The organism is Microbacterium paraoxydans (assembly GCF_900105335.1).
Classification (GTDB): Bacteria; Actinomycetota; Actinomycetes; order Actinomycetales; family Microbacteriaceae; genus Microbacterium; species Microbacterium paraoxydans.
In genome coordinates this window covers 269,878-326,981 of the sequence record NZ_LT629770.1, presented here as the reverse complement: position 1 = coordinate 326,981, position 57,104 = coordinate 269,878, and the positions used below count along the sequence as shown (strand labels likewise).

Here is a 57,104-nt window from a genome sequence, read left to right as displayed (position 1 = left end):
CGCCGGGTTCGCCGCGCTGGAGGACGTGCTCGCCGCCGCGCGGGCGGCCGGACTGCTCGTGATCGCCGATGCCAAGCGCGGGGACATCGGATCGACGATGGCCGATTACGCGCAGGCCTGGCTGCCCGCCGGTGCGCCGCTGGAGGCGGACGCCCTGACGGTGAACCCGTACCTCGGTGTCGGTGCGCTGGAGGGCGCGTTCGCCCTGGCCGAGGAGCACGGCAAGGGGCTCTTCGTCCTCGCGGCGACCAGCAACCCCGAGGCGACCGTGCTGCAGCGCGCGACGACCGCGGACGGCGAGACCGTGTCCGCGGCCGTGGTCGCCGAGGTGTCACGCCGGAACGCCGCCGCGACGCCCGAGGGGGAGTGGGGGAGCTTCGGCTTCGTCATCGGCGCCACCGTGGACGCGGCGGAGGCCGGCCTCGCGCCGTTCGCTCCCGTCGCCCCGATCCTCGCCCCCGGCTTCGGCGCGCAGGGCGCCACTCCCGCGGATCTCGCCCGCCGCTTCGGCCCCCAGGCCGCCTCGGTGATCGCGAGCGAGAGCCGCAGCCTCCTCTCCGCGGGCCCGGCGGCCCTCGCCGAGACGATCGCCGACCGTGCCGCCCAGTATCGAGAGGTCAGCCGTGGCTGAGGAACGCCGCACCGTCCCCGAGGTCGACAGGGCCGCCGCCGCCCGCCGTGCGGTCGAGAGACGGCGCGCCAGGGCCTCGCTCAAGCGGGATCTGACGATGCGCGTCGTCACTCCGCAGGCCGTGCTGCATCGCGCGACCGACGACCCGGACTCGGTCGAGGGCTCCATGCGCATCACCGACTTCCTCCTGGCCCTCCCGGCGATCGGCGCGGGGAAGCGCGACCGCGTGCTGGAGCAGCTCCACATCTCGCCGGTCAAGCGGCTCGGCGGGCTGGGCGCCCGGCAGCGCCGGGTGCTGGAGGAGTGGCTGGACGACCGGTTCCCCGTACCCGCCCCCCGCGGGGCGCGCAGCCGACTGCTCGTCCTCGCCGGCCCCACGGCGGTGGGCAAGGGGACCGTCGCCGCGCACATCCGCGAGAACAACCCCGAAATCCATCTGTCCGTCTCGGCGACCACCCGACCGCCACGCCCGGGCGAGATCGACGGCGTGCACTACTACTTCGTGGACGACGCCGAGTTCGACCGCCTGATCGCCGACGGCGAGCTGCTGGAATACGCGGTCGTGCACAACCGCTCGCGCTACGGCACCCCGCGCGCTCCCATCGACGCCGCCCTGGCCGAGGGGAAGACCGTGCTCCTGGAGATCGACCTGCAGGGCGCGCGCCAGGTGCGCGAGGCCGAGCCCTCGGCGACCCTCATCTTCCTCCTGCCGCCGAGCTGGGACGAGCTGGTGCACCGACTGGTCGGCCGTGGCACCGAGGACGCCGAGGAGCGAGCACGCCGGCTGCGGACCGCGAAGGTCGAGCTGGCGGCGCAGAACGAGTTCGACCACCTCATCGTGAACGAGGACGTCGCCACCGCCGCTCGCGAGGTCGTAGACTTGTCTACAAGCTCTGCGCGCTGACCTGATTCCAGGGTCGAGCACCACGCCGGTCCCTGAGCTCGTCGAAGGGTCGCGCGCCCGCAGCACCGTCTTCGCGGCGAATCCCGTCGCCTGATCAGGAGGTCCACCCATGGCCGGACGCAACAACGGCATCATCGATCCCCCCATCGACAACCTGCTGGAGCGCGTCGACTCCAAGTACGAGCTCGTGATCTACGCGGCCAAGCGCGCCCGTCAGATCAACGACTACTACTCCGACCTGCACGAGGGGAACCTCTTCGACAACGTGGGCCCGCTCGTCGACTCGTCGGTCGAGGACAAGCCGCTCACCATCGCCCTGCACGAGATCAACGAGGACAAGCTCCGCCTGCGTCACGCGGAGTAACTCGACGACCGCGCCGCCGCAACGTCGGTGGCGCGGTCCAGAATGGGTGCCACACCCTCCCACCGTCCGTCCCCGTTCTGGAGCATCGATGAGCGCGCTGCGTCTGTTCACGTCCGAGTCCGTCACCGAAGGGCATCCGGACAAGATCTGCGACCAGATCTCGGACAGCATCCTCGACGGACTGCTCGCCAAGGACCCGGCCTCCCGGGTCGCGGTCGAGACGCTCGTCACGACCGGGCTCGTGCATGTGGCCGGCGAGATCCGCACCGACGCCTACGTCGACATCCCGACGATCGTCCGCCAGGTCGTGAACGGCATCGGCTACACGTCGTCCGACACCGGCTTCGACGGCGACTCGTGCGGCGTCAGCGTCTCGGTGGGGGAGCAGTCCACGGACATCGCCCACGGGGTCGACAACGCCCAGGAGCACCGCGACGGCTCGTCGGTCGATCCGCTCGACGGCCTCGGCGCCGGGGACCAGGGCATCATGTTCGGGTTCGCCACGACCGAGACACCGCAGCTCATGCCGATGGCCGCGTGGACCGCGCACCGCATCGCCGAGAGGCTGACGGAGGTGCGCCGCAGCGGGCTGCTGCCCTTCCTGCGGCCGGACGGGAAGACGCAGGTCACCCTCGGCTACGACCGCTTCACCCCGAAGACCGTCGACGCCGTCGTGCTCTCCACGCAGCACAACCCGGACATCGCCCAGGACGACCTGAAAGCGCAGATCCGCGAGCACGTCATCGATCCGGTCCTCGCCACGACCGGCCTCGACCTCGACGACGTCACCTACTACATCAACCCCGCGGGCCCCTTCGTCACGGGCGGCCCCAAGGGAGACGCCGGGCTCACCGGTCGCAAGATCATCATCGACACCTACGGCGGCGCCGCACGGCACGGCGGTGGTGCCTTCAGCGGCAAGGACCCGTCGAAGGTCGACCGCTCCGGCGCCTACGCGACGCGTTGGGTCGCCAAGAACGCGGTCGCCGCGGGACTCGCCGACCGCCTCGAGGTGCAGGTCGCCTACGCGATCGGCGTCGCCCGACCCGTCGGCCTGTACGTGGAGACCTTCGGCACCGGACGGGTGTCCGACGAGGTCATCACCCGCGCCATCGACGAGGTGTTCGACCTCCGACCGCAGGCCATCATCGAGCAGCTCGACCTGCTGCGGCCGATCTATGCGCAGACGGCCGCGTACGGGCATTTCGGCCGGGAGCTGCCGGACTTCACCTGGGAGCGGACGGACCGGGCCGAGGAGCTGCGGCGCGCTGCCGGGCTCTGACGGGTCCGCGGTGCTGATCTCTCCGGAGAGCAGGCGCATCGCGCGGGTGCTTCTGGAATCGCCGCTGCCGCAGCTCGACCGCCTGTTCGACTACGCCCTTCCGCCCGAACTCGGCGAGGTCGAGCCCGGGGTCCGGGTGCGCGTGCCCCTGCGGACCGCCGGGCGCGTGGTCGACGGGTTCGTGGTGGAGCTGGACGTGGAGGACGACGCCGATCGTCCGCTCTCCGAGGTCGAGAGCATCGTGTCGGCCGTCCCCGTGCTGCCGGATCGTCTGTACCGACTGGCGCGGCGCGTCGCCGATCGCGCGGCAGGGTCGGCATCCGACGTGCTGCGGCTGGTGATCCCGAAGCGGCAGGTGCGGGTCGAGAAGGCCTGGACCGCCGACGCTCCGACGCCGCTCCTCGAACCCGAGGCCCGCGACGCGGCCGCGTCCGTGGTCGGACTGTACGACGGACTGCAGGCGGTGCTCGACGAGAACGGACGCGCGGCCGTCGAGGCCATCCCGCAGCTCAGCGACGACACACCGGGCTGGGCGCGGATGCTCGCTGCCTCCGCCGCGACGACGCTCGCGGCGGGGAAGTCGACCATCCTCGTCGTGCCCGACCACCGTGACCTCGATCGGCTGCTCGCCGCCCTCGACACGTTCGTCCCGGCGGAGGCGATCGCGCGGTACGACTCCCGACAGTCGAACCCGGATCGCTACCGCTCCTTCCTGCGCACGCTCGAGGACGCGCCCTGCATCGTCGTCGGCAACAGGTCCGCCGTGTACGCCCCTGTCGTCGCCAGCCTCGTGGCGCTGTGGGACGACGGCGACAGTCTTCTGGGCGAGCCGCTCGCACCCTACGTCCACGCCCGGGATGCGGCGCTGCTGCGGCAGGAGGCGGAGGGCTCGGCCCTGCTCTTCGCCGGTCACACGCGGACGACCGAGATCGAGCGGCTCGTCGTGCACGGCTGGCTGCGGGATGTCCGCGCGACCCGTCGCGTGCTCCCGCGTGTGGTGCTGAGCACACCGCAGGAGATGGAGCAGCCGACGCCCCAGCGCATGCCGTCGTCGGCCTTCCTCGCCGCCCGGAGTGCGGCCGCGGAAGGGCCGGTGCTCATCCAGGTCTCGCGGCCCGGCTTCGCGCCGTCCCTCGTCTGCGCCGACTGCCGGGCTCCCGCCCGATGCCCTCATTGCGGCGGTCCTCTCGGCGCCCGCCATCGTGGCGCGGTCCCGGTGTGCGGGTGGTGCGGGCGTGGTGCCAGGGCGTGGACCTGCCCGGCGTGCTCCTCGACCCGTCTCCGGCTCGCCTCATCCGGCAGCGAGCGGACCGCCGACGAGCTCGGACGAGCCTTCCCCGGCGTCCGCGTCATCGTCGCCGACGGCAGCCATCCGGTGGAGCGCGTCGACGCGCGCCCGGCCCTCGTGGTCGCGACGCGCGGCGCCGAGCCCCTCGCGGAGGGCGGCTACCGGGCCGTCGTCCTACTGGACGGCCCGCGGATGCTGCAGGCGCCGGATCTGCGCATCGGCGAAGCGTGTCTGCGGTGGTGGTCGAACGCCGCCGCCCTCGCCGCGCCGGGCGCCCCCGTCCACCTCGTCGGGGTCGACGGCGCCGTCGCCAGAGCCCTCGCCACGTGGAACCACCCCGCCTACGCGCGCACCGAGCTGGAGCAGCGCGCGCCGCTGCACATGCCGCCGACCGCCCGCGTCGCGCTCGTGGAAGGCTCGTCCGCCGCCGTGGCGCGCGCTCTGGAAGCCCTGTCCGAACTCTCCCTGCCCTCCGACGCGGTGCTCGGTCCCGTCCCCGTCGAATCGGATGACGTCCCGCCCCGGGTCCGGGCGCTCGTGCGCTTCGACTACGGCGCGGGGAGCCGCGTCGCGACCACCCTCCGTGCTGCCGTCGTGGCGGAGGCGGTGAGCGGACGCCGAGGCCGGACCAAGGCCGCCCGCAGCACGCTCGCGGTCCGCCTCGATATCCTCGATCCAGAACTCTGACCCTTCCGGAGAACCTTCATGCGCCTCGTCTTCGCCGGCACTCCCGCCGCCGCGGTCCCCACTCTGCGACGCCTCGCCGCCGAGCACGACATCGTCGCCGTGGTGACGCGCCCCGACGCCCCCCTCGGGCGCAAGCGTGTGCTGACCCCGTCGCCGGTCGCTCAGGCTGCGGTTGAACTCGGCCTGCCGGTCATCCACGCTGCCCGGTTGGACGAGGCGGTGACCACCGAGATCTCGGCCCTCCGCCCGGAGCTCGGCGTGATCGTCGCGTACGGCGGACTCGTGCGCGAGCCGCTCCTGTCGGCGCCGGATGCCGGGTGGATCAACCTGCACTTCTCGCTCCTGCCGGCCTGGCGCGGCGCCGCGCCGGTGCAGCGGGCTCTGATCGCGGGAGATGCCGTCCTCGGCGCGAGCGTCTTCCAGCTCGTCGCCGAGCTCGACGCCGGCGACGTGTTCGCGATGCGCGCCGTCGAGCTCCCGGCGACCGCCACGGCGGGGGAGGCGCTGGAAGCTCTGGCTCTCGACGGTGCCGCTCTCACCGCCGATGTGGTCGCCGCGATCGCGGACGGCAGTGCCCGCGCCGTCCCGCAGGAGGGCGAGCCGACGTTCGCCGGCAAGCTGACGCTCGAGGACGGTCTCCTCGACTTCCGCGAGCCGTTCGACGCCGTGTACGCCCGGTTCCGCGGAGTCACGCCGGAGCCGGGAGCGCACACGACGATCGACGGTCAGCGGCTGAAGATCCTCGAGGCGCGACCCGCCGGTGCCGAGGCGGAGGACCTGCGACCGGGTGCCATGGCGGGCACGCGAGCAGAGGTCCTGATCGGGACGGCCACCTTGCCGCTGGCCGTCACCCGGCTGCAGCCCGCGGGCAAGGGCCCCATGAACGCCGCCGACTGGTGGCGGGGACTGCAGGGCACGACCCCGGTGGCCGGCTCGTGAACGCGAACGACGGACGGCGCCCCGGCTCGGGTCGGCAGCACGCAGGCCGGGAGCGGAACGGCCGCGGCCCGAACCGGTCGGTCCAGCCGGCGCGCCGCGTGGCCTACGACGTGATCCGGGCGGTGTCGGATTCCGATGCCTACGCCAACCTGCTCCTCCCGACGGCGATCGCCGAGGCAGGGCTGGACCCGCAGGACGCGGCTCTCGCAACTGAGCTGACCTATGGCACGCTCCGTCGCCGGGGCACCTACGACGCGATCATCGCCGCCGCCGCCGACCGCCCCGCCGACGCGATCGACCCCGCGGTGCTCGACGCCCTCCGGCTCGCGGTGCACCAGCTTGTCGCGACGCGGGTGGCCTCGCACGCGGCCGTGAACGAGTCCGTGAACCTCGTGGCCCTCACAGCGGGGCGTGGCGCATCGAGCTTCGCCAACGCGGTGCTCCGGGGGATCGCCCGTGAGTCGCCGGGCGAGTGGCTGGTGCGAATCGAGGCGGCGGCGCGATCGGACGACGAACGCCTGGCCCTCCGAGCCGCGCATCCCGTGTGGATCATCCGGGCGCTGCGGCGCGCCCTCGCCGCCGAGGGGCGCGTCGAGGAGCTGGAGGCCCTGCTGGAGGCCGACAACGTCTCGCCCGAGGTCACCCTGGTCGCCCTCCCCGGGCTCGCGGAGCCGCAGGAGCCCCGCCGGCCCTACGCCGCCACGGCGTTCGCGTCTCCGGGAGGCGATCCGCGTCTCGCGCTGGCCGCCTCCGACGGTGCGGTCCGGGTGCAGGACGAGGGATCTCAGCTCGTCGCGCTCGCACTGACCGCGGCGACGCCGTTGCGCACGGGGGAGCGGTGGCTCGACCTGTGCGCGGGTCCCGGCGGGAAGACGGCCCTGCTCGCTGCCGTCGCTCGGCAGAACGACGCGGTCCTGGAAGCCAACGAGGTGGTGCCGACCCGCGCCCGGCTCGTGCGCAACGCCCTGCGTGCCGTCCCGGGCGAGGTCACCGTGCACGAGCGCGACGGCCGGGAGCTGGCGGCTGAGCGGCCCGAGGCGTTCGACCGGATCCTCGTGGACGCGCCCTGCACCGGCCTCGGCGCCCTCCGGCGGCGTCCGGAGGCCCGATGGCGGAAGTCCCCGGCGGACGTCGCCGAGCTCGTGCCGCTGCAGGTGGGCCTGCTCACGGCGGCTGTGGACGCTCTCGCACCCGGAGGCGTCGTCGCATACGTCACCTGTTCGCCCCATCTCGCGGAGACCACGGCTGTGGTCGAGGAGGTGCGGCGCCTCCGGCCGGAGCTCGTCGAGCTCGATGCCCGCGCGGTGCTGCACGGCGTGGCGCAGTCGCCGATCGATCTCGCCGATGACGGGCGGGCGCAGACGGGCAGCGCTCAGCTCTGGCCGCATCGGCACGGCACCGACGCGATGTTCCTCGCACTCCTGCAGCGCCCGCTGGAGGCGACAGACGCCCCGAAGGAAGGTTGAGACCATGGATCTGCCCCGCGCCCCGCGCATCAACCCCAGCATCCTCGCCGCCGACTTCGTCAACATGCAGGCGGAGCTCGCCCGCATCGCGACGGCCGACTTCGCGCACGTCGACGTCATGGACAACCACTTCGTCCCGAACCTCACGTTCGGCCCGCAGATGGTCCAGCGCATCCAGGAGACGAGCCCGGTCCCGCTGGATGTGCACCTCATGATCACGGATCCGGATCGCTGGGCCCCGGGCTACGCCGAGCTCGGCGCCGCGAGCGTGACCTTCCACCTGGAGGCGGCGGGGGAGCCGGTGGCCCTCGCGCGTCGCCTGCGCGACATCGGCGCCCGTGCGGGGGTCGCGGTCAAGCCGGCGACGCCCGTCGAGGGACTCTTCGAGCTCCTGGACGAGTTCGATCAGATCCTCGTGATGACCGTGGAGCCCGGGTTCGGGGGGCAGGGCTTCCTGCCCGAGACCATGCCGAAGCTGCAGGCGCTGTCCGCCGAGGCGCGGCGCCGCGGCTCGTCCGTCTGGCTCCAGGTCGACGGCGGCATCTCCGACGCGACGATCACCCAGGCGGCCGAAGCGGGAGCCGACACCTTCGTCGCCGGATCCGCGGTCTACGGTGCGGACGACGTGGAGGCGGCCGTCACCCGGCTCAGGGACCTCGCGCGAGCCGGTAGCCTGGAGGGGTGAAGACTTTCGACGAGCTGTTCGCCGAGCTCAGCGTCAAGGCCGAGACCCGACCCGAGGGATCGGGCACCGTGGCGGAGCTCGACGGCGGTGTGCATGCGATCGGCAAGAAGATCGTCGAAGAGGCCGCCGAGGTCTGGATGGCGGCGGAGTACGAGTCGGATGCCGCTGCCGCCGAGGAGATCTCCCAGCTCCTCTACCACCTGCAGGTGATGATGCTCGCGAAGGGCCTCACCCTGCAGGACGTCTACCGACATCTGTGATGCGCTCCGGTCCCACTCCTTCGAACTGAAAGCCGTTCATGCTGCGCATCGCCGTTCCCAACAAGGGCTCGCTGTCCGACACCGCCGCCGAGATGCTCGCGGAGGCGGGCTACGCCGGCCGCCGCGACCCCAAGACCCTCCATGTCATCGACGCCGAGAACGACGTCGAGTTCTTCTTCCTCCGCCCGCGCGACATCGCCACCTACGTGGCCTCCGGCGCCCTCGACGTCGGGATCACCGGTCGTGATCTCCTCCTCGACGTGCAGCAGCCGGCGCGCGAGATCGAGCAGCTCGGCTTCGGGGCGTCCACGTTCCGCTTCGCCGGTCCTCCGGGACGCTTCACCTCCGTCCAGGATCTCGACGGCGTCCGCGTGGCCTCGGCCTACCCTGGTCTGGTCGGCTCCTTCCTCCGCGACCAGGGTGTGAACGCGGAGCTCGTGCAGCTCGACGGGGCCGTCGAGTCCGCGGTGCGCCTCGGTGTCGCCGACGCGGTCGCCGATGTCGTGTCCACCGGGACCACCCTCCGGCAGGCCGGGCTGGAGATCTTCGGCCCCGTGATCCTGGAGTCCGAGGCGGTGCTGATCAGCCGTCCCGGCGAGGCCGACGGCGTGGACACGCTGCTGCGCCGGCTCCGCGGAGTGATGGTGGCGCGTCGCTACGTGCTCCTCGACTACGACCTCCCCACCGAGCTCGTCGATCAGGCGGTGGCCATCGCCCCGGGTCGCGAGTCCGCGACGATCTCGCCGCTCCGCGACCCGGCCTGGGTGGCCGTGCGCGTCATGATCCCGCGTCGCCGGGTCAACCAGGTGATGGACGACCTGTACGCCCTCGGCGCCCGGGCCATCCTCGTCACGGCGATCCACGCGGCGAGGCTCTGATGACCCTCGCGAGTCGCGTCATCCCGTGCCTGGACGTCGCGGACGGCCGCGTCGTCAAGGGCGTCAACTTCGAGAACCTCCGGGACATGGGCGATCCGGTCGAGCTCGCCCGCCACTACGCCGCCCAGGGCGCCGACGAGATCACGTTCCTGGACGTCACCGCGACGGTGGATGCGCGGGCCACGACCTACGACGTCGTGCAGCGCACCGCGGAGCAGGTCTTCGTGCCACTGACGGTGGGCGGCGGGGTGCGCAGCGTCGACGACGTCGCGCGGCTCCTCGCGGTCGGTGCGGACAAGGTCGGCGTGAACTCGGCGGCGATCGCCCGTCCCGAGCTCATCGGCGAGATCGCGGATCGCTTCGGTGCCCAGGTGCTCGTGCTCTCGCTCGACGTCAAGCGCGCCGACACCACGCGATCCGGCTTCGTCGTCACCACGCACGGCGGCCGCACGCAGACCACGCTGGATGCGCTCGACTGGGCGCGCGAGGCCTCCGAGCGCGGCGCGGGGGAGCTGCTCGTGAACTCGATCGACGCCGACGGCACCCGCGACGGCTTCGATCTCGAGCTCGTCCGCCTCATGCGCGAGGTGGCGCCGATCCCCGTGATCGCCTCCGGCGGTGCCGGACGCGCGACGGACTTCGCTCCGGCCATCAAGGCGGGGGCCGACGCCGTGCTCGCGGCGAGCGTGTTCCACACCGGGGCCCTGACCGTCGGCGATGTGAAGGAAGCGCTGCGCGCGGAAGGAGTGCTCGTCCGATGACCGACACGCCGAAGCAGGACCAGGTCTCCATCGACGACCGCATCGCGCAGGTCGCCTTCAACGACGATGGGCTCGCCCCGATCATCGTGCAGCAGTGGGATTCGCGTGAGGTGCTCATGCTCGCGTGGGTGGACGCCGAGGCGCTGCGCCGCACGCTCACCTCGGGACGCGCGACGTACTGGTCCCGCTCCCGCCAGGAGTACTGGCGCAAGGGAGACACGTCCGGGCACATCCAGGTCGTGCGGGAGGCCCGCCTCGACTGCGACGGGGATGCGCTCCTGCTCCTCGTCGACCAGACCGGACCCGCGTGCCACACCGGGACGCGGACGTGCTTCGATACCACCGACCTGGATGCCGTCGACGGGGTGAGCGCCTCGTGAGCATCGCGCAGCGCGGACGCTCCCTCTCCGTGACGGGGTTCCTGCTGGCCGGCGCCATCGGGATCATCTCCTCCACGCAGACCTGGTTCACGGTGCAGCGGGCGGACGCGGGGGAGGACATCCTCGTCCCCGGTGCCTCCGCCCTCGTGCTCCTCGCCCCGCTGAGCCTCGCGGTCCTGGCGCTCGGTGCCGCCCTCGCGATCGCCGGCCGGGTCGTGCGCGTCGTCTTCGGGGTCCTGGCAGCCGCGGCAGCGCTGTTCCTGGGCTGGTCCACGCTGCAGCTCCTCCTCGGCGACGCTTACGGCGCTGTCGCTGCGACGGTCACCGACACGACGGGACTCGCCGGAAGCGGAGCAGTCCACGAGGTCGCGGCGAGCATCGTGCCGTCGGCCTGGCCGTTCCTCTCCCTCATCGGCTGGGTGATCCTGCTCGCCGCCGCCGTCCTCGTGCTGACCACCTGGCGGCGCTGGAAGGTCGGCGGCCGCCGCTACCGTACCGACGCGCCGACCGGTGCGCCGCACGACGGCCCCGTCGACGCGGTCGATTCCTGGGACGAGCTGTCCCGCGGGTCCGACCCGACACGCTGACCCCGATAGACTGAATCCAGATCCCACGTCGTCCCCCGGAGGAGAACATGACCAACCCGATCGCTGACCCCGGCCACGGACACTCGCCTGCGGCCTGGACCGCCGTCGTGATCATGCTCGTCGGCTTCGCCGCCGCGACCGTCGCGTTCTGCTTCGAGCAGCCGACCCTGGTGTGGATCGCCGCCGCACTGATCCCGATCGGGGCGATCGTCGGCTGGGTGCTCGCGAAGGCGGGCTACGGCGTGAAGGGTCCCAAGTACGCTCCGAAGGCGCACTAGTGGTCCTCGCCGACCTGACGGCCGGCGCTGTCGCAGACGCCGAGCGTCGCTCCCAGTCCCGTCCGCTCGTGGTCGTCGAGCGTGACGCCCTCGCGCGCCCCGCGGCGAAGGACGCGCTGTCCTTTCTCGCTCCCGCCGACCGGGTGAAGATCATCGCCGAGGTGAAGCGGGCGAGTCCGTCCCGCGGTGCCCTCGCGGAGATCCCGGATCCCGCGCACCAGGCCGCGCTCTACGAGACCGGCGGCGCCTCCGCGATCAGCGTCCTCACCGAGGAGCGCCGCTTCGGCGGCAGTCTCGCCGATCTGGAGGCGGTCACCGCCCGGGTCTCGCTGCCCGTGCTGCGCAAGGACTTCATCGCCACCCGGTACCAGGTGCTGGAGGCGCGTGCCGCCGGTGCCGATCTCGTCCTCCTGATCGTGGCGGGCCTGGAGCCGGACGTCCTGCGTGACCTCTACGGGTTCATCCTCGAGCTCGGCATGACGCCGCTCGTGGAGACCCACTCGGCGGAGGAGCTGGAGGCCGCGATCGACCTCGGCGCCGCCCTGATCGGCGTGAACGCCCGCAACCTCAAGACCCTCGAGCTCGACCGCGATCTGTTCGGCCGGCTCGTGGACCGCATCCCCGACTCGGCGATCAAGATCGCGGAGTCCGCGGTGCTCACCCCCGCCGATGTCGCGCACTACCGTTCGGCCGGTGCCGACGTCGTGCTGATCGGCGAGGCCCTGGTGACCGGAGACCCGGTCGCCACTCTCGAGAGCTTCCTGGAGGCGAAGTGAGTCTGCGCGACCAGCACGGTCCGTTCTTCGGCGACTTCGGCGGACGGTACATGCCGGAGTCTCTCGTGGCCGCGATCGACGAGCTGACGGTCGCCTACGAGGAGGCCATCGCCGACCCGGAGTTCCGAGCCGAGCTGGCCCATCTGCTGTCCTCCTACGCCGGGCGCCCCTCCGCGCTCACCGAGGTGCCCCGGTTCGCCGAGCACGCAGGGGGCGCGCGGGTCTTCCTCAAGCGCGAGGACCTCAACCACACTGGTTCGCACAAGATCAACAACGTGCTGGGCCAGGCGCTGCTCACCAAGCGCCTCGGCAAGACCCGGGTCATCGCCGAGACCGGAGCGGGTCAGCACGGCGTCGCCACGGCGACCGCCGCCGCGCTGTTCGGCCTGGACTGCACCATCTACATGGGCGAGGTCGACACCGAGCGGCAGGCGCTGAACGTCGCCCGCATGCGTCTGCTGGGCGCCGAGGTCGTCGCGGTCACCTCGGGCTCGCGCACGTTGAAGGACGCGATCAACGACGCCTACCGCGACTGGGTGGCCTCGGTCGAGACCACCAACTACATCTTCGGCACCGCCGCGGGCCCGCACCCGTTCCCGGCGATGGTCCGCGACTTCCAGAAGATCATCGGGGAGGAGGCGCGCGCCCAGATCCTGGACGAGGTCGGCCGGCTCCCGGACGCGGTCGTCGCCTGTGTCGGCGGCGGGTCCAACGCGATCGGCATGTTCGACGCGTTCCTGGACGACGAGGGCGTGCGTCTGTACGGCGTGGAGGCGGCGGGCGACGGCGTCGACACCGACAAGCACGCTGCGTCCATCGAACGCGGCCGCCCCGGCGTGCTGCACGGCGCGAAGACGTACGTGCTGCAGGACGAAGACGGCCAGACCGTCGAATCGCACTCGATCTCCGCGGGTCTCGACTACCCGGGCGTGGGCCCCGAGCACTCCTGGCTGGCCGACATCGGTCGCGCCGAGTACATCCCGGCCACCGACGACGAGGCGATGCAGGCCCTGCGGCTGCTCAGCCGGACCGAGGGGATCATCCCCGCCATCGAGTCTGCCCATGCCCTCGCCGGCGCGCTGCGGATCGGCCGCGAGCTCGGCCCGGACGGCCTGATCGCCATCTGCCTCTCCGGCCGCGGGGACAAGGACATGGACACTGCCGCGCGGTACTTCGAGCTCTACGACGAGGACGCCCTCGCGCACGATGTGTCCGACGAGAGCGCCGCCGAGGACGCGGCCTCGAAGGGAGAGCCGCAGCTGTGAGCCGCGTCGAACAGGCCATCCAGCGCGCACACGACGCCGGCCGCAGCGCCTTCGTCGGCTACCTGCCCGTCGGCTTCCCCGACCTGGAGACCAGCATCCAGGCGGCGATCGCCCTCGCCGAGAACGGCGTGGACATCATCGAGCTCGGCCCGCCCTACAGCGATCCCGTCATGGACGGCGCCATCATCCAGGAGGCGACGACCAAGGCCCTCGCTGCAGGCTTCCGGATGAAGGACCTCTTCACGGCGATCCGTGCGATCACCGCTGCCACCGACGTCCCCGTCCTCGTGATGACCTACTGGAACCCGGTGCTGCAGTACGGGGTGGACCGCTATGCCGAGGACCTGCTCGCCGCGGGCGGCGCGGGTCTGATCACCCCGGACATCACGCCGGAGGCCGCCGGCGAGTGGATCGCGGCCAGCGAGCGGCTCGGTCTCGATCGGGTCTTCCTCGCGGCTCCGACCTCGTCCGACGAGCGCCTCGACCTCGTCGTGCGGTCCTCGACGGGCTTCGTCTACACCGTCTCGACCATGGGGATCACGGGGGAGCGGGCCGAGCTCGACCGCGCGGCGCGCACCCTCGTGTCGCGGCTCCGCGACCACGGCGCCCGCCGCGCCTGCGTGGGCATCGGCATCTCGACGCCGGAGCAGATCGCGGGCGTGTCCGAGTACGCCGACGGCGCCATCGTGGGCACCGCTCTCGTCCGCGCCCTCCGCGACGGCGGCGTGCCGGCCCTCGCCGAAGTCACCCGAACCCTGGCCGCCGGCACCGCGTCGGCGCGCTTCGTCTCAGAGAAGTAGGATCGCACTCATGTCCTCCGCGCTCCACAGCACCGCCGCCGGCGTGCTCGCCAGCATCCCGAGTCCGTCCGTGTCGTACATCGATCTCGGCCCGCTCCGGATCCACTTCTACGCGTTGTGCATCATCGCCGGCATCATCGTCGCCGTGCTGATGACGAACCACCGTCTCACCAAGCGCGGCGCAGAGCCGTGGGTGGTCATCGACATCTCCATCCTCGCGGTGCCGCTCGCGATCATCGGCGCGCGTATCTTCCACGTGCTCACCCACCCGAACTTCTACTTCGGCGAGGGCAAGAACACCTGGAACCCCTTCGAGCCCGGCTCCGTCTGGGCGATCTGGGAGGGTGGCATCGCCATCTTCGGGGCGCTCATCGGCGGTGCCGTCGGCGCCTACCTGGGCTGCCGGTGGACGGGTATCCGCTTCTGGACGTTCGCGGACGCGCTGGCTCCCGGCCTGCTCCTCGCGCAGGCGATGGGCCGGTTCGGCAACTGGTTCAACAAGGAGCTCTACGGCCTGCCGACCGACCTGCCGTGGGGACTGGAGATCCCGTCCGACAACTCGGCCTTCCCTCCCGGTCTCCCCGAGGGCACCCTGTTCCACCCCACCTTCCTGTATGAGGTCATCTGGAACGGCCTCGGCGTCCTCGTGCTGCTGTGGCTCGGACGCAAGCTGTTCTTCCAGTGGGGTCGCCTCTTCGCGATCTACCTCATCTGGTACAGCGCCGGACGCATCCTGTGGGAGTCGATCCGCATCGACCCGAGCGAGATCATCCTCGGTCTGCGCAGCAACGTCTGGGCCGCGATCATCGGCGTGGTGGTGGGACTGGTCATCCTCGTGGTGCAGACCCGTCGTCACCCCGGCCTCGAGCCGTCGCCGTACCGGCCGGGCCGCGGACGGAAGGACCTGGACGCTGATGTACAATCGCAGGACAATCCCTCTGATTTCGTGGACGTGAGCGAGCCTCCGGCCGAAGAAGTCGCCGCCGGAGCCACTGCCACAAGCGCTGCTCCCTCGAGCGGGGACGGCTCCCGATAACGCCGACTCGCGGCGGGAGAACCATTGCACTGAACGAGCGGGCCGACGACGTCCCCGGGTTTCACTGAAGATCTGAGGACGGTAACTGGTGTACTTCCAGCCCCCTTACGGCGCCTCCGGCGCATACCCCCCGAAGCAGGGCATGTACAACCCGGCGTTCGAGAAGGACGCCTGCGGCCTGGCCATGGTCGCAACGCTGCGCGGCGAAGCCGGGCACGACATCATCGCGCTGGCCCTCGAGGCCCTGCGCAACCTGGAGCACCGCGGGGCCATCGGGTCCGACGCGGGCACCGGGGACGGAGCCGGCATCCTCACCCAGATGCCGGACGCCTTCCTCCGCGCGGTCACCGGCTTCGAACTGCCGCCCGTGGGGGAGTACGCGGCCGGGCTGGCCTTCCTGCCTCGCGATTCGAGCGAGCGCCGCCAGCAGAAGGCCGGGATCGAGAAGATCGCCCGCGCGGAGGGGCTCCGCGTCCTCGGCTGGCGCGAGGTCCCCACAGCCAACGAGAACCTCGGCAAGCTCGCCGACGAGGCCCGTCCCGCCTTCGAGCAGCTCTTCGTGAGCGCAGGCGGCGCCACCCTCGCCGATGCGCCGCTGACCGGCATCGCGCTCGACCGCGTCGCCTACCGTCTGCGCAAGCGCGCGGGCCACGAGCTCGGCGCCTACTTCGTCTCCCTGTCCAGCCGCACGCTCGGCTACAAGGGCATGGTCACCACGCTCCAGCTCGAGCCGTTCTACCCGGATCTGCAGGACGAGCGCTTCGCCTCCGAGCTCGCCGTCGTGCATTCGCGGTACTCGACGAACACGTTCCCGTCGTGGCCGCTCGCGCAGCCGCTGCGGATGCTGGCCCACAACGGCGAGATCAACACCGTCGGCGGCAACCGTAACTGGATGCGCGCCCGCCAGTCGCAGCTCGAGTCCGAGCTCCTCGGCGACATCTCGCCCCTGCTGCCCATCTGCACGGACGGCGCCAGCGACTCCGCCTCATTCGACGAGGTGCTGGAGCTGCTCACCCTCACCGGCCGCAGCCTGCCGCACGCGATCATGATGATGGTGCCGGAGGCGTACGAGAAGCAGGCCGACATCTCGCCGGAGCTGCGCGCGTTCTACGAGTACCACTCCAACCAGATGGAGCCGTGGGACGGCCCGGCCGCCCTCATCTTCACCGACGGCACGCTCGTCGGTGCGACCCTGGACCGCAACGGCCTGCGCCCCGGACGCTGGACGGAGACCACCGACGGGCTCGTCGTCATCGGCTCCGAGACCGGTGTCCTGCACTTCGAGCCGGAGCGCATCAAGCGCCGCGGCCGGCTGCAGCCCGGCAAGATGTTCCTCGTCGACACGGCTCAGCGCCGGATCGTCGAGGATGAGGAGATCAAGCACGATCTCGCGACGATGCACCCGTGGCAGGAGTGGCTCGACGCCGGTTCCGTCCGCCTGGCCGACCTCCCCGAGCGGGAGCACATCGTGCACCCGCCGGCCTCCATCACCCGGCGACAGCGCACCTTCGGCTACACCGAGGAGGAGGTCCGCATCCTCCTCACCCCGATGGGCCAGACGGGCGTGGAGCCTCTGGGCGCCATGGGATCGGACACCCCGATCGCCGTGCTCAGCAAGCGCCCGCGGCTGCTCTTCGACTACTTCACGCAGCAGTTCGCGCAGGTGACCAACCCGCCGCTCGACTCGATCCGCGAAGAGGTCGTCACGAGCCTCAAGCTCGGTCTGGGCCCTGAGGTCAACCTCCTCACCTGGGGTCCGGAGCACACGCGCACGGTGTCGCTCGACTTCCCGGTCATCGACAACGACGAGCTGGCGAAGATCCGGCACATCGACAAGGCCCTGCCCGGGCGTTCGAGCGCCACGATCCGCGGCCTCTACCACTTCGACGCAGGACCCCACACCCTCGCCGAGCGCCTCACCGAGATGTGCGCCGAGGTCGATCAGGCCATCGAGGACGGTGCGGAGTTCATCATCCTGTCCGACCGCGACTCGAACAAGGACCTCGTCCCGATCCCGTCGCTGCTCATGGTGTCTGCCATCCACCACCACCTCATCCGGCGCGAGAACCGGATGAAGGTCGGTCTGATCGTCGAGGCCGGCGACGTGCGCGAGGTGCACCATGTCGCGACGCTCATCGGCTACGGTGCCTCCGCGATCAACCCCTACCTGGCCATGGAGACGGTCGAGCACCTCGTGCGCACCGGCTACATCACGGGCATCTCCCCGGAGAAGGCCGTGAAGAACCTCATCTACGCGCTCGGCAAGGGCGTGCTGAAGATCATGTCGAAGATGGGCATCTCCACGGTGTCGTCCTATGCGGGCGCGCAGGTGTTCGAGGCGGTCGGCCTGAGCCAGGAGTTCATCGACGCCTATTTCACGCGTACCGAGTCGAAGCTGGGCGGCATCGGGATCGAGGAGATCTTCGCCGAGAACCAGGCCCGCCACGACTACGCGTACCCGGAGGACGCCGCAGCCCGTGCTCATGAGCGCCTGTGGACCGGAGGCGAGTACCAGTGGCGTCGCGACGGCTCTCCGCACCTCTTCAACCCGGAGACGGTGTTCAAGCTCCAGCACTCCACGCGGACCCGCCGCTACGACATCTTCCGCGAGTACACGAAGCTCGTCGACGACCAGGCGGCGGAGCTGAAGACGCTGCGCGGCCTGTTCTCGCTGCGGACCGGCACGCGCAAGCCCGTGCCGCTGGACGAGGTCGAGCCCGTCTCGGCGATCGTCAAGCGCTTCTCCACGGGGGCGATGAGCTACGGCTCCATCTCCAAGGAGGCGCACGAGACGCTCGCGATCGCGATGAACCGGATCGGCGGCAAGTCGAACACGGGGGAGGGCGGGGAAGACCCCGACCGTCTCGTCGACCCCGAGCGGCGCAGCGCGATCAAGCAGGTCGCCTCCGGCCGGTTCGGCGTCACGAGCCTCTACCTCACCGAGGCCGACGACATCCAGATCAAGCTCGCCCAGGGCGCCAAGCCCGGTGAGGGCGGCCAGCTCCCGCCGACCAAGGTGTACCCGTGGGTCGCGCGCACCCGCCACGCCACCGCGGGGGTCGGCCTCATCTCGCCGCCGCCGCATCACGACATCTACTCGATCGAAGACCTCAAGCAGCTCATTTTCGACCTGAAGCGGGCCAACCCCGAGGCCCGTATCCACACGAAGCTCGTCAGCCAGTCCGGCATCGGCGCGGTCTCGGCCGGTGTCGCCAAGGCGCTCAGCGACGTCATCCTCGTGTCCGGTCACGACGGCGGTACGGGCGCGAGCCCGCTGAACTCGCTGAAGCACGCGGGAACGCCGTGGGAGCTCGGGCTCGCCGAGACGCAGCAGACGCTCATGCTCAACGGCATGCGCGACCGCGTCGTCGTGCAGGTCGATGGTCAGCTCAAGACCGGGCGCGACGTCATCATCGGCGCCCTGCTCGGTGCCGAGGAGTTCGGCTTCGCCACCGCACCCCTCGTGGTCAGCGGCTGCATCATGATGCGCGTCTGCCACCTCGACACCTGCCCGGTGGGCGTCGCCACCCAGAACCCCGTCCTTCGCGACCGCTTCACCGGCAAGCCCGAGTTCGTGGTGAACTTCATGGAGTTCATCGCGGAGGAGGTGCGCGAGCTGCTCGCCGAGCTCGGTTACCGCTCGATCGACGAGATCGTCGGCCGCACCGAGCTGCTGGAGACCAACGCGGCGATCGCGCACTGGAAGGCCGAGGGGCTCGACCTCAGCCCGGTGCTGGAGGGACCGGCGTTCCCGGCTGGCGAGCCGCGTCGCAGCGGCCGCGCCCAGGACCACGAGCTCGACAAGCACTTCGACGTGCAGCTCATCGACATCGCGAAGGCGGCGCTGCTGAACGGAGAGCCCGTCATGGCGGAGCTCCCGATCGCCAACACCGAGCGCGCGGTCGGTACGATGCTCGGCCATCAGGTGACCTCGCGCCACGGCGCCACCGGACTGCCGAAGGAGACGATCGACGTCACCCTCACCGGCACAGCGGGCCAATCGCTCGGCGCGTTCCTGCCGCCGGGCATCATCCTCCGGCTGGAGGGCGACGCGAACGACTACGTCGGCAAGGGCCTCTCCGGCGGCGACATCACGATCCGGCCGCCGCGCGGCTCCGCGATCGCTCCGCACGAGAACGTCATCGCGGGCAACGTGATCGGATACGGCGCCACATCCGGCACCATGTTCGTCTCCGGCGTGGTGGGCGAGCGCTTCCTCGTCCGCAACTCCGGTGCGACCGCGGTGGTCGAGGGCGTGGGCGACCACGCGCTCGAGTACATGACCGGCGGCCTCGCGGTGATCCTGGGTTCGACCGGGCGCAACTTCGGTGCCGGAATGTCCGGGGGAGTGGCGTACGTGCACGCCCTGGACACCGGCAAGGTGAACGCGCAGTCGCTCGGCAGCGGCGAGCTCCGGCTGGAGCCGCTGGACCGCGCCGATCTCGAAGTGCTGCGCGGGCTGCTCGTGGAGCACGTGGAGCGCACGGCATCGCCGCGCGCCGCCGCCCTGCTGGAGGACTTCGACGCCAGCGCGGCGGAGTTCGTGAAGGTGCTCCCGCGTGACTTCGCCGCCGTGCGCAGCATGCGCGAGGAGGCACTGGCCGAGGGGATCGACCCCGACGGCGACATCGTCTGGAACCGCATCCTGGAGGTGACCGGTGGCTGACCCCAAAGGCTTTCTGAAGGTGACCGAGCGGGAACTTCCCGCTCGCCGTCCGGTGCCCGTGCGCATCATGGACTGGAAAGAGGTGTACGAGCCCGGCGACAAGGCCGTGCTCCGCCGCCAGGCCGGCCGGTGCATGGACTGCGGCGTGCCCTTCTGCCACTCCGGGTGCCCGCTGGGCAACCTCATCCCCGAGTGGAACGATCTCACCTGGCGCGGCGAGGGGCGCGCGGCGATCGAGCGTCTGCACGCGACCAACAACTTCCCGGAGTTCACGGGTCGCCTCTGCCCGGCGCCGTGCGAGAGCTCGTGCGTCCTCGGCATCAACCAGCCGGCCGTGACGATCAAGCAGATCGAGGTCTCGATCATCGACGAGGCCTTCGCCAAGGGCTGGGTCGAGCCGGAGCCGCCGGAGCGCCTCACGGGCAAGACCGTGGCCGTCGTGGGCTCGGGCCCCGCCGGTCTCGCGGCCGCCCAGCAGCTCACCCGCGCGGGGCACACCGTCGCCGTCTTCGAGCGCGACGACCGCATCGGCGGCCTGCTGCGGTACGGCATCCCGGACTTCAAGATGGAGAAAAGCCAGCTCGAAGCCCGCCTGCGCCAGATGCAGGAGGAGGGCACGCGGTTCCGCGCCGGCGTCGAGATCGGCAAGGACATCTCCTGGGCCGACCTGCGCGCCCGGTACGACGCGGTCGTGATCGCCACTGGCGCTACGGTCCCGCGCGACCTGCCGATCCCTGGTCGCGACCTCGACGGCGTGCACTTCGCGATGGAGTACCTCGTCGAGTCGAACCACGCGGTCGCCGGCGACACCGTCCCGGACCAGATCACCGCCGAGGGCAAGCACGTCATCGTCATCGGCGGCGGCGACACGGGCGCCGACTGCATCGGCACCGCGCACCGCCAGGGCGCGCTCAGCGTCACCAACCTCGCCATCGGCAAGCAGCCGAGCGAAACGCGCCCGGATCACCAGCCGTGGCCGATGATGCCGACGATCTTCGAGGTGGCCTCGGCGCACGAGGAGGGCGGGGAGCGGGTCTTCCTCGCCTCGACCGTGGAGTTCCTGTCGAACGAGGTCGGCGAGGTCCGCGCACTGCGCGTGGCCGAGACAGAGTACATCGACGGTCGCCGCGTGCCCAAGAGCGGCACGGAGCGAGAGATCCCGGCCGACCTGGTGCTCATCGCGATGGGCTTCACCGGACCGGAGCAGGACGGCTACACCGAGGACACCCGTCCGGAGGTGACCGAGCGCGGCGCCTTCCGTCGTGCCGCGAGCTACGAGTCGTCGATCCCCGGCGTGTTCGTGGCCGGCGACGCGGGACGCGGGCAGTCGCTCATCGTCTGGGCGATCGCGGAGGGCCGGGCGGCGGCGGCGAACGTCGACCGCTTCCTCATGGGCACCACCGTGCTGCCGGAGCCCGTGCGCCCGAGCGATGTCGCGATCGGCCTCCAGCCCGCGTAGGCTGAGGCCGGCAGTGTCGCCTGTTTGTAATCCCCCACTTCTACCCTGGAGACATGTTGAGACGCGCGAAAATCGTCGCCACCCTGGGCCCCGCCACTTCCACGTATGAGACGGTGCGCGCACTGATCGATGCGGGTGTGGACGTCGCCCGACTGAACCTCAGCCACGGTGATTACTCCGTGCACGAGAACAACTACGCGAACGTGCGCCGCGCGGCGGAGGACTCCGGTCGTGCCGTCGCCATCCTCGTCGACCTCCAGGGGCCGAAGATCCGCCTCGGCCGGTTCGAGGACGGACCGTACGAGCTCGCCAAGGGCGACATCTTCAAGATCACCACCGAGGACATCATCGGCAACAAGGAGATCTGCGGCACCACGTTCAAGGGCCTTCCCCAGGACGTCAAGCCTGGGGACTTCCTGCTGATCGACGACGGCAAGGTGCGCGTCGAGGTCGTCGAGACCGACGGCGTGACCGTCACCACGCGTGTCGTCGTCGCCGGCGCCGTCTCGAACAACAAGGGCATCAACCTGCCCGGCGTCGCCGTCAACGTCCCCGCGCTCAGCGAGAAGGACGAGGAGGACCTCCGCTGGGGCCTCCGGACCGGTGCCGACCTCATCGCGCTGTCGTTCGTGCGCAACGCCTCGGACGTGACCCGCGTGCACGAGATCATGGCGGAGGAGGGCGTCCGCGTCCCGGTGATCGCCAAGATCGAGAAGCCGCAGGCCGTCGACGCCCTCGAAGAGATCGTCGACGCGTTCGACGGCATCATGGTCGCCCGCGGCGACCTCGGCGTGGAGCTGCCCCTCGAGGCCGTCCCGATCGTGCAGAAGCGCGCGGTCGAGCTGGCCCGTCGCAACGCGAAGCCTGTCATCGTGGCGACGCAGATGCTCGAGTCGATGATCAACAGCCCGGTGCCGACCCGCGCCGAGACCTCCGATGTCGCCAACGCCGTCCTCGACGGCGCCGACGCGGTCATGCTCTCCGGCGAGACCAGCGTGGGCGACTACCCGGTCGTCGTCGTCGAGACGATGGCCCGCATCATCGAGTCGACGGAGGAGCACGGCCTGGAGCGCATCCTGCCGCTCACGACGAAGCCCCGCACGCAGGGTGGTGCCATCACGCTCGCGGCCCTCGAGGTCGCGGAGTTCGTGGACGCCAAGTTCCTGTGCGTGTTCACGCAGTCGGGCGACTCGGCGCGCCGCCTGTCCCGTCTGCGCTCCCGCATCCCGATGCTGGCCTTCACGCCGGAGCCCGGCATCCGTCGTCGTATGGCGCTGACCTGGGGTCTCCGCTCCACCCTCGTCGACATGGTGCAGCACACCGACCTCATGTACCACCAGGTCGACGAGTACCTCCTCGGGAACGGCCTCGCCGTCGAGGGGGACAAGGTCGTCGTCATCTCCGGGTCCCCTCCCGGGATCATCGGTTCCACGAACGACCTGCGCGTGCACAAGGTCGGCGATGCGCTCCGCGGCGCCGCGCCGATCTACAAGGCCGGCGTCTGACGCAGGGCGTTCCGGGAGGGGCGGGGCTTCGGCCTCGCCCCTCCCTGTCATCTCCGGGCCGGTGCGTCAAGCCTCTCGGCCGTGACGGCGGCCTCGGTTAGCGTGCTGCCATGGTCCTCCGTCGTCTCCTCGTCACCTCCGGGCTGACGTTCCGCATCCTGGAGAGTCCCCGGCCCGCCGGCAGCACCGCCCCGACCGTGGTCCTCGTGCACGGGATCGGGATGTCGCATCGGTATCTGTCGCGGCTGCACGCCGTGCTCGCGGACACGACCAGAGTGGTCTCCGTCGACCTCCCGGGCTTCGGCGGCCTGCCCAAGCCCCGGTTCGACGTCTCGATCCCGCAAATGGCGGCGGGCCTGGCCCAGGTGGTGGCGAGCCTCGACGACGACCGGGTCGTGCTCGTCGGACATTCGATGGGCGTGCAGTGGGCCGTGGAGACGGCGCTGCGGCATCCCGAGTACGTCCGGACCGTCGTGACGATCGGTCCCGTCACCGACGACGCCCACCGGACTCTCGGCGCGCAGGCCCGGGCCCTGGCCGTCGACACCGTCGGCGAGACCCCCGCGATCAACACGGTCGTCTTCACCGACTACCTGCGCTGCGGCGTGCGGTGGTATCTCCGCCAGGTCCGGCACATGCTCGCGTATCCCCTGGAGGAGAGGGTCGCGGCTCTCACCATGCCGGTGCTCGTCGTCCGGGGGAGTGACGATCCGATCGCAGGACGCGCGTGGTGCCGGCGCCTGCGCGACGCGGCGGCCGTCTCGCGATTGGTGGAGATCCCCGGTCACCATCATGTCGCGCAGCAGTCCGCGCCCCGGGCGGTGGCTTCCGCGATCCTGGCCCACACGACGGGAGCATGGCCGACGGCGGTGCCGGCCGCACCCATCCGGCGGGGGAGGGCACGATCAGCGTCCTGAGGATTCTGGGCTGGTGGGCCGCGGACTACGCCTACGCGGGTTTCTGGCAGGTCCGATCGTTCTTCGGCCGTGACCAGGCGGATGACTTCACCACCGGAGACCGCGCCCCGATCGTGGTGCTCGCCGGCGTCTACGAGACCTGGCGCTTCCTGGAGCCGCTCATCGTCGCGCTGCACGAGCGGGGGCACCCGGTCCATGTCGTGGATGCGCTGCGCCGCAACCAGTTCCCCGTGCAGGATGAGGCCGATCAGGTGGCCGACTACCTGCGCGCGCACGACCTCTCGGGCGTGTTCCTCGTCGCCCACAGCAAAGGCGGCCTCGCCGGGAAGCTGGTGATGACCGGCCCGGAGGGAGCCCGGATCCGCGGCATGCTCGCCATCGCGACGCCGTTCGGGGGCTCCCGATATGCGCGGCTGCTGCCCGGTCGGGTGCTGCGGGCGTTCTCACCCGACGACCCCTCGATCGTCGCGCTGGGGCGGGAGCTCGATGTGAACGCGCGCATCGTCTCGATCTACGCCGCGTTCGATCCGCACATCCCCGAGGGGAGTGAGCTCGCCGGGGCCAAGAACGTCGTCCTGGAGACGGGCGGGCACTTCCGCATCCTCGCCCACCCCCGTGTGATGGCCGAACTCGCCGCCCTCGCCGAGTGACGGGGTGAGCGGTCCGCGATGCTGGTGCCGGCGGTGGGACTCGAACCCACACGCCCTTTCGGACAAAGCATTTTGAGTGCTCCGCGTCTGCCATTCCGCCACGCCGGCCCGTGTCTCGCGACTTCGACTGTAGCGCAGACGACGGACGGTTCCCCGCGCGTCCTCTGTCTTCAGCCGGTGGTGGGGACCTCTCCGTTAGGATGGAGGGGTGACCGAGCAAGAACAGGCTGAGCAGCCCACGGCATCCGCACCCCGACGCGTCGTCGTCGCCGAAGACGAGTCGCTGATCCGTCTCGACATCGTCGAGATCCTCCGCGACAACGGCTTCGATGTCGTCGGCGAGGCCGGCGACGGCGAGACGGCGGTGGCCCTCGCCACCGAGCTGCGTCCCGACCTCGTCATCATGGACGTGAAGATGCCCCAGCTCGACGGCATCAGCGCCGCCGAGAAGCTCCACAAGGGCAACATCGCCCCGGTCGTGCTGCTGACCGCGTTCAGTCAGAAGGAGCTCGTGGAGCGCGCGAGCGAGGCCGGAGCCCTGGCCTACGTCGTGAAGCCCTTCACCCCGAACGATCTCCTCCCCGCGATCGAGATCGCCCTGGCCCGCCACGAGCAGATCATCACCCTCGAGGCCGAGGTCGCCGACATGGTCGAGCGCTTCGAGACCCGCAAGCTCGTCGACCGCGCGAAGGGCCTCCTCAACGAGAAGATGGGCCTGAGCGAGCCCGAGGCGTTCCGCTGGATCCAGAAGGCGTCGATGGATCGCCGCCTGACGATGCAGGACGTCGCCAAGGCGATCATCGAGCAGCTCGCTCCCAAGAAGTAAGGCACTCCGGTGCTCCGGCTGGACGCAGAGCACGTTCTGCGGCCGGTCCGCGCCGGCGACGGTGCGGCGCTCGCGCGCGCGTATCTCGCGAACAGAGAGCACCTCGCCCCGTGGGAGCCGGCGCGTTCCGAGGCGTTCTTCACCGAGGAATGGCAGGAGCAGAACGCGCAGCAGTGCGTCGCCGAGGCCGCCCTCGGCCGGAGTTCCCGGTTCGTTATCCTCTCGGACGACGGCGAGATCCGCGGCCGGGTCAACCTGAACACCATCGTGCGCGGTGCGTTCTGGAGCGCCGATCTCGGGTACTGGATCGATTCCACCCGACTGCGCCGAGGGCTCGCGGGGCGCGCGGTCGCCCTCGTGGCGGAGCACGCGCGGGACGAGCTGCGGCTGCACCGTCTCCAGGCATCGACGCTGCTGCACAACGTCGCCTCGCAGCGGGTCCTCGCCGCTACCGGCTTCGAGCGCATCGGCATCGCCCCGAAGTACCTGCGGATCGCGGGGGAGTGGCAGGACCATATCCTGTTCCAGCTGCTGCTGGAGGAACCGCTCAGCGCCCGGCGGGAGCGTCCTTGATCATGTTGGTGATGCGGATCGTCGAGCAGCGCCGACCCTGATCGTCGGTGACGACGATCTCGTGCACCGTGATGCTGCGCCCCAGGTGCACGGGCGTGCAGACCCCGGTGACGACACCCGAGGTGGCCGACCGGGTGTGCGTGGCGTTGATGTCGACGCCGACGGCGAGGCGGCCCGCTCCTGCGTGCAGATTGGCCGCCATCGAGCCGAGCGATTCGCCGAGGACCACGTAGGCGCCGCCGTGCATGAGACCGACGGGCTGGGTGTTGCCCTCCACCGGCATCGTCGCCACGCACCGGTCGACGCCGAACTCGACGAACTCCATGCCCATCTTCTCGGCCAGCGCCCCCATGCCGCGGGCGGCCGCCCACTCGAGTCCTTCGCTGGTGGCGACCTCGCTCATGCATCCTCCTCTGCGGGTGTCCGTGCTCCTCGTTAGGCTGACAGGGTGACGGACTCCGCAAAGCCTACCCTCATGGTCGTCGACGGCCACTCGCTCGCCTACCGGGCCTTCTTCGCCCTCCCGGTCGACAACTTCACCACCAAGGACAACCAGCACACGAACGCCATCTACGGCTTCCTGTCCATGCTGGTCAACCTCATCAAGGCCGAGCAGCCCACGCATCTCGCGATCGCGTTCGACACCTCCCGCCACTCGTTCCGCACCGATGAGTACCCGGAGTACAAGGCCACCCGGTCCGAGACGCCGCAGGAGTTCAAGGGCCAGATCCCGCTGCTGCAGGACTGCCTCGCGGCGATGTCGATCCCGGTGCTGACGCAGGAGGGCATCGAGGCCGACGACATCCTGGCCACCCTCTCCACGCAGGGGGCGGCCCAGGGCTACGACGTGCTCGTGGTCTCGGGAGACCGCGACACCATCCAGCTCGTCACCGACGACGTCACGCTGCTGTACCCGTCCGTCCAGGGTGTCTCGCAGCTCAAGCGCTACGACCCGGCGACCGTGCAGGAGCGCTACGGCGTCCGTCCCGAGCAGTACCCCGACATCGCCGCCCTTGTGGGTGAGACCAGCGACAACCTCCCCGGCGTGCCGAAGGTGGGGGAGAAGACGGCCGTCAAGTGGCTCACGCAGTTCGGCTCCCTCGACGAGCTGCTCGAGCGTGCCGGTGAGATCAAGGGCGTGGTCGGCGGCAACCTCCGCGACCACATCGAGGACGTCCGACGCAACCGCAAGCTCAACCGCCTGCTGACCGACGTGGAGCTGCCGGTCGCACCGGCCGACCTCGCCGTCGCCCCGATCGATGCCGAGGCCGTCCGCGACATCTTCGCCAGGCTGGAGTTCCGCACGCTGCTGCCGCGGGTCTTCGAGGCCGTCGGTGCGGGCGAGGTCGCCGACGATCCGGCCTCCGTCGTCGAGATGCCCACGCCGGCACAGGTGTCCGCCGCTGATCTGGCCACGTGGGCCGCGGCTCAGGAAGGGGACATCGCTCTCCGGGTCGTGGTGCAGTCGGGCGCACCGGTGCGCGTCGGTGTCGCCACCGGGAGCGAGCTGCGCGAGCTCGACTGGTCGGAGGAGGGGGCCCAGGCGCTGCGTGCGTGGCTGGAGTCCGACGCGCCCAAGGTGCTGCACGACGCCAAGCCGCAGGTGAAGGCGCTGCTCCGTCATGGCATCCGTCTGGGCGGGCTCGCGTACGACACGAGCCTCGCGGGCTGGCTGCTGCGCCCCAGCTTCCCGGACAAGACGCTGTCCGACCTCGTCCAGCGCTACCTGGGGGAGAAGCTCCCCGAGGCCGATCCGTCGCAGCTCGTGCCGGAGACCGAGGGAGCTACGCCGTCGCAGGAGGCGTGGTTCATCCTCCGCGTGGCCGAGGCGCTGCGGAATGATCTGCCGGAGCCGGTGGACGCGGTGCTCCGCGACATCGAGCTGCCGACGCTCCGCACGCTCGCCGACATGGAGCTCGCGGGCGTCGCCGTGTCGCACGAGGTGCTGTCGACGTTCTCGGCGGAGCTCGCGACGCGGGCGGACGCCCTGGCCCAGGAGGCGTTCTCGGTCGTCGGTCGCGAGTTCAACCTCGGGTCGCCGAAGCAGCTGCAGGAGGTGCTGTTCGAAGACCTGCAGCTTCCGAAGACGCGCAAGACGAAGACCGGGTACTCGACCGATGCCGCGGTGCTCGCCGACCTGCAGGAATCCCACCCGCACCCGTTCCTGAGCCTGCTGCTGCAGCACCGCGAGGCGACGAAGCTGCGGCAGATCATCGAGTCCCTCGACACCGCGATCCGGGAGGACCACCGGGTCCACACGACGTACGTGCAGACCGGCAGCCAGACCGGACGCCTGTCCAGCACCGATCCGAACCTGCAGAACATCCCGGTCCGCACCGAGGAGTCGCGGCGCATCCGCAGCGCCTTCGAGGTCGGCGAGGGGTACGAGACCCTGCTCACCGCCGATTACTCGCAGATCGAGATGCGGATCATGGCGCACCTCTCGGGCGACGAGGGGCTGATCGAGGCGTTCAACAGCGGTGAAGACCTGCACCGCTTCGTCGGCGCCCGCGTGTTCGGCGTCGATCCGTCCGAGGTCACCCCGGCGATGCGCACCAAGGTCAAGGCGATGTCGTACGGCCTCGTCTACGGCCTCTCCGCGTTCGGGCTGTCCAAGCAGCTGCGCATCGAGCAGTCCGAGGCCAAGCAGCTCATGGTCGAGTACTTCGCACGGTTCGGCGCGGTCCGCGACTACCTGCGGGCCTCGGTGATGAAGGCCAAGGAGGTCGGCTACACCGAGACGATCTTCGGGCGTCGGCGGCCGTTCCCCGATCTCGCGAGCCCCAACCGTGTGCTGCGCGAGAACGCCGAGCGGGCGGCGCTGAACGCCCCGATCCAGGGGAGCGCGGCCGACATCATGAAGATCGCGCTGTTCCACATCCACGACGACCTCCACACCGCGAAGTTGGAGTCGCGCGTGCTGCTGCAGATCCACGACGAACTCGTCGTCGAGGTCGCGGCCGGGGAGTGGGATGCGGTGGAGCAGATCGTCCGCACGCGGATGGGTGACGCCGCGCAGCTCTCCGTGCCGCTCGACGTGCAGGTGGGCCGCGGTCGGGACTGGAACGAAGCCGCGCATTGACCCCGGTGGCCGGAGGGGGCGGGGATTAGGCTGGAAGGTATGACTTCAGCACCCCGCACCCCCTCCGCCATCGACAGGGTCGCCGATGAATGGGTCGACACGATCGCCGTCCTGGCGCCGACTCTCGGCACCTACATCGGCCGCTCCGAGGTCAACGACCGGTTCGGCGATCTGAGCCCGGAAGGTCATGAGGAGATCGCCGCGGCGACGCGGGCCACGCTCGACAAGCTCTCGGCGCTGGAGCCCGTCGACGCGATCGACGAGGTCACCAAGACCGACCTCAGCGCCGAGCTGCGCCTCGACCTCGAGCTGCACGACGCGAAGTGGCACCTGCGCGATCTGAACGTCATCGCGTCCGCCGCGCAGGACGTCCGCTCCGCCTTCGACCTGATGCCCACCGCGACGGTCGAGGACTGGGAGGTCGTCTCCACCCGGCTCTCCGCCGTGCCCGCGGCGCTGCGCGGGTACATCGAGACGCTCCGTCTGGGCATCGCCGAGGGGGTCACTCCCGCCCGCCGCCAGGTCGCGGAGGTCGCGACCCAGATCGACCGCTACATCGCCGACGACGGGTTCTTCGCTGCCTTCGTCGCGCACGCCGACCCGCAGGAGGGCCAGCTTCCCGCCTCGCTCGCCCGCACGCTGGCGGACAACTCCGCGGCTGCCCGGGTCGCCTACGGCGAGCTGCGGCGTTTCCTGGCCGAGGAGCTCGCGCCCGAGGCCGGTGAGACGGACGCCGCGGGGCGCGAACTGTACGCCCTCAACTCCCGCCGATTCCTCGGCGCCACCATCGACCTCGACGAGACCTACGAGTGGGGTCGCGAAGAACTCGCCCGCATGGTGGCCGAGCAGACGGCGATCGCGAACGAGATCCTCCCCGGCGCCTCCGTGGAGGAGGCCGTCGCGCATCTGGAATCCGACCCCGCTCGCAAGCTCGTCGGCACCGAGGCGCTCCAGCGGTGGATGCAGGAGGCCAGCGATCGCGCGGTCGCCGAGCTCGGCGCCTCGCACTTCGACATCCCGGAGGCCATCCGCACCCTGGAGTGCATGATCGCGCCCACGCAGGAGGGCGGGATCTACTACACCGGTCCCACCGACGACTTCTCCCGTCCCGGTCGCATGTGGTGGTCGGTCCCCGAGGGTGTCACCGAGTTCGACACGTGGCGGGAGCTCACCACGGTCTATCACGAGGGTGTCCCGGGGCATCACCTGCAGATCGCGCAGGCCGTCTACAACCGCGCCGAGCTCAACTCCTGGCGGCGACTGCTCGCCGGCACCTCCGGTCACGCGGAGGGCTGGGCGCTGTATGCCGAGCGACTGATGGAGCAGCTCGGCTACCTGGACGACCCGGCGGATCGCCTCGGGATGCTGGACGGGCAGCGGATGCGGGCGGCGCGTGTGGTCCTCGACATCGGCGTGCACCTCGGCAAGCCGCGCCTCGAGGGCGAGGGCATCTGGGATGCCGAGTACGCGCTCGACTTCCTCCGCCGCAACGTCAACATGTCGGACCAGTTCGTGCAGTTCGAGGTCAACCGGTACCTCGGCTGGCCGGGTCAGGCGCCGTCGTACAAGGTCGGTCAGCGCATCTGGGAGCAGGTCCGCGACGCCGTCCAGCAGGCGGAGGGCGACGCGTTCAGCTTCAAGGGCTTCCACAAGCGCGCCCTCGATCTGGGCGGGGTCGGGCTGGACACGCTGCGGAGCGCGCTGCTGCCTCGGTGACGGGAATGCCCGCCTCCTGCCGCGTGTTCCATTCACCTGAATAGGAAGGTGTGACATGGACATCGAATTCGGGCTGGACACGTTCGGCGACATCACCCGGGACCAGGACGGCGAGCTGCTCAGCGGCGCGCAGACCATCCGGAACGTCGTCGCCCAGGCGGAGCTGGCCGATACGGTCGGCGTGGACTTCTTCGGCGTGGGGGAGCACCATCGGCGCGAGTTCGCGGTCTCGTCTCCGGAGATGGTGCTCGCGGCGATCGCCGCCCGGACCGAGCGGATCCGGCTGGGCACCGCCGTGACCGTGCTGTCCTCGGACGACCCGGTGCGCGTGTTCGAGCGCTTCTCGACCCTTGACGCCCTGTCCGGAGGGCGGGCGGAGGTCGTCCTCGGGCGCGGTTCATTCATCGAGTCCTTCCCGCTGTTCGGCTACGACCTGCGCGATTACGACCGGCTCTTCGAGGAGAAGCTCGAGCTGTTCGTCGAGCTCCTCAAGGAAGAGCCGGTGACCTGGTCCGGCACGCTGCGGCCGTCGCTCGACAACGCGGACGTGTTCCCGAAGACCGAGAAGGGACTGCGCACGTGGGTCGGCGTGGGCGGCAGCCCCGAGTCCGTCGTGCGTGTCGCGCGTCACGGCCTCGGCCTCATGCTGGCCATCATCGGCGGGCCGGCCGGGCGATTCAAGCCGTTCGTCGACCTGTACCACCGCTCGGTCGCCTCCTTCGGCACCACCGCGCACCCGGTGGCCGTGCACTCGCCGGGACACATCGCGCCCACCGACGCGGAGGCATGGGACGAGGCCTACCCGGGCTTCGAGGCGATGAACAACACCATCGGTCGGGAGCGCGGCTGGCCGCCGTACAGCCGGGCGCGGTTCCAGAACGACATCGGACCGGAGGGCTCCCTCTACGCCGGCTCGCCCGAGCGTGTAGCGGCGAAGATCGCCGACACGATCACGACCCTCGGGCTCGGCCGCTTCGACCTGAAGTATGCGACAGGCACCCTGTCGCACGAGTCGATGATGCGGAGCATCGAGCTGTACGGCACCGAGGTGATCCCTCGGGTGCGGAAGCTCCTCGCCGACCGCGACTGAGCGGGCGTCATCTCGCGGCTTGGTGGGACGGGCGGCCCTACGATGAGAATCATGGCCGATACCGCCCTGCCGAGCCGCACCTCGCTCGCCGAGCGCCTCGACGTCCTCCCGTTCACCCGCCGACACCTGCGCCTGCTCACCGGGTCCGGCGTGGGCTGGGCCCTGGACGCGATGGACGTGGGGCTCATCTCCTTCATCATCGCGGCGCTCACACAGCAGTGGGGCATCTCCAAGGGGGAGGCCGGCTGGATCGCCTCGCTCGGCTTCGTCGGCATGGCGGTCGGCGCGACCCTCGGCGGACTTCTCGCCGACCGCTTCGGCCGCCGGCAGGTGTTCGCCCTCACCTTGCTCATCTACGGCGTGGCCACCGGAGCGAGTGCGCTGGTCGGATCAGTGGCGGCCCTGCTCGTGCTGCGGTTCTTCGTCGGCCTCGGGCTCGGCGCGGAGCTTCCGGTCGCCTCGACCTACGTGAGCGAATTCGCTCCCGCGCGCATCCGCGGACGGCTGATCGTCATCCTCGAAGCATTCTGGGCGGTCGGTTGGACGGCCTCCGCGCTCATCGGGTTCTTCGTCATTCCCGCGTCCGAGGCAGGCTGGCGATGGGCCTTCGCGCTCGGCGCGATCCCCGCGGTCTACGCCCTCGTCGTGCGGTGGGGGCTGCCCGAATCGCCGCGCTGGCTGGCGTCGCGCGGACGCATCGCGGAAGCGGATCGCATCGTGGCGGCCTTCGAGGCTGACGCAGGAGTCGCATACACCCCGCCCCTCCGGAAGGAACCGGCGTCGCGGGCGATCGCGAAGACGGCACGGACCCGGCTCGCGACCCTCTGGAACGCGGAGTTCCGCGTGCGGACGGCGTGCCTCTGGCTCGTGTGGCTCGGCGTCAACTTCGCCTACTACGGGGCCTTCATCTGGATGCCCAGCATCCTCGTCGACGCCGGATTCGACCTCGTCCGCTCGTTCGGGTTCACCCTCATCATCACGCTCGCGCAGCTCCCTGGCTACGCCGTGGCGGCCTGGCTCATCGAGGTGTGGGGACGCCGCATCACGCTGTCGGTCTTCCTTCTCGGGGCGACCGCGTCGGCCGTCGTCTTCGGCACCGCCACGACCGTGCCGATGATCATCGGCGCCGGAATGGCCCTGTCGTTCTTCACTCTCGGCGCGTGGGGTGCGCTGTACGCGGTGACGCCCGAGATCTATCCGACCTCGCTGCGCGGCACCGGGGCGGGCTGGGCCGCCGGGGTCGGACGCATCGCCTCCATCGTGGCGCCCCTCGCCGTTCCCGTCCTCCTCGTCGCCGGCGGCGCTCCTCTGCTGTTCGTGGTGTTCGCGGCCTGCTTCCTCGTGGCTGCGGGGGCGGCCTGGGGACTCGTCGACCGGAGCGGAGCGGCGCTGGACGAGCGGTGACATCCGGAACCGGGAATAGGCTGGGCGCGTGGCTGATGTACGTTTCGTCGCGATAGGCGACTCCTTCACCGAAGGCGTGGGCGATGTGCTCCCCGATGGGCGTGAGCGCGGCTGGGCCGACATCGCCGCGCAGGGATGGGCGGATGCCGCGGGGCACCCCATCCAGTACGCGAACCTGGCGATCCGAGGGAAGCTGGCCTGGCCGATCGTCGAGGAGCAGCTCGAACCCGCCCTGGCCCTGCGTCCCACGCACCTGTCGTTCAACGGCGGCGGCAACGACATGCTGCGGCCGCGGACTGACGTGGAGCACATCGCCGATGCGTTCAGCCGGGTGCTGCGACGGTGCGACGAGGAGGGCGTGACGATGATCCTGCTCTCCGGTGCCAACCCCAGCGGGCAGCTTCCGATGGGCTCCCTCGTGCAGCGCCGGGGCGACCTGCTCTCCGAGGCGGTCCTGCGGCGGATCGAGGACCGCCCCGACGTGATCCGCGCCCTGAACTGGCCGGACACGGAGCTCTCGAAGCCCGCGTACTGGTCGGAGGACCGGCTTCATATGAACGCGGCCGGACACCATCGTGTCGCGGCCCGCGTGCTGCATGGACTCGGCTTCGAGCCGCCGGCAGCCTGGTGGGCACCGCTCGATCGCTGGACCGCCGGCCCCGCGGGTCTGGCCTACTACCGGCAGTTCGTCGGGCCCTGGGTGCGTCGACGCGTGACGCGGACCTCGTCCGGAGACGGCCGCGCAGCGAAGTACCCCACCTGGGTCGAGCGGACTCCGGCGTGAGCGTCGTCGTGCCCCGCGCATGAGTGATTTCGAACTCGTCCGTCTTCCCGCCGGCACGGTGACGCTGCACGACGCCCGGCGCCGCACGCGTCGCACCGTGGAACTCGAGCCCTTCGCCCTCGGTGTCTTCCCGGTGACCGAAGAACAGGTCACCGAGGTCCTGGGCACCCCAGCACGGCATCCGCGTCGTCCGGTCGCCGACGTGAGCTGGCTGCGGGCCGTCCACTTCTGCAACGCCGCGTCGGAGTGGGAGGGGCTCGATCCCGTCTACCACTTCGAGGGTGAGGATGTGGCCTGGGACACCACGGCGGACGGCTACCGCCTGCCGACCGAGGCCGAGTGGGAGTACGCCTGCCGCGCCGGTTCCTCCGGGCCGCACTACGCCCCGCTGACCGAGGCCGCGTGGACTGCTGCCGACGGAGTCGGTACGCCGCAGGACGTGGGTGGGAAGCTCCCGAACCTGCACGGGCTGTTCGACACGCTCGGGAACGTGTGGGAATGGTGTTGGGACCTCCTCGACCCCGCGCGGTACGACGACTACCGGGTCTTCCGTGGCGGCGGGTTCGCCGACGACGCCTGGAGCGTGCGCGCCTCGGTCCGCCGTGGGGGAGCGCCGCGCATGCACCACGAGGACGTCGGCTTCCGCGTGGCCCGGGGCGCCTTCGACACCGAGGAAGAGGCGCAGGGCTGGTCGGCGGCGGCGGACCGGGACCGCGCCTTCGTCGACGGAGGGCTGCCGTCGGGATGGACTCCGCGCCGGCGTTAGTGCAGGCCGCGTCCGGCGGTTTGGCCGCGGTCTGCGCCGGGTGGGAGACTGAGCGGATGACCAGGCCCTTCGCGCTCATCCTCAACCAGGGTCGCGTCGCCGACCGCACGGACGGAGCCCTCGTCGGGGCGCGACGCGTCGCCGACGCCCTGTCCTCGCTTCTCCGGCAGGAGCCCGTCGTGGTCGGCACTCCGGAGCCCGCTCGGCTCGATGATTGGTCGGTCGCGCTGCCCGAGGCGGCAGATACGCTCGCGGGCCTCCGGGCCGCGGTGCAGGAGGCGATCGCGGGGCAGGCGACGCCGCTCCTCGTGACGAACACGTGTGCGGCGAGCCTCGGAACGCTGCCGAGCGCTGCCGAGCACCACCCCGACGCGGTGGTGCTGTGGATCGATGCGCACGGGGACTTCAACACGCCGGACACCACCGACTCCGGCTACCTCGGCGGCATGGTCCTCGCCGCCGCCTGCGGCCTGTGGGACAGCGGCCACGGGGCGGGCATCGACCCGCGGCAGGTCATCGTCGTCGGCGGCCGCGACATCGACCCCGCCGAGGGGGAGCTCCTCGCCGACGCGGGAGTGACCGTCCTCAGCCCCGCGGAGAGCACGCCCGAACGGCTGAGCGCCCTCATCGCCGGGCGGCCGGTGTGGATCCATGTCGACTGGGACGTCCTGGAGCCCGGCTACATCCCCGCGGCCTATCGGGTCGGCGACGGTCTGCTGCCGCACCAGGTGGCCGCGCTGTTCGCCGCTATCCCGGCCGCCGACGTCCGCGGCGTGGAGCTCGCGGAATTCGAGGCGGGCGACGCGGAGGTGCCGGAGCGCGTCAGCGTCGAGTTGATCGTGGAGACGTTCCAGCACCTGCTGCGCTGACGACGCTGCGTACCCTCACGGCGCGGCCGGTGCGGCGCCGAGGTGCCAGGCGGTGATCTCGACCTCGGAGCCCGAGACGATGTCGAGCTCGACCGGCCACGAGCCGCGGTCGAGTCCGGGGAGCACGGCGGCACGCAGGGCGCGGGCGACGAGAGCGCCGTCCGTGGCATTTGCATCCCAGCCGATCACCGCGGTCGCCTCGCCGCCGGGCGGTACCGTGACGGGCGCGATACCGGGGTCGGTCGCGAGGAATGAGGAACCGGGGCGCACCTCGACGTCGAGCGCATGGCCGTTCTGGTCCGCGAACGCGATGTCGGGATACCCCTCGACCACGCAGGGCTCCTCACCGACGTTCATCAGCCGGATGCTCTGGGCGCGGTGCCCCGTGGCCCCGTCGGCGGTTCCGAGCAGCAGTGTGGCTCGGTCGAGGGTGCAGGCGCCCGCGGGAAGCTGGGGTGTCGAGGCCCCCGGGGCGCGCTCCGGCACAGGGTCGCCCACTGCCGCCGGATCGACGAAGGCTCCCGTCTCGTCGGTGGCGCCCTGCAGCGCGGCGTTCTCCTCGACGATCTGGCGCTGCCACGCGGCATCGGCCAGGCTCCCGACCACGACGAGAGCGACCACGCTCGCGAGGGTGACACCGAGAAGGCCCGGGGACCACCGCCGCGCAGATTCCTCACCGGCTCTGCGCGAGAACGCCCAGGCGGGGATCCAGCCCCAGGCGAGTCCCCAGTAGGCGGTGTCCGGCGCGGACTCGACGACCGCCGCGGTGACACCGTGCAGGCCCGAGAGAGGGAGGAAGGACAGCACCCGGGTGACGTCGTCGCACAGCCCGACGGTCGTTCCGGCGAGGACGGCACCGAACCAGAGCACGAGGAACGCGGGAGCCCGGCCGACACCCTGCGCACCGCGTCCCACGACCCAGACGACGCTGCACAGCACGGCGGCCGTCACCGTCAGCACCAGGACGCCCCACGCACCGGGGAGCAGCCAGGCATGACTCTGAAGCGGTCCGATACCGGCGAAGCTCAGCAACCGCGTCAGAACGATGTCGGAACCGGTCAGTCGTGCGATGGCGCCGGAGACGATCCAGAGTGCGCCGAGGAGCAGGCCGGCGAGCAGCCCCGCCGTCACCGGTGGCCTCGTGCGGCCGTCTCGGGCGCTCGAGACGGGGGCGGTCGACGGGGGAGCGGAGGCCATGCCTCATCCTATGGGTGCTCAGCGACGCCGCTCGGGATCCAGCCCCATGCGGATGCGCGTCCGTTTGCGTTCGATGAGGATGAAGACGACCCCGAGGATCCAGAGGGGGATCGGGGTGAGGAACGCGACACGGAAGGCGTCGAGCGTGTAGGTGTCCGGGGTGCCGGCGCCCTGGGCGTCGAGGAGGAGGCCGATCACGAAGACCGCGATCAGGGCTGCGATGAAGCCCCCCGCGTTCGTGACTCCGGTCGCCGTGCTGAGGCGGTGCGCGGGGTTGTGCGTGCGGGCGTGGTCGAAGGCGATCATCGACGCGGGCCCCCCGGTCGCGAGAGCGATCGCCAGGACCCAGAGGAGCCAGTCCGGGGCGGGGCCGGGGAGGGCGATGACCGCGATCCACGCGGCCATCTGCACGCCGACGGCGGGGAGGACGAGGGCGAGCGAGCGGTGATTCGGGAGGCGGCGGGAGAGATCGCCGATGATCGGCCCGAGGATCATGCCCGCGACCACGTAGATCGAGATGATCCCCGCTGCGTGGGCGGTGGTCAGGCCCTCGCCTGCCGTGAGGAACGGCATGCCCCACAGCAGCACGAACACCGTGCCGGCGAACGGGGTGGTGAAGTGCGACCAGAACGCGAGCCGCGTCCCGGGATGCGCCCAGGCCGCCCGGATGCCGACGCCCGTGTCGATCGCCGACGTCACGACACGCACGACTCCGGTGTCCGTGTTCACCGACACGTCGGGGCCGCTCTCCGCGGGGTTGTTGCGCACGATGAGCCACACGAGGATCGTGAAGAGCAGGCCGAGACCGGCGATGCTGCCGAACGTGATCGACCAGGTGGTGGCGTGCAGCAGGGCGGCGACCGGCACCAGCGCGATCAGCTGCCCGGCCTGCCCGATGATCCCGGTGAACTGAACCATGACGGGCCCGCGCTGCGCGGGGAACCACGTGGCCACCAGTCGCAGCACGGCAGGGAAGACGGCGGCGTCGCCGGCTCCGAGGAGGACACGCGCGACGATCGCGATGCCGATGCTGGGGGAGAGTGCCATGGTGAGCTGTCCGGCCGCCATGAGCAGCATCCCCGCCGTGATGATCGGACGGGATCCGTAGCGGTCGAGGAGGACGCCCACCGGGATCTGCATCCCGCCGTAGACGGCGAGCTGCACGACCGCGAACAGCGCGAGCGTCGAGGCGTCCGCCTGGAAGCGGTCGGCGGCCTCGACACCGACGGCGCCGAGAGAGGTGCGGTTGGTGATGGCGAGCACGTAGGCCGCGACGCCGACGGACCAGATCGCCCAGGCTCGCCACCCCGGTGTGGAGACGGGGGAGTGGGAGACCTGAGGCACCCTTCCACGCTACTCCTGACCGACGATGTCCGACGCCGTGTCTAGAGTGCCCGCATGACAGCCTCCTCGCAGCACCACGCCCTCGACTATGTCGAGCTCGTCGTCACGGATCTCGACGTGGCGAAACGCTTCTTCACCACCGCCTTCGGGTGGCGCTTTCAGGACTACGGCCCTGGCTATGCAGGTATCCTCTCGCCCCGCGGAGACGGGAGCGAGGTCGGCGGGCTCCTGCTCGCGGACGCACCGCGACCCGTCGGCGGTCCGCTCGTGCTGCTCTACTCCGATGACCTCGATGCGACGAAGGCGGCGATCCAGGACGCAGGCGGCCGGATCCTGCAGGAGCCGTATGCGTTACCCGGTGGCCGGCGCCTTCACTTCGCCGACCCGAGCGGCAACGAGCTCGGCGTCTGGTCCTCCCATTAGGCGCTGCAGATCACAGCGCGGGGCGGATGAGTGCCAGACTGCGAGGATGAGTCACCTGCCCCGAATCCCGGAGATGGAGACGTCGCGCCTCCGCCTGCGCAGGCAGGCGATCGAGGACGCGACCGTGTTCCGGCACCTGTGGAGCGAACATGACGACCGAGTGCCCGCTCACCGTCGGCTCGACGCGGCCGGCCGCCCCGACACGGACGACATCCGAGCGCATATCCAGGGCGCTGAGGCCTCGTCGCTTCTCACCGTGGAACGGATCGACACCGGGGAACCGATCGGGTACTGCGGTCTCGTCTACGGCGGCGAGGGGGTGGGCGAGGAACCGGAGCTCGCGTTCGAGCTGCTCCGTGCCGAGCACAACCGGGGATACGCCACCGAAGCTGCCCAGAGCGTCCTGGCATGGGCAGCCGGGGTGGGAATCGACCGCGTCTGGGCCGGCGTCTGGGAGTGGAACCTCCCGTCCCGGCGGGTGCTCGAGAAGCTCGGTTTCGTCGAATCCGGACGGGAACGCCCGTCCTCCGTCCACGGTCGAAACATCCTGACCGTCAGGTCTCTCTTCGAGAAGTGAGAGCGGGCTCCGAGCCGGCGCTCTGGATCACGTGACTGAGGACCCCACCGGCAGCGGCTCGCCGTCACCCGGGGGCTCCTGCACGAGGTGAAGGGCATCCGATTTCGTCAGATGGTTGGGGTACAGCATCCGTGAGAACCTTCCGCGCGGATCGTCTTTGTCGCGGGGGAGATCGATGTGGGCTCGCTCGATCGCCGCGACGAGGAGTTCCGTCTGTTCATCGGTCAACACGAGGAGCCCTCGTTCTCGCAAGCCCACCACTGCTCGCGAGCGATCCGATGCCGTGAGGACGACCGCGATACTCCGGGCTGTGGCGTCCGGCTCCCAGGGGTGCGCGATGACCATGGCCGTCGTGAGGGTCGCGGTCGGGATCTCCTTCGTGCCGACGAGCAGACGGGTTGCGTCGCGTGAGATACGCGGCGGTCGCGAACGTCGCCGCACGACGGCGCTGATGGTGATCGCCACGGCCGCCAGCAGCGCAGCCGCGAGCGGCCACGTCCATGCGCCGAGCGGTCCCGCAGCCACCGGGATGAGGAACGCCCCGATCATCATCGCAAGGAGAAGCGGCTGTCCGGAGAAGACGTGAAGAGCCCACCAGGGGAAGAGAGTCCGCGAACGAGAGGGTCCCAAAGGCATCCACTCCTGCACGTCGACGTTCGGCTCGCTCTCCGGGCGATCGGACGCGTGCACCGGTTGAGGCTGCCGCCGCACTCCTTTGATGATCGACGTCAGGCCCACCACACCGAGCACGGCGGACAGCACCCATCCGCGCAGCGGGTCGTCGGCCTCGTTCTGATCGATCCCCGCCAGTGTGACCACCCCACTCACGGAGATGAGGAGAAGGAAGACCCCGTAGAGCAAGAAGACCCGACGGGTGCGGCGGGCCGTCCAGGGCTTCGGCTCCGTGCCTGGAGGCCACGAGGGGTCGCCCCAGGTCCTTCGCCTCGTGAGTAGGAGGCCTGCCGCCACTCCGACGCATCCGAAAGACAGCGTCACTGCCGCCAGAACGCCGATTCGAGGATCGGCGATCAGGAATGTCGAGGCCACCGCCACCGCTGCGCTGAACATCGCCAGCGCCACGCCCACCACGATGAGCGTCAGCAGCCCTTCGCCCTTCTCATCGCTAGCGCCCATCCGCTCGCCCCACCTCTCCCCAGACTGCAGGCGGAGGATCAGGCCCCATCGATCGAGCCGCGGCCCAAATGTGCCTGTCCCTGAGGATGAGAGTAGCGCGAGTGCGCTCCCAGCGAAGGCGTGCACCTCGTAGGATCACGATATGACCTCGCCTCGCCGTATCCCAGCAGACCTGCGGAAACGCGGGGGCTTTCGAGGAGCGGATGAATCGACCGCCTCGCTCATCCTCGGCCAGTTCTTCGTCGGCGGCTTTTTCCTGTTCATCGTGGCTTTCTTCCTCGCGCTCGGAGTTGCGGACGAGTACGACGGGGTGACGTCCTTCATCGGGGCGAGCATCATCGCCGTCGTCCTGTCCGTCGTGTCGATGATCACCGCCCTGGTGATCGGCCTGCCCCTTCGCCTCGTCTCGGCGCTGCGCGCGCGGTGGCTCGCGCACGGCGAGGTCACCGTCCTCGGGGTCGTCGTCGGACTCGGCGCCTGCATCGTGTCGGTCATGCTGGCGGGCGGAAGCGGGGGAGCGGTGCTCCCGTGGTGGGCGTTCTTTGTCTCGTGGACCGTCCTCGCCTTCTCGGTCGCGCATTTCGTCTGGCCAGGGCGACGCCGGCCGCGAGAGTCCCGAGCACCTCGAGACGACGACCAGGCCGCGTGAGCACACGCGGGGAGGGTCAGCATCCGGAGGACCCGGGAGCATGGGACGCCGATGAGCACGTCCCGACGCACACGCGGCGGGGATTCCTCATCGCTGCCGGAACCGGCGTCGTGGTGACCGGCATCGGCATCTGGCTCTCCACGAGCTCCGGGGGAGAGGCAGACGACACCGGACGCCGCCCGGACAACCCCCGCGGGCTGCCAGAGTACGAGCCGGTCTACGACCGCGCGGTCACGGGCCTCGAGGTACCGCTCGGTTTCGAGGACTGCGCCCACCCGACGGTACGCGCTGACCGGAGCATCGCGGGGAGCGAACGTCGAACCGTGAGCCCGGTCATCGACCGCTTCGTCATCCACCACACCGGCACGACATCGGACCAGTTGGACTTCTTCTCCCGCTGCAACAGGAGATCATCGGCTCCCACCTTCTATCTTCGGCACGACGGCTCGGTCATCGAGACCATCCGCCCGGGAGCGAAGCCGTCGTCCACCGGCGCGGACTGGAACTGGCGCTCCGTGGCGGTGGAGACGCTGGATTTCACCGGAGCGCCGGAGTACACGGTGACCACCGCGCAGTTCGAGGAGATCGCGCAGATGATCGCGTGGCTCGCAGGCTTCGACGGCCGGACCCTGGACGGCGTTCCGGTGCGCTTCCGGATCGACCGAGAGCACGTCATCACCCACCAGGAGACGTGGTCGGGAACGGAGTGTCCCGGCCCGTTCCTCCAATCGCGAGTGGATGACATCGTGGCGCGAGCACAGGTTATCTTCACGACGTCATGAGGCTGGAGCCGTCCGCGACAATAGGGGAGTGCGCCACCTTCTCTCATTGACCGAACTCACCGGGGACGATCTGAGGGAGATCTTCGCGCGCGCCGCGCGGATCGAAGCGGGAACCCTAGCGAGGAGGGACGGCGCGGCCGCGCTGTTCTTCCCTTCCTCGAGCCTGCGGACGCGTGTCTCGTTCGAACGCGGCGCTGCGGAGATGGGTTTGCAGCCGATCGTCTTCCCTCCGGAGGCGCTCGACACCGTCGAGGACGCGGTCGACATCGTCGGATACCTGTCGGCGTGGGTCGAACTCCTCGTCGTCCGGCATGCCGATCTCCACGTGCTTCGTGAGCTCGCTGCCCCTGGGATTCTCCCGGTGGTCAACGCGATGACCAACGCGAACCACCCGTGCGAGGTGCTATCCGATCTCTTCGCGCTCTCGCGCGAGACGGATGTCCGCTCACTCCGAGTCCTCGTGGTGGGACCAGACGGCAACATCGCTCGAGCCTGGGAGGAAGCCCATCGGGCTTTCGGAATCGATGTCGTGCAGGCCTGCCCGGAGGAGGTCCGCACACCCGCGCTGCCGTGGAAGGAGGATCTCAGCCATGCCGTGCAGGAGGCCGACGTGATCATCACGGATGGGCCGGGGGAGCACACCGCGGCCATGGCGCCCTATCGGATCACTGCGGATCTCCTCGACAGCGCCCCTGACGGTGTCCGTTTCGCGCCGTGTCCGCCGTTCGTCCGCGGGCGTGAGGTTTCGGTCGCTGCCGCCAACCATCCCGCGTTCGTGGGCTACGAGTTCAAACGTCACCTGAAGAGCGTGCAGCAGGCGATCATGGGATGGGCGATCGAGGGATGACGGGGAGATGGTCGGGGTGGCGTTCTTTCTTCAACCTGACATAATGTGCATTATCGGATAATCCGTATGCGGGATCTGGCGGGACGAGAAAAGGTGGGAAAGCCGTCACCGCGGCCCTGTATCAAGCGTTGACGTACGCCGCGAGATGCTCACCCGTCAACGTCGAGCCGTCTGCGACGAGCTCGGCAGGCGTTCCCTCGAACACGATGCGACCACCGTCATGGCCGGCTCCCGGTCCGACGTCGATGATCCAGTCGGCGTGTGCCATGACGGCCTGATGATGCTCGATCACGACCACCGTCTTGCCGGCGTCGACAAGTCGATCCAACAGGCCGAGGATCGTGTCGACGTCAGCGAGATGCAGACCCGTCGTCGGCTCGTCCAGCACGTACACGTCGCCTTTCTCGCCCATCTGGATCGCGAGCTTGATGCGCTGTCGTTCACCGCCCGACAGAGTCGACAACGGCTGGCCGAGCGACAGGTAGCCGAGCCCCACGTCTTCCAGGCGTCCGAGGATGGCGGCCGCAGCCGGGAGCTTCGCCTCACCCTCACTGAAGAACACACGGGCTTCAGACACCGGAAGGTCGAGCACCTCGGTGATGTCCTTCCCGCCGAGCTTGTACTCCAGTACCGCCGCCTGGAAGCGCTTACCGCCGCAGTCCTCACAGGGGGTCTCGATGGTGTCCATGAACCCGAGCTCGGTGATGATGACACCGGCGCCCTTGCACGTAGGACATGCGCCCTCGGAGTTCGCGCTGAACAGCGCGGGCTTCACGCCGTTCGCCTTCGCGAAGGCTTTGCGGATGGGTTCGAGCAGCCCCGTGTACGTCGCTGGGTTGCTGCGACGCGAGCCCTTGATGGCGGACTGGTCGATCGCCACCACGCCCTCGCGTCCGGTCACCGAACCGTGGATGAGCGAGCTCTTACCGGAGCCGGCGACGCCGGTGACGACGGTCAGGACGCCGGTCGGGATGTCGACGTCCACGTTCTGGAGGTTGTTGGTGGATGCGCCGCGCACCTCGATCGCGCCGGTGCGGTCACGCACGGCGTCCTTGAGCTGTGCACGGTCGTCGAGGTGCTGCCCCGTCAGTGTTCCACTGGCTGTGAGGCCCTCGACGCTCCCCTGATAGCAGATCTCTCCCCCGGCGCTTCCCGCACCCGGCCCCAGGTCCACGACGTGATCGCCGATCGCGATGGTCTCCGGCTTGTGCTCGACGACGAGCACCGTGTTCCCCTTGTCGCGAAGGCGGAGCAGCAGGCCGTTCATCCGCTGGATGTCGTGCGGGTGCAGCCCGATCGTCGGCTCGTCGAAGACATACGTGACGTCGGTCAGCGAGGACCCCAGGTGCCGCAGCATCTTGATCCGCTGCGCCTCTCCCCCGGACAGCGTGCCCGAGGGCCGGTCCAGGCTCAGGTACCCCAGGCCGAGGGTCACGAAGGCGTCGAGGTTGGCACTCAGCGCCTGGAGCAGCGGCCCGGCTCCGGGGAGATCCAGGCCGCGGACCCACGTGGCGAGATCCGTGACCTGCATGCGGCAGGCGTCGGCGATGCTCACGCCGTCGATCTTCGAGGATCGCGCGCCCTCGGTGAGACGCGTACCGTCGCACTCCGGGCATACCGCGAAGGTGGCCACGCGCTCGACGAAGGCACGGATGTGCGGCTGGAGCGCTTCGAGGTCCTTCGAGAGCATGGACTTCGTGATCTTCGGGATCAGGCCCTCGTAGGTCATGTTGATGCCGGAGATCTTGACCTTCGTGACCTCTCCGTAGAGGAAGAGGTGACGCTGCTTGTCGGTGAACGACGAGATGGGCTTGTCCCCCGGATAGAACCCGGACTGCGAGAAGCCCTTCACCATCCAGCCGTCGGCGGTGTACCCGGGCACCATGATCGCGCCCTCGTCGAGGGACTTCGACTCATCGACGATCTGGGACAGGTCGAGGTCCGACACCACTCCCCTGCCCTCACATCGCGGGCACATGCCGCCGAGGTAGATCGCGTCCTTCACGATCTTCTTCTCGCCACCCGGCCCGGTCATGACACCGCTGGCCTTCTGCGTCGGGATGTTGAACGAGAACGCCGTCGGGCCGCCGATGTAGGGCTGGCCCAGCTTGCTGAACAGGATGCGGAGCATGGCATTGGCATCCGTCACGGTGCCGACGGTCGACCGCGGGTTCGCGCCGAGACGCTCCTGGTCCACGATGATCGCCGTGGTGAGCCCTTCCAGCACGTCGACGTCGGGACGCGGCACCGACGGCATGAAGCCCTGCACGAACGCGCTGTACGTCTCGTCGATCATCCGGCGCGATTCGGCAGCGATCGTGTCGAAGACGAGGGAGCTCTTCCCCGACCCCGAGACACCGGTGAACACCGTGAGGCGTCGCTTCGGGATGTCGACGCTCACGTCCTTGAGGTTGTTCTCGCGCGCGCCCTGCACACGGATGAGGTCGTGGGTGTCCGCGGGGTGCTCAGCAGCGGTCATGCGGCGTCCTTCGTGGTGGTGGGGCCGTCAAGCGGCCTGGTTGATACGGAGCAGGTTGCCGGCGGGATCGCGGAAGGCGCAGTCGCGGACGCCGTAGGGCTGGTCCATCGGCTCCTGGACGACATCGGCGCCGACGGCGACCAGCCGCTCGAACAGGGCGTCCAGGTCGTCGCTCGCGAGGGTGAGAGCGCCGTAGCTGCCCTTCGCGATGAGCTCCAGGATGGTCTGCCGCTCCGCGTCGGTGATGCCGGGATCGGTGGCCGGCGGGTGGAGGACGATCGAGGTCTCGGGCTGGCCGACCGGGCCGACCGTGAGCCAGCGCAGGCCGTCGTATCCGACATCGTTGCGCACCTCGAAGCCGAGGGCGTCGCGATAGAAGCCGAGGGCTGCGTCGGCGTCGGTGTGCGGGAGGAAGGCGTAGTGGATGCTGATCTTCATGATGCTCACGTTAGGTGCGCCTCGGGGCGCGGCGCTTCTCGATTCCTGATCGGTCGGGTGACCTGCTTGGCGTGGAACGACGGGATGCCCTCGACGTTCGCGGCGCGTTCACGGTACACGCTGGGTGGGACACCGACCAGCTCCGAGAACCGGGTGCTGAACGTTCCCAGCGAGGAGCAGCCCACCGCGAAGCACACCTCGGTGACGCTGAGGTCGCCGCGACGCAGCAGCGCCATGGCACGCTCGATGCGGCGGGTCATCAGATAGGAGTACGGGGATTCGCCGTACGTCTCGCGAAACCGCCGGCTGAGATGGCCGGCCGACAGGTGCACGCCCCGCGCCAGAGCCTCGACGTCCAAGGGCTTCGCGTACTCGCGATCGATCCGGTCGCGGACCTTCCGCATCACGACCAGCTCCCGCAGGCGAACCTCATCCACCGGTGTCACGTCATGATCCTGCCATGACGCCGGAAGACGGGGAATGACCATCCGCGACGCGCGGAGGCCCTCCTCCCCCACTGTCGGAGATCCGGCGCTACCCTGGGGGCATCCTCACAGGATTCTCTCAGAAGGGGTTCCCCGCCATGTCTGAAGCACTCGCTGAAACGAAGTCGTTCTTCAAATCCATCCGGGTCGCTCTCGCGGTCTCCGGCGTTCTCGCGCTGCTCGCGGGCATCGCACTGCTGGTCTGGCCGGTGAAGTCGGCCGTCATCGTGACGGCGATCTTCGCGTCCTACCTGATCGTCGCGGGAGTCGTGTACATCGGCCTCGGGATCTTCTCCCGCGCCAAGGGCGGCTGGTCCCGCGTCGGGCACATCGTCCTCGGCCTGCTTTACATCGTCGCGGGCGTCATCGCGTTCTTCAACCTGAACGTCGCCGCCGCCACCCTCGCCCTGGTCGTCGTGATCTTCATCGGCGTGAGCTGGATCGTCGACGGCGTCGTCGCGCTCTCGTTGCTCGGCAGCGACGGCTCGCGGGTGTGGACGGTGATCTACGCGATCCTCAGCATCATCGCCGGAATCATCGTGCTCTTCTCGCCGGCCATCGCCGGATTCGCGCTGTGGCTGCTCCTGGGCATCGCGCTCGTCGTGCTCGGCATCGTGCAGATCATCCGCGCGATCACCCTCGGCAAGGACGAGAAGGCGTTCACCTCGGGCGCTGCCGGCATCTGACCACGGACGCGTGACGCCCCGGACCTGCAGCAGCGGGTCCGGGGCGTCTCGCGTCTGACGACTATTCCGCGGCGAAGGCGCTCACGTCGCCGACGAGGCGGGTGTTGTCCGCGGGGACGGGGTCGATCACGGCCTTGGCGACCTCGGCGGCGAACTCGGACACGTTGTAGAGGCGGCCGGCAGACTCGCGGCGCTCGGCGATGGCACCCGGGTTCGCGCGCTCGAGCAGCGTCGCCGTGATCGTCCCCTCGATCATGTCGCCGGAGACGACCGTGAAGCCGATCCCCTTCTCCGCGAGACCGGGGATGAGCTCGCGCAGCGCGTCCTCACCGGCCCGCTTCGACAGCGCGACGGGCTCATATTCCGGCATCGTCGGCGTCGTGCGGATGAAGTGCGCCTGGTGGCTGGTGACGAACACGACGCGTGCGCCGTCGGACAGCAGCGGCGTCGCGGCGTTGAGGACGTTGAGCTGCGCGTCGCGATTTAGCTTCAGGGCGTAGTCCTCGGCCATCCCCGACTCCATGCCGCCCGAGGCGTTCAGGACGAGGACGTCGAGGCGTCCGTACTCGGCGCGGACGGCGTCGAACATCTCGGCTACGGACGCAGGGTCGGTGAGGTCCGCGCCGACGACGAGCGCCCGGCGACCGAACTCCCGCAGCTGCGCCGCGAGCTTCTCCGCGCGCGGGGCCTTGTTCCGGTAGTTGATGACGACGTCGGCGCCGGCCTCGGCGAGGTATCGCACGGTGTCGGCGCCGATCCCCCGCGATGAGCCGGTGACGAGGGCCACCTTGCCGTCGAGGGATCCTGCGGGAAGAACGTCGGTCACGGGTGACTCCTCATGGTGCGTGGAACGCCGTGGGCGCACGGCTCTCACAGATTACCAAGGGGCGCGGTGGCGGCCCGTCGAGCGTCCTCGCGCGTGGTACGTTGACGGCAAAGGAGGCCGCATGGACAACTTCTCGACGTTCGTCACGTTCATCGACCACTGGGCATGGATCGGATGGCTGGTCCTCATCGCCGTCTTCCTCGTCATCGAGATGCTCTCCCTCGACTTCACCTTCCTCATGCTGAGCTTCGGGAGCGTGATCGGTCTCGTCACCGACTTCGTCGGCCTCCCGGTCTGGATCCAGATCCTCATCGCCGCCTTGGCATCCGCCCTCTTCATCCTCTTCCTGCGGCCGCCGCTCCTGCGGCGCCTGCACCGCGGTGCCGACCCCACGCGCTCGAACGTGGAGGCGCTCGTCGACCTCCGGGGCATCGCGCTCAGCGAGATCACGCAGATCTCCGGTCAGGCGAAGCTCGCGAACGGCGATACCTGGACCGCCAGGACGACCACCCCGATGGCCATCCCCGCGGGGGCGCCTGTCGCCGTCAGTGCGATCAACGGCGCGACCGCCATCGTCCGACCCCTCAACGACTAGGAGTACGCGTGGACGACGCATCGATCATCCCGACCGTGATCATCTGGATCCTGGTGATCGCGGTCATCATCTTCGTGATCGTCACGATCGCGCGGGCGATCCGCATCATCCCGCAGGCGACCGCCGGCGTGGTGGAAAGGCTCGGCCGCTATCACAAGACCCTCTCTCCCGGCCTCAACATCCTCGTGCCGTTCATCGACCGCCTGCGGCCGCTGATCGACATGCGCGAGCAGGTGGTGTCGTTCCCGCCGCAGCCCGTGATCACCGAGGACAACCTCGTCGTCTCCATCGACACGGTCGTCTACTTCCAGGTCACCGATGCGCGCGCGGCCACCTACGAGATCGCGAACTACCTCGGCGCCGTGGAACAGCTCACCACCACGACTCTCCGAAACGTCGTCGGTGGTCTGAACCTCGAAGAGGCACTGACGAGCCGCGACAACATCAACGGGCAGCTCCGCGTGGTCCTCGACGAGGCGACCGGCAAGTGGGGCATCCGCGTGGGCCGCGTCGAGCTCAAGGCGATCGACCCGCCCGTCTCCATCCAGGACTCGATGGAGAAGCAGATGCGCGCCGAGCGGGATCGCCGTGCCGCGATCCTGACCGCCGAGGGCACGAAGCAGTCTGCGATCCTCGAGGCGGAAGGCCTCCGTCAGGCGGAGATCCTCCGCGCCGAGGGCGACAAGCAGGCCGCCGTCCTCCGCGCCCAGGGCGAGGCGGAGGCGATCCAGAGCGTGTTCTCCGCGATCCACCAGGGAGCGCCGGACGACAAGCTCCTCGCGTACCAGTACCTGCAGATGCTCCCGAAGATCAGTGAGAGCCCGTCCAGCAAGCTCTGGATCATCCCGAGCGAGCTGACCGAGGCACTCAAGGGCATCGGCACCGCCTTCACCCCGAAGGTCGGACCCGGGTCGACCACTCCCCCTTCCGGCGCGTGACGCACCCGTACTTCGTCAAGGCCGAGCAGCCCCGCATCCTGGCCCATCGGGGTCTGGTGACCGCCGAGGGGCGGGAATCCGGCGTCTGGGAGAACACCGCGGCCGCCTTCGCCGCGGCGCATGCCGCTGGGGCGGAGTACATCGAGACGGACTGCCAGGTCACCGCTGACGGTGACGTCGTGCTCTTCCACGATCACGACCTGCGCCGTCTCGTGGACGATCCGCGCGCCGTGCACGAGGTCAGGACGCGGGAGCTGGGCGCGCTGTTCGCTGACCACGGCGGTCTGCTCACGGTGGCCGAGGCGCTCTCCGCATTCCCGGAGACCCGGTTCAACATCGATGTGAAGACACCGGCCGCCGCAGCGCCGCTGGGCCCCATCCTCGCCGCGCACACGCATCGTGTCCTCGTCACCAGCTTCTCGGATGCCAACCGGCGGGCGACGCTGGAGGCCGTACGGCAGACCGGCACCGCGCTCCGGCCCGCCACCTCCGGCGGGAGTCGGACGATCGCGGCCCTGCGTTCGCTCTCCGCCGTGCGTCTCTCCCCCGGCAGAGTGCTCCGGGAGATCGACGCCCTGCAGATCCCCGAGCGCCACGGGGCGATCCGAGTGCTGACGCCTGCGCTCCTCCGCGCCGCCCACCGGGCCGGCACCGAGGTCCATGTCTGGACCGTGAACGACGCGGACGACATGCGGCGCCTCATCGACGCGGGCGTGGACGGCGTCGTGACCGACCGTGCCGACCTCGCCGTCGCCACGTTCCGGAAGCCCTGAGCGCCCAATATCCTCCGGCGCTGGGATTCCCCTGTGAATACCGCGCAGAACGTCCCGACGTGGATGAAGCGCACAGGCTCGAACGTTATACCTGACAGCGACGAGAGGACCACACAATGGCAGATCGCAGCCTGCGCGGCATCCGACTCGGCGCCCAGAGCCTACAGAGCGAAGAGGGCGTCGTTTTCATGGAGCGCCGTGAGACCACCTATACCTGTGACACCTGCGGACACGACACCACGCTCATGTTCGCTGCCGATGCCGAACCGCCTCAGACCTGGGAGTGCCGTTCCTGCGGCGCGGAAGCCCGCCTGAAGGTCGACGGCGAGGCCGTCACCCTCGAGGCCACCGACGAGAAGGCCGCCCGCACCCACTGGGACATGCTCATGGAGCGCCGCACCCGTGCGGAGCTGGAGGAGCTTCTCGAGGAGCGTCTCGCCTACATCCGAGCCCGGCGCGGTGCCGGTGAGGACCCCACCCGCGAGAAGATCGGCGCCTAACGCCGACGGGCGCGCCACCACCCGAGACCGAGCGCGCCCAGACCGCCCCAGAGCAGCACCTGCTGCAACCAGGGGCCCAGGACGATTCCCGCCGTGAGGCCGGAGCGGAGTTCGACATCCTCGAGCATCGCTCCGGCCTCATCCGCGTCCAGGCTCGTGACCGTCCGCCCATTCGGGAGGATGACCTGGCTCGTGCCGACCGTGGAGATGTTCACGACGCTGCGGCCCGTCTCGATCGCGCGCATCCGTGCGAACGCCAGTTGCTGGAGGTTCTCATCCGTGCCGCGGAAGTCGGCGTTGTTCGTCTGGAAGACCAGCACCTCGGCGCCGCCGTAGAGGCCCTCGGTGATGACGTCGTCGTAGATGACGTCGAAGCAGATGGCCAGGCCGACACGGACATCATCCACCTCGACGATCGGCGGGTTCGTCCCCGGGGTGTACTCGCGCTGGATCAGTCCGATGAGATCCGGCGCGAGAGCGTTGAAGAACGCGCGATCCGGCACGTACTCGCCGAAGGGCACGGGATGACGCTTGTCGTGCTTCTGCGGCGCTGTGCCGTCCGGCAGCCAGAGCATCGAGGTGTTGTAGTAGAGGTTCCCGCGGCCGGTGGCGGCGTTGGCGAGCAGTGGCGCATCGATGCGGTTCGACACCAGGGTCATCCGCCGCGCGATGGCGGAGTTCGCGAAGGGATCCGTGTCGAGCCCGCCCTCCGGCCACACGAGCAGGTCGACGTCCTCGCCGTACAGCGGCTCGGTCGCCTCGGTCTGCGCCTGGATCACGGCGAAGGGCTCGCGCTCGTCGAAGTAGCCGGTCGGCCCGTTCCCCTGCACCGCGGCGATGCGCATCGACCCCGACGGCGTGGTCGGGAAGAGCGGCATGAAGAAGAGGATCAGGACGAGAGCGGCCGGCGCGAGCAGGGTGATCGGTCGTCGCCAGAACCCCATCCGGATGATCTCGATCACCATCGCGACGAGGAACATCATGAGGAAGCTCAGCCCGCTCACGCCGATCCAGGAGGAGAGCGCGGCGAGGGGACTCTCGGCCTGACTCATCCCGAGACGAGCCCAGGGGAAGCCGCCGTACGGCCACCAGCCGAGGAACAGCTCCCGCCCCACCCAGAGCGCCGCGACGACGGCCGGGAGGGTCAGCAGGCGTCCCGCCATGCCCGGCCAGGCCCGGGGCAGCCACCGGTACGCGAGGGTCACGGGGATGAGCCCGACGGCCGTGAGGACGCCCTCGACGACGCTCAGGGCGGCCCACGGCAGCGGCCCGAGGTATCGAGAGGTCCAGGACACGAGCAGAGCGAAGAACACGATGCCGTAGACGAGCCCCACGAGCAGTGCTCCTCCGGCCCGCCGCCCGATCAGCGCGAGCAGCAGCAGGGCCGTGGCAGGGAAGGCCAGGATCCAGATCGCCGCCTCGGGGAACGCGAGGTCCATGAGCAGCGCTGCCAGGGCGGCTAGGGGAACGGCGGCCCACAGGGGCAGGAGGGCGCGTCGACGGACGGAGGCTTCGGTCATGCGGGCGGATCTCACATCGAGGAGTAGGCGACGATGCCACGGCGCACACCGTCGAGGGCAGCCCGGGCGGTGCGTGCGAGCACGGCGTCTTCCGCGACGATGGACAGCTGATCCAGGAGGTCGATGGTCTGCTTCGCCCACCGCACGAAATCGCCGGCCGCCATGTCGGCGTCGATGAGGACGCGGTCGAGCATCCCGCCGCGCGCCCAGGCGTGCATCGCACCCGCGAGCCCGGCGGCCAGCGGCTCGCTTCCCGGGAGCTGATGGTCCTGCTCCAGGTCGTCGAGCTCCGCCCAGAGCGCGGTCGTCTTCTCGTATGCCGCTCGGAAGGCGCCCCTGGGGAGGCCCCGCTCCCCCGCGTTCGCTTCGTCGCGGCGCGGCTCGTACACCAGGCAGCACGCCATCGCGGCCAGCGACGGCGCATCCAGCCCCTTCCAGAGGCCCTGACGCAGCGACTCTGCCACGAGCAGATCACGCTCACCGTAGATGCGGCGCATCGTGCGCCCCGCATCGGTCAGGTGCATCCCGTCCTCGTCACGACGGACGTAGTCCAGTGTCTCCAGCACCTCGACGACACGGTCGAAGACGCGGGCCACCGTGCCGGTCCTGGTCTCGATCTGACGGCGCGTGCGATCGGTCTGGCGCTTGAGCTTCCAGTAGCGCTCGGCCCACCGGGCGTGCTTCTCGCGGTCAGGACAGCGGTGGCAGGGGTGGCGCTGCATCCGCGTGCGGAGCGTCTGGATCCGCTTCATCCGCTTGTCCCGTGCAGCGCGCGGGGCCTGGGTGTCCTGCCGGTTCTTCTTCTCGAGGTCGCTCAGCTCGCGGCGGATGGCGGCGTACTCCGGGAAGTCGCCGTGCTCGCACGCCATCGCCGACTGATAGCCGGCCAGCGACTCCTCGGCCTCCCGCACCTGTCTGGCCAGCCCGACCACGGCGCGGTCCGCCTGGAACTGGGCGAACGACGACTCCAGGATCTCTCGGGCTCTCGCCTGGCCGAACAGGTCGATCAGGTTGACGGCCATGTTGTACGTCGGCCGGAAGCTGGAGTTGAGCGGATAGGTCCGCCGCGACGCGAGGGCGGCGACGGCTTGCGGGTCCATGCCCTCGCTCCACTGCACGACCGCGTGCCCCTCGACGTCGATGCCGCGGCGTCCGGCGCGACCGGTGAGCTGCGTGTACTCACCGGAAGTGATCGCGACGCGCGCCTCTCCGTTGAACTTCTCCATCTTCTCGAGCACTACGGTCCGCGCCGGCATGTTGATGCCGAGGGCCAGCGTCTCGGTCGCGAAGACGACCTTGAGCAGCTTGCGCTGGAAGAGGTCCTCGACGACCTCTTTGAAGGCGGGAAGGAGGCCGGCATGATGGGCGGCCACGCCCCGTTCGAGGTTGTCCAGCCACTCCCAGTAGCCCAGCACCCCGAGGTCTTCGTCCTGCAGAGTGCGGGTGCGCTCCTCGACGATGGCGCGGATCTCGGCCCGCTCCTCCGCCGAGGTCAGGCGGAGACCTGAGCGCCGTACCTGCTGCACCGCGGCGTCGCAGCCCACGCGGCTGAAGATGAAGAAGATGGCGGGGAGCAGGTTCGAGCGTTCCAGCAGCTCGACCACGTCCGGGCGGTCCATGCGCTCGATCCGACGCGCGTTCGCGGCGCGCACGGGGCGGCGCCCGCCCCGCGGCGGTCGGGGGGCCTGCCGCCCGGCGTGTCGGTTGCTGCGGTAGGACTGCGCCTGGCGGTTGCTCTCGTAGGTGGAGCCGGTGAACGACCGGATGCGCATGAGCTCCTGGTTCACCTGGGCCGTGGCGATGCCGGCACGGTCGTCGAAGAGCGGCAGCAGGTCGTCTCGCACGAGCACGTGCTGCTCCAACGGCACCGGACGGATCTCGGAGACGATGACCTCGGTGTCACCGCGAACCGTGTCCAGCCAGTCACCGAACTCCTCGGCGTTCGACACCGTCGCGCTCAGCGAGACCAGGCGCACGCGGGGCGGGAGGTGGATGATGACCTCTTCCCACACGGCACCCCGGAAGCGGTCGGCCAGATAGTGCACCTCGTCCATCACGACGTAGCGCAGGTCGCGCAGCGCCGCGGAGTCGGCGTAGATCATGTTCCGCAGGACCTCGGTGGTCATGACCACGATGCGGGCGTTGCCGTTGATGTTGGTGTCGCCCGTCAGCAGACCGACCTCGTCCGCACCGTAGACATCGACGAGTTCGCGGAACTTCTGGTTGGAGAGCGCCTTCATCGGCGTGGTGTAGAAGGCTTTGTCCGTCGCGGTCTGCATCGCCAGGTGGATGGCGAATTCCCCCACGATGGTCTTCCCGGCGCCCGTGGGGGCCGCTACGAGAACGCTGCGTCCGTTCTCCAGCGCGTGGCATCCGGCGAGCTGGAACGGGTCGAGCTGGAAGCGCTGGCGCGCCGCGAACGCCGCCGTCTCCGGATGCGCCGCACTCTCCTGCGCCTGCGCATATCGCTCGGACGGCGAACTCATGGCGCGTCCGGGACGAGTCCGGCGGCGGTGTCCCGCTTGCGCTTGCGTCGGTCGAAGAGGAGGGAGAGTCCTGCCGCTGCGAAGAAGAGGACGATGAGGATGCCGGCCAGCATGAGCATGCTGACCACGTCTGCGGCCGGGGTCGCCAGCGCAGCGAAGATCGTCGCGATGAGGATCGCCACGCGCCACCCTTTGAGGATCGCCCGTCCCGACATCACGCCGGCGAGGTTGAGAGCCACAAGGAAGACGGGAAGGACGAACGAGATGCCGATGACGATCATCAGCTTGAACACGAAGTCGTAGTACTCCTGCGCGGAGTAGAAGTTGGTGCCGCCCTCCGGGGTGAAGCTCCACATGAGCTCGATGACGTGCGGCATGATCTGCACCCCGAGATAGCACCCCGCGAAGAACAGCGGCACCGCGGCGACGACGAAGCCGACGGTGTAACGGATCTCCTTGCGGGTGAGGCCGGGCATGATGAAGGCCCAGATCTGCCACAGCCAGACGGGTGCGGAGAGGAACAGGCCGATCGTGAAGGCGATGCGCATACGCATGTCGAACGCGGACGTCACTGTCGCGAAGTTCAACGCGCTGAAGTCATCACCTCGCTGTTCCGAGATGATGCGGATCGGACCGGTGATGAAATGGATGACCGGGTCCGCGATGATGAACGCCACGACCATGCCGACGACCAGAGCGATCGCCGCGTACATGAGGCGCTTGCGCAGTTCGACGAGATGTGCGCCGAGCGACATCCGCCGATCCCGATCCGCCGTCGGCATCACGGTCGGTTCGATGGCTGCCACGGCCGGTCAGGCGCGAGGCGGAGTCTCAGGGTCGGTGCCCGAGTCCTTCACCGTCGTCGGCTCCGCGGGAGCCGACTCGGCACGAACCGCGTCTTCTTCCTTCATGGCCTTCATCTCACCCTTGAAGACGCGGGCCGACTGGCCCATGCTCTTCGCGAGGGCCGGCAGCTTGGCAGCGCCGAAGAGGAGGAGGATAACGGCCAGCACGATGAGCAGGTGCCAGCCTTGCATTCCAGCGAACATATCGACAATCCCGTCGTAGGGGGGCTTTCCGCCCCAGTCTACAGATCAATCCTCGGCCGCAGGCCGGTGGTAGAGCGCGAGTCCGGCGGCAGCCCACTCCCGGGTGGCGGTCCGCGCGATCCCCGGATCCGTGACCTCCATCGCACCGCCGAAACGGGCCGCGAGCCGTTTGATGCCGCGGGGGTCCGCGAGGTGCAGCTGCGTCGTCACCATCCCGTCGCCCGCGCGGAGCGTCTCCGTGGGCACGAAACCGCTGAGCAGCGGAGCGAGGCGCTCCGGGACGCGGACGGTGACCTCGCGCTCCTCCTCCAGCCCGGCGAACGCCTCCGGCACCCGGTCGCCGCCGTGCGTGCTGGGGATGTCGGTCAGGGTCGGTGCGCTGACACGATCGAGATGGAACGTGCGCATCGCCTCGCGCATGTGGCACCAGCCCTGCAGGTACCACTGTCCGTTGGTGATGAGGATCTGCACGGGATCCACGGTCCGGGTCGTCGGGGCGGCGTCGGGAGCCTGGTAGGTGAACGAGACCGCCACGCCCTTCTGCAGGCCGCGGGAGACGACCTCGCGCACCTCGTCCACCGCGGTCGGGGCGACGACGACGTCGGCCGGGGCGTCAGCGGCTCCCCGCGAGAGCTTGGAGATGAGCCCGGCCACGAGGCCGGAGTCGGACACGGCAGGCACGGCGGCGACCATCTGCAGGCCCGCGAGCAGGGCCGCAGCCTCACGCGCCGTAAAACGCGGCACTCGACGCAGGGCCACGTCGTTCGTGATCTCGATGACGTCCTCGAGGTCGAGGAGATCCCAGTTGATGTCGAACATCTCCTGCGGCTGCTGCCAGTAGCCCGCCTCGCCGGGAAGGCCGATGACGGTCAGCTTCTCGACCATCGCCCGCATCTCCCGCGGGGTCACCCCGAACTCCTCGGCGGCCTCGGCGAGCGAGACCTGCCCGTGCTCGAGCAGATACGGGACGAGCGTCAGGTAGAGACGCACGCGCTCCGCGGCGAGGAGAGGCTTGGGCGCACCGCTCATGCCGACACCTCCGTATCGATGTGGGCCTGGACCACCGCGCGCAGACGGCTGATCACTGCGTCCCTGAGCGGTGCGGGCTCCACGACGCGGACCTCGGGTCCATAGGACGCCAGCTCGTCCGCCAGGATGTGCAGATCGACGAAGGGCACGCGGATGCCTTGGGCAGCGGGTGTCGCACGCCGGCCCAGGCGCAGTGCAGCTTCGGTACCGGGGGTCACCTCCAGCAGCGCTGAGTTCTCGGCGGCGACACGTTCGAGGCCGCTCAGCGCCCGATCCCCCGCGCCCTCCCGCAACGCCGCGTCGAACGTGGTCGCACTCACGACGACGTCACCGACGATGCGGCTGAGCAGAAACGTCCGGTCCTCTTCGATGTCGACGTCTACGCCGTAGACATGCCAGCGTGCTTCATAGTCCACCAACGCGAGCGGACGGATGCGTCGACGCCGGGGAGCGTCTTCCCCCGGCTTCAGATAGTCGAAGGAGACCACCCTGCGGCTTTCGATCGCGTCCTGCAAAGGCGCGAAAGCAGCGTCGCGTGCGGTGATCCGCGGCGCGAAGCCGATGATCGGCTCATCGCCGTCGATGCCCAGGGCGCGGATCTTCCGGACGCCGGACTGCGCGTCTCCCGAGACGGACTCCGCGCTCCAGACGCTACCGGCGAGGCGGAGCACGGCAAGCTCCGCCGGCGAGAACTCGATGTCTCCTGGCAGGTCGTATTCCGCTTGCGGAATGCGGTATCGGGCCTCCCGCAGGTCGTTCGGGTCGGCGGCGTC

The 57,104-nt window shown here is 69.9% G+C and carries 56 protein-coding genes and 1 tRNA gene (2 of these 57 only partly in view); 42 read left to right on the top strand and 15 right to left on the bottom strand.

Annotated elements, in window-relative coordinates; all coding sequences use genetic code 11:
* The 23 genes from pyrF to BLU02_RS01690 form a co-directional block, all read left to right on the top strand.
* On the top strand, positions 1-631 hold the 3' portion of the coding sequence (gene pyrF, locus BLU02_RS01800) for an orotidine-5'-phosphate decarboxylase (RefSeq protein ID WP_060922166.1). Its footprint begins 215 nt before the window's first position; the window shows 631 of its 846 coding nt (coding positions 216-846); the start codon falls outside the window, past its left edge; its stop codon occupies positions 629-631.
* Entirely contained in the window at positions 624-1,535 is a 912-nt protein-coding gene (gmk, locus tag BLU02_RS01795) for a guanylate kinase (protein WP_060922167.1), read from the top strand. Before pyrF ends, gmk begins: the two co-directional genes overlap by 8 nt.
* A gap of 109 nt (positions 1,536-1,644) precedes the next feature.
* Complete coding sequence (gene rpoZ, locus BLU02_RS01790) at positions 1,645-1,899, top strand: DNA-directed RNA polymerase subunit omega (RefSeq protein WP_025103490.1); 255 nt, start codon at positions 1,645-1,647, stop codon at positions 1,897-1,899.
* Between the two features lie 88 nt (positions 1,900-1,987).
* Positions 1,988-3,181 (top strand): methionine adenosyltransferase, encoded by a 1,194-nt coding sequence (gene metK, locus BLU02_RS01785; protein WP_060922168.1) that lies wholly within the window; start codon positions 1,988-1,990, stop codon positions 3,179-3,181.
* A gap of 16 nt (positions 3,182-3,197) precedes the next feature.
* Positions 3,198-5,156 (top strand): primosomal protein N' family DNA-binding protein, encoded by a 1,959-nt coding sequence (locus tag BLU02_RS01780; RefSeq protein ID WP_083371069.1) that lies wholly within the window; start codon positions 3,198-3,200, stop codon positions 5,154-5,156.
* 18 nt (positions 5,157-5,174) lie between these two features.
* Positions 5,175-6,095 (top strand): methionyl-tRNA formyltransferase, encoded by a 921-nt coding sequence (fmt, locus tag BLU02_RS01775; protein WP_060923198.1) that lies wholly within the window; start codon positions 5,175-5,177, stop codon positions 6,093-6,095.
* Positions 6,092-7,561 carry an RsmB/NOP family class I SAM-dependent RNA methyltransferase gene (locus BLU02_RS01770; RefSeq protein WP_082750148.1) on the top strand — a complete coding sequence of 490 codons (1,470 nt, stop codon included), beginning with the start codon at positions 6,092-6,094 and terminating at the stop codon, positions 7,559-7,561. The genes fmt and BLU02_RS01770 overlap by 4 nt, the downstream gene beginning before the upstream one ends.
* Positions 7,562-7,565: 4 nt before the next feature.
* Complete coding sequence (gene rpe, locus BLU02_RS01765) at positions 7,566-8,246, top strand: ribulose-phosphate 3-epimerase (RefSeq protein WP_060923197.1); 681 nt, start codon at positions 7,566-7,568, stop codon at positions 8,244-8,246.
* Positions 8,243-8,506, top strand: coding sequence for a phosphoribosyl-ATP diphosphatase (locus BLU02_RS01760; RefSeq protein ID WP_025103484.1), 264 nt, complete (start codon positions 8,243-8,245; stop codon positions 8,504-8,506). The genes rpe and BLU02_RS01760 overlap by 4 nt, the downstream gene beginning before the upstream one ends.
* A 38-nt stretch (positions 8,507-8,544) precedes the next feature.
* Positions 8,545-9,384, top strand: coding sequence for an ATP phosphoribosyltransferase (hisG, locus tag BLU02_RS01755; RefSeq protein ID WP_060923196.1), 840 nt, complete (start codon positions 8,545-8,547; stop codon positions 9,382-9,384).
* Positions 9,384-10,145: an imidazole glycerol phosphate synthase subunit HisF gene (hisF, locus tag BLU02_RS01750; RefSeq protein WP_060923195.1), complete on the top strand. Its 762-nt coding sequence runs from the start codon at positions 9,384-9,386 to the stop codon at positions 10,143-10,145. Before hisG ends, hisF begins: the two co-directional genes overlap by 1 nt.
* Positions 10,142-10,525 carry a phosphoribosyl-AMP cyclohydrolase gene (gene hisI / locus BLU02_RS01745; protein ID WP_060923194.1) on the top strand — a complete coding sequence of 128 codons (384 nt, stop codon included), beginning with the start codon at positions 10,142-10,144 and terminating at the stop codon, positions 10,523-10,525. The genes hisF and hisI overlap by 4 nt, the downstream gene beginning before the upstream one ends.
* Positions 10,522-11,112 (top strand): Trp biosynthesis-associated membrane protein, encoded by a 591-nt coding sequence (locus BLU02_RS01740; RefSeq protein ID WP_060923193.1) that lies wholly within the window; start codon positions 10,522-10,524, stop codon positions 11,110-11,112. The genes hisI and BLU02_RS01740 overlap by 4 nt, the downstream gene beginning before the upstream one ends.
* A 47-nt stretch (positions 11,113-11,159) precedes the next feature.
* Positions 11,160-11,390: an HGxxPAAW family protein gene (locus tag BLU02_RS01735; protein ID WP_025103479.1), complete on the top strand. Its 231-nt coding sequence runs from the start codon at positions 11,160-11,162 to the stop codon at positions 11,388-11,390.
* Entirely contained in the window at positions 11,390-12,166 is a 777-nt protein-coding gene (gene trpC / locus BLU02_RS01730; protein ID WP_060923192.1) for an indole-3-glycerol phosphate synthase TrpC, read from the top strand. The genes BLU02_RS01735 and trpC overlap by 1 nt, the downstream gene beginning before the upstream one ends.
* The gene (gene trpB, locus BLU02_RS01725; RefSeq protein WP_060923191.1) at positions 12,163-13,431 is read left to right on the top strand and encodes a tryptophan synthase subunit beta; all 1,269 of its coding nucleotides are present in this window, start codon (positions 12,163-12,165) and stop codon (positions 13,429-13,431) included. The genes trpC and trpB overlap by 4 nt, the downstream gene beginning before the upstream one ends.
* Positions 13,428-14,231: a tryptophan synthase subunit alpha gene (trpA, locus tag BLU02_RS01720; protein ID WP_083370860.1), complete on the top strand. Its 804-nt coding sequence runs from the start codon at positions 13,428-13,430 to the stop codon at positions 14,229-14,231. Before trpB ends, trpA begins: the two co-directional genes overlap by 4 nt.
* Before the next feature lie 10 nt (positions 14,232-14,241).
* Complete coding sequence (gene lgt, locus BLU02_RS01715; RefSeq protein WP_060921662.1) at positions 14,242-15,267, top strand: prolipoprotein diacylglyceryl transferase; 1,026 nt, start codon at positions 14,242-14,244, stop codon at positions 15,265-15,267.
* 142 nt (positions 15,268-15,409) lie between these two features.
* Positions 15,410-19,933, top strand: a complete 4,524-nt coding sequence (gene gltB, locus BLU02_RS01710) for a glutamate synthase large subunit (RefSeq protein WP_157547080.1) — start codon at positions 15,410-15,412, stop codon at positions 19,931-19,933.
* Positions 19,926-21,392, top strand: coding sequence for a glutamate synthase subunit beta (locus BLU02_RS01705; RefSeq protein ID WP_060921660.1), 1,467 nt, complete (start codon positions 19,926-19,928; stop codon positions 21,390-21,392). Before gltB ends, BLU02_RS01705 begins: the two co-directional genes overlap by 8 nt.
* A gap of 56 nt (positions 21,393-21,448) precedes the next feature.
* Positions 21,449-22,897, top strand: coding sequence for a pyruvate kinase (gene pyk, locus BLU02_RS01700; protein ID WP_025103472.1), 1,449 nt, complete (start codon positions 21,449-21,451; stop codon positions 22,895-22,897).
* 110 nt (positions 22,898-23,007) lie between these two features.
* Positions 23,008-23,814 carry an alpha/beta fold hydrolase gene (locus tag BLU02_RS01695; protein ID WP_060921659.1) on the top strand — a complete coding sequence of 269 codons (807 nt, stop codon included), beginning with the start codon at positions 23,008-23,010 and terminating at the stop codon, positions 23,812-23,814.
* Positions 23,754-24,464, top strand: a complete 711-nt coding sequence (locus BLU02_RS01690; protein ID WP_051582192.1) for an esterase/lipase family protein — start codon at positions 23,754-23,756, stop codon at positions 24,462-24,464. The genes BLU02_RS01695 and BLU02_RS01690 overlap by 61 nt, the downstream gene beginning before the upstream one ends.
* A gap of 22 nt (positions 24,465-24,486) precedes the next feature.
* Here the strand turns inward: BLU02_RS01690 and BLU02_RS01685 are convergent.
* Positions 24,487-24,572, bottom strand: a tRNA-Leu gene (locus BLU02_RS01685).
* Positions 24,573-24,672: 100 nt separating this feature from the next.
* Here BLU02_RS01685 and BLU02_RS01680 point away from each other — a divergent pair.
* Positions 24,673-25,290: an ANTAR domain-containing response regulator gene (locus tag BLU02_RS01680; RefSeq protein WP_025103469.1), complete on the top strand. Its 618-nt coding sequence runs from the start codon at positions 24,673-24,675 to the stop codon at positions 25,288-25,290.
* A 9-nt stretch (positions 25,291-25,299) separates the two neighbouring features.
* Positions 25,300-25,863, top strand: coding sequence for a GNAT family N-acetyltransferase (locus tag BLU02_RS01675; protein WP_060921658.1), 564 nt, complete (start codon positions 25,300-25,302; stop codon positions 25,861-25,863).
* On the opposite strand, the gene BLU02_RS01670 is transcribed toward BLU02_RS01675, so the two are convergent.
* Complete coding sequence (locus tag BLU02_RS01670) at positions 25,838-26,266, bottom strand: hotdog fold thioesterase (protein ID WP_060921657.1); 429 nt, start codon at positions 26,264-26,266, stop codon at positions 25,838-25,840. The genes BLU02_RS01675 and BLU02_RS01670 overlap by 26 nt on opposite strands.
* A gap of 45 nt (positions 26,267-26,311) precedes the next feature.
* On the opposite strand from BLU02_RS01670, the gene polA reads away from it, so the two are divergent.
* The 7 genes from polA to BLU02_RS01635 are packed head-to-tail and all read left to right on the top strand — an operon-like array spanning position 26,312 to position 35,574.
* A complete protein-coding gene (gene polA / locus BLU02_RS01665) occupies positions 26,312-28,945 on the top strand; it encodes a DNA polymerase I (RefSeq protein ID WP_060921656.1) in 2,634 nt (877 codons plus the stop codon).
* Positions 28,946-28,984: 39 nt separating this feature from the next.
* Positions 28,985-30,661 (top strand): DUF885 domain-containing protein, encoded by a 1,677-nt coding sequence (locus BLU02_RS01660; RefSeq protein ID WP_060921655.1) that lies wholly within the window; start codon positions 28,985-28,987, stop codon positions 30,659-30,661.
* A 55-nt stretch (positions 30,662-30,716) separates the two neighbouring features.
* Complete coding sequence (locus BLU02_RS01655; protein ID WP_060921654.1) at positions 30,717-31,751, top strand: LLM class flavin-dependent oxidoreductase; 1,035 nt, start codon at positions 30,717-30,719, stop codon at positions 31,749-31,751.
* Positions 31,752-31,802: 51 nt separating this feature from the next.
* Positions 31,803-33,155: an MFS transporter gene (locus tag BLU02_RS01650; RefSeq protein WP_060921653.1), complete on the top strand. Its 1,353-nt coding sequence runs from the start codon at positions 31,803-31,805 to the stop codon at positions 33,153-33,155.
* A 28-nt stretch (positions 33,156-33,183) separates the two neighbouring features.
* Complete coding sequence (locus tag BLU02_RS01645) at positions 33,184-33,939, top strand: SGNH/GDSL hydrolase family protein (protein WP_060921652.1); 756 nt, start codon at positions 33,184-33,186, stop codon at positions 33,937-33,939.
* A gap of 19 nt (positions 33,940-33,958) precedes the next feature.
* A complete protein-coding gene (locus tag BLU02_RS01640) occupies positions 33,959-34,705 on the top strand; it encodes a formylglycine-generating enzyme family protein (protein ID WP_060921651.1) in 747 nt (248 codons plus the stop codon).
* Between the two features lie 56 nt (positions 34,706-34,761).
* Positions 34,762-35,574: an arginase family protein gene (locus BLU02_RS01635; RefSeq protein WP_060921650.1), complete on the top strand. Its 813-nt coding sequence runs from the start codon at positions 34,762-34,764 to the stop codon at positions 35,572-35,574.
* 15 nt (positions 35,575-35,589) lie between these two features.
* On the opposite strand, the gene BLU02_RS01630 is transcribed toward BLU02_RS01635, so the two are convergent.
* Both BLU02_RS01630 and BLU02_RS01625 read right to left on the bottom strand, forming a co-directional pair.
* Complete coding sequence (locus BLU02_RS01630; protein WP_082749991.1) at positions 35,590-36,771, bottom strand: DUF4232 domain-containing protein; 1,182 nt, start codon at positions 36,769-36,771, stop codon at positions 35,590-35,592.
* A gap of 18 nt (positions 36,772-36,789) precedes the next feature.
* Positions 36,790-38,115 carry an MFS transporter gene (locus BLU02_RS01625; RefSeq protein WP_025103458.1) on the bottom strand — a complete coding sequence of 442 codons (1,326 nt, stop codon included), beginning with the start codon at positions 38,113-38,115 and terminating at the stop codon, positions 36,790-36,792.
* 54 nt (positions 38,116-38,169) lie between these two features.
* Between BLU02_RS01625 and BLU02_RS01620 the strand changes: the two genes are divergently transcribed.
* On the top strand, positions 38,170-38,538 hold the full coding sequence (locus tag BLU02_RS01620; protein WP_060921648.1) for a VOC family protein: 369 nt from the start codon (positions 38,170-38,172) through the stop codon (positions 38,536-38,538).
* A gap of 46 nt (positions 38,539-38,584) precedes the next feature.
* Positions 38,585-39,115, top strand: coding sequence for a GNAT family N-acetyltransferase (locus tag BLU02_RS01615; RefSeq protein ID WP_231919616.1), 531 nt, complete (start codon positions 38,585-38,587; stop codon positions 39,113-39,115).
* Between the two features lie 27 nt (positions 39,116-39,142).
* On the opposite strand, the gene BLU02_RS01610 is transcribed toward BLU02_RS01615, so the two are convergent.
* Complete coding sequence (locus BLU02_RS01610; protein WP_060921646.1) at positions 39,143-40,249, bottom strand: hypothetical protein; 1,107 nt, start codon at positions 40,247-40,249, stop codon at positions 39,143-39,145.
* A 142-nt stretch (positions 40,250-40,391) separates the two neighbouring features.
* On the opposite strand from BLU02_RS01610, the gene BLU02_RS17530 reads away from it, so the two are divergent.
* From BLU02_RS17530 to BLU02_RS01600, 3 genes are read left to right on the top strand one after another with little or no spacing between them, the layout of a single operon-like run.
* A complete protein-coding gene (locus BLU02_RS17530) occupies positions 40,392-40,898 on the top strand; it encodes a hypothetical protein (RefSeq protein WP_060921645.1) in 507 nt (168 codons plus the stop codon).
* On the top strand, positions 40,895-41,680 hold the full coding sequence (locus BLU02_RS17525; RefSeq protein WP_060921644.1) for a peptidoglycan recognition protein family protein: 786 nt from the start codon (positions 40,895-40,897) through the stop codon (positions 41,678-41,680). Before BLU02_RS17530 ends, BLU02_RS17525 begins: the two co-directional genes overlap by 4 nt.
* Positions 41,637-42,527, top strand: coding sequence for an ornithine carbamoyltransferase (locus tag BLU02_RS01600; RefSeq protein ID WP_082749989.1), 891 nt, complete (start codon positions 41,637-41,639; stop codon positions 42,525-42,527). Before BLU02_RS17525 ends, BLU02_RS01600 begins: the two co-directional genes overlap by 44 nt.
* Before the next feature lie 121 nt (positions 42,528-42,648).
* Here the strand turns inward: BLU02_RS01600 and BLU02_RS01595 are convergent, their stop codons facing one another.
* The 3 genes from BLU02_RS01595 to BLU02_RS01585 are packed head-to-tail and all read right to left on the bottom strand — an operon-like array spanning position 42,649 to position 45,848.
* Positions 42,649-45,006: an ATP-binding cassette domain-containing protein gene (locus BLU02_RS01595; protein ID WP_060921642.1), complete on the bottom strand. Its 2,358-nt coding sequence runs from the start codon at positions 45,004-45,006 to the stop codon at positions 42,649-42,651.
* 27 nt (positions 45,007-45,033) lie between these two features.
* On the bottom strand, positions 45,034-45,444 hold the full coding sequence (locus BLU02_RS01590) for a VOC family protein (protein WP_060921665.1): 411 nt from the start codon (positions 45,442-45,444) through the stop codon (positions 45,034-45,036).
* A gap of 5 nt (positions 45,445-45,449) precedes the next feature.
* Positions 45,450-45,848 (bottom strand): helix-turn-helix transcriptional regulator, encoded by a 399-nt coding sequence (locus BLU02_RS01585; protein WP_051582213.1) that lies wholly within the window; start codon positions 45,846-45,848, stop codon positions 45,450-45,452.
* A 179-nt stretch (positions 45,849-46,027) separates the two neighbouring features.
* Between BLU02_RS01585 and BLU02_RS01580 the strand changes: the two genes are divergently transcribed.
* Positions 46,028-46,615 (top strand): HdeD family acid-resistance protein, encoded by a 588-nt coding sequence (locus BLU02_RS01580; RefSeq protein ID WP_060921640.1) that lies wholly within the window; start codon positions 46,028-46,030, stop codon positions 46,613-46,615.
* Positions 46,616-46,676: 61 nt separating this feature from the next.
* On the opposite strand, the gene BLU02_RS01575 is transcribed toward BLU02_RS01580, so the two are convergent.
* Complete coding sequence (locus BLU02_RS01575) at positions 46,677-47,441, bottom strand: SDR family oxidoreductase (protein WP_060921639.1); 765 nt, start codon at positions 47,439-47,441, stop codon at positions 46,677-46,679.
* A 121-nt stretch (positions 47,442-47,562) separates the two neighbouring features.
* Here BLU02_RS01575 and BLU02_RS01570 point away from each other — a divergent pair, with 121 nt between their 5' ends.
* The 4 genes from BLU02_RS01570 (at position 47,563) to BLU02_RS01555 (ending at position 50,247) form a co-directional block, all read left to right on the top strand.
* Positions 47,563-48,036, top strand: a complete 474-nt coding sequence (locus tag BLU02_RS01570) for an NfeD family protein (RefSeq protein WP_025103445.1) — start codon at positions 47,563-47,565, stop codon at positions 48,034-48,036.
* An 8-nt stretch (positions 48,037-48,044) separates the two neighbouring features.
* Positions 48,045-48,974 (top strand): SPFH domain-containing protein, encoded by a 930-nt coding sequence (locus BLU02_RS01565; protein ID WP_060921638.1) that lies wholly within the window; start codon positions 48,045-48,047, stop codon positions 48,972-48,974.
* Positions 48,971-49,747 carry a glycerophosphodiester phosphodiesterase family protein gene (locus tag BLU02_RS01560; protein ID WP_060921637.1) on the top strand — a complete coding sequence of 259 codons (777 nt, stop codon included), beginning with the start codon at positions 48,971-48,973 and terminating at the stop codon, positions 49,745-49,747. Before BLU02_RS01565 ends, BLU02_RS01560 begins: the two co-directional genes overlap by 4 nt.
* 116 nt (positions 49,748-49,863) lie before the next feature.
* On the top strand, positions 49,864-50,247 hold the full coding sequence (locus BLU02_RS01555) for an RNA polymerase-binding protein RbpA (protein ID WP_060921636.1): 384 nt from the start codon (positions 49,864-49,866) through the stop codon (positions 50,245-50,247).
* Here the strand turns inward: BLU02_RS01555 and lnt are convergent.
* The 6 genes in view from lnt to BLU02_RS01525 are tightly spaced (at most 57 nt apart) and all read right to left on the bottom strand, a layout consistent with a single transcriptional unit that may run on beyond the window.
* Complete coding sequence (gene lnt, locus BLU02_RS01550; RefSeq protein ID WP_060921635.1) at positions 50,244-51,767, bottom strand: apolipoprotein N-acyltransferase; 1,524 nt, start codon at positions 51,765-51,767, stop codon at positions 50,244-50,246. The two genes, BLU02_RS01555 and lnt, sit on opposite strands and share 4 nt — an antisense overlap.
* A gap of 11 nt (positions 51,768-51,778) precedes the next feature.
* A complete protein-coding gene (locus BLU02_RS01545; protein ID WP_083370859.1) occupies positions 51,779-54,253 on the bottom strand; it encodes a DEAD/DEAH box helicase in 2,475 nt (824 codons plus the stop codon).
* Entirely contained in the window at positions 54,250-55,008 is a 759-nt protein-coding gene (gene tatC, locus BLU02_RS01540) for a twin-arginine translocase subunit TatC (protein WP_060922611.1), read from the bottom strand. Before tatC ends, BLU02_RS01545 begins: the two co-directional genes overlap by 4 nt.
* 57 nt (positions 55,009-55,065) lie before the next feature.
* Positions 55,066-55,302, bottom strand: a complete 237-nt coding sequence (tatA, locus tag BLU02_RS01535) for a twin-arginine translocase TatA/TatE family subunit (protein ID WP_025103438.1) — start codon at positions 55,300-55,302, stop codon at positions 55,066-55,068.
* A gap of 45 nt (positions 55,303-55,347) precedes the next feature.
* Positions 55,348-56,331 (bottom strand): helix-turn-helix transcriptional regulator, encoded by a 984-nt coding sequence (locus tag BLU02_RS01530; protein WP_060922597.1) that lies wholly within the window; start codon positions 56,329-56,331, stop codon positions 55,348-55,350.
* On the bottom strand, positions 56,328-57,104 hold the 3' portion of the coding sequence (locus BLU02_RS01525) for a helix-turn-helix transcriptional regulator (RefSeq protein ID WP_060922598.1). Its footprint extends 216 nt past the window's final position; the window shows 777 of its 993 coding nt (coding positions 217-993); its start codon lies beyond the right edge, outside the window; its stop codon occupies positions 56,328-56,330. The genes BLU02_RS01530 and BLU02_RS01525 overlap by 4 nt, the downstream gene beginning before the upstream one ends.

Coding starts and splice junctions, on each gene's coding strand:
- BLU02_RS01620 (WP_060921648.1), top strand. CDS start 38,170: ATGACAGCCTCCTCGCAGCACCACGCCCTCGACTATGTCGAGCTCGTC.
- hisF (WP_060923195.1), top strand. CDS start 9,384: ATGACCCTCGCGAGTCGCGTCATCCCGTGCCTGGACGTCGCGGACGGC.
- BLU02_RS01660 (WP_060921655.1), top strand. CDS start 28,985: ATGACTTCAGCACCCCGCACCCCCTCCGCCATCGACAGGGTCGCCGAT.
- rpe (WP_060923197.1), top strand. CDS start 7,566: ATGGATCTGCCCCGCGCCCCGCGCATCAACCCCAGCATCCTCGCCGCC.
- tatA (WP_025103438.1), bottom strand. CDS start 55,302: ATGTTCGCTGGAATGCAAGGCTGGCACCTGCTCATCGTGCTGGCCGTT.
- BLU02_RS01640 (WP_060921651.1), top strand. CDS start 33,959: ATGAGTGATTTCGAACTCGTCCGTCTTCCCGCCGGCACGGTGACGCTG.
- BLU02_RS01615 (WP_231919616.1), top strand. CDS start 38,585: ATGAGTCACCTGCCCCGAATCCCGGAGATGGAGACGTCGCGCCTCCGC.
- hisG (WP_060923196.1), top strand. CDS start 8,545: ATGCTGCGCATCGCCGTTCCCAACAAGGGCTCGCTGTCCGACACCGCC.
- BLU02_RS01580 (WP_060921640.1), top strand. CDS start 46,028: ATGTCTGAAGCACTCGCTGAAACGAAGTCGTTCTTCAAATCCATCCGG.
- BLU02_RS01595 (WP_060921642.1), bottom strand. CDS start 45,006: ATGACCGCTGCTGAGCACCCCGCGGACACCCACGACCTCATCCGTGTG.
- lgt (WP_060921662.1), top strand. CDS start 14,242: ATGTCCTCCGCGCTCCACAGCACCGCCGCCGGCGTGCTCGCCAGCATC.
- metK (WP_060922168.1), top strand. CDS start 1,988: ATGAGCGCGCTGCGTCTGTTCACGTCCGAGTCCGTCACCGAAGGGCAT.
- BLU02_RS01670 (WP_060921657.1), bottom strand. CDS start 26,266: ATGAGCGAGGTCGCCACCAGCGAAGGACTCGAGTGGGCGGCCGCCCGC.
- BLU02_RS01690 (WP_051582192.1), top strand. CDS start 23,754: ATGGCCGACGGCGGTGCCGGCCGCACCCATCCGGCGGGGGAGGGCACG.
- BLU02_RS01650 (WP_060921653.1), top strand. CDS start 31,803: ATGGCCGATACCGCCCTGCCGAGCCGCACCTCGCTCGCCGAGCGCCTC.
- rpoZ (WP_025103490.1), top strand. CDS start 1,645: ATGGCCGGACGCAACAACGGCATCATCGATCCCCCCATCGACAACCTG.
- BLU02_RS01655 (WP_060921654.1), top strand. CDS start 30,717: ATGGACATCGAATTCGGGCTGGACACGTTCGGCGACATCACCCGGGAC.
- BLU02_RS01590 (WP_060921665.1), bottom strand. CDS start 45,444: ATGAAGATCAGCATCCACTACGCCTTCCTCCCGCACACCGACGCCGAC.
- gltB (WP_157547080.1), top strand. CDS start 15,410: ATGTACAACCCGGCGTTCGAGAAGGACGCCTGCGGCCTGGCCATGGTC.
- BLU02_RS01630 (WP_082749991.1), bottom strand. CDS start 36,771: ATGGCCTCCGCTCCCCCGTCGACCGCCCCCGTCTCGAGCGCCCGAGAC.
- BLU02_RS01585 (WP_051582213.1), bottom strand. CDS start 45,848: ATGCGGAAGGTCCGCGACCGGATCGATCGCGAGTACGCGAAGCCCTTG.
- BLU02_RS01735 (WP_025103479.1), top strand. CDS start 11,160: ATGACCAACCCGATCGCTGACCCCGGCCACGGACACTCGCCTGCGGCC.
- BLU02_RS17530 (WP_060921645.1), top strand. CDS start 40,392: ATGACCTCGCCTCGCCGTATCCCAGCAGACCTGCGGAAACGCGGGGGC.
- BLU02_RS01545 (WP_083370859.1), bottom strand. CDS start 54,253: ATGAGTTCGCCGTCCGAGCGATATGCGCAGGCGCAGGAGAGTGCGGCG.
- BLU02_RS01530 (WP_060922597.1), bottom strand. CDS start 56,331: ATGAGCGGTGCGCCCAAGCCTCTCCTCGCCGCGGAGCGCGTGCGTCTC.
- BLU02_RS01555 (WP_060921636.1), top strand. CDS start 49,864: ATGGCAGATCGCAGCCTGCGCGGCATCCGACTCGGCGCCCAGAGCCTA.
- BLU02_RS01695 (WP_060921659.1), top strand. CDS start 23,008: ATGGTCCTCCGTCGTCTCCTCGTCACCTCCGGGCTGACGTTCCGCATC.
- tatC (WP_060922611.1), bottom strand. CDS start 55,008: ATGTCGCTCGGCGCACATCTCGTCGAACTGCGCAAGCGCCTCATGTAC.
- BLU02_RS01610 (WP_060921646.1), bottom strand. CDS start 40,249: ATGGGCGCTAGCGATGAGAAGGGCGAAGGGCTGCTGACGCTCATCGTG.
- hisI (WP_060923194.1), top strand. CDS start 10,142: ATGACCGACACGCCGAAGCAGGACCAGGTCTCCATCGACGACCGCATC.
- BLU02_RS01635 (WP_060921650.1), top strand. CDS start 34,762: ATGACCAGGCCCTTCGCGCTCATCCTCAACCAGGGTCGCGTCGCCGAC.
- BLU02_RS01570 (WP_025103445.1), top strand. CDS start 47,563: ATGGACAACTTCTCGACGTTCGTCACGTTCATCGACCACTGGGCATGG.
- fmt (WP_060923198.1), top strand. CDS start 5,175: ATGCGCCTCGTCTTCGCCGGCACTCCCGCCGCCGCGGTCCCCACTCTG.
- lnt (WP_060921635.1), bottom strand. CDS start 51,767: ATGACCGAAGCCTCCGTCCGTCGACGCGCCCTCCTGCCCCTGTGGGCC.
- BLU02_RS01600 (WP_082749989.1), top strand. CDS start 41,637: ATGACATCGTGGCGCGAGCACAGGTTATCTTCACGACGTCATGAGGCT.